This is a genomic window from Bordetella muralis (assembly GCF_054781015.1).
Map to the genome: position 1 here is coordinate 1 of NZ_BAAGVF010000003.1, position 57,222 is coordinate 57,222.

A 57,222-nucleotide genomic window follows, 5' to 3' on the forward strand; every position below is an offset into this window, starting at 1 on the left:
CGCCGGACCGGCCACGTGAAGCCCCCACGCAGCCACTGCCCCGCATCGACGTCCAATAGCACTAAACCCCCCCTCACAATCCCACCACCCCTATCCCCCCCGCAGCCTCCTCCCCCCCAATACTGCTTATACGGCAAAAATTTCCCACTCATCACTATCCGCACACGATCCCCAGCCGGATCATTTTCCCGCGCCAGATCCATCTTGAAATCGATAGCGCTCATGATGCCGTCGCCGAACTCTTCGTGAATCAGCGATTTAAACGTGGTGCCGTAGACGTTCACCAATTCGTAGAACCGGTAGATCAACGGATCCGTCGGTATGGCCGTCGGCAGCGATCCCTTGTAGGGCGTGACTTGCAATTGCAGGATGGCGTCTTCGGGCAAGTCGAGCAGTTTGCCCGCGGCTTGGGCCTGCTCGGCGGTCATGGTCATTTGTCCCAGGAGCGCGGCGGCGGTCCACTCCTTGCTCTGGCCGATGACTTCGGCGATGGCTGGCCATTTCAGGCCTTTCTTCAGCTTTTGGGTAACGACAAGTTCGGTGACTTCGGCACGGGTCATCATGGTCGTGGTTCTCCTGAGAATATGCGGTTTGGGGGCAACGCAAAAAACAAAGGACAAGCTGACTGCATTGAAAAAGCCAAGCAGTAAATGCCGAGGCCCCTCGACACACAGTGTCTCGGGGCCTCGATGATTTCTTATTTGCTGCTGCGTTTACTCGCTGCGGAGCGACGCCGTGGTGTCGCAGCGCGCGTGGATGCGCGTTTGGTTGTGGAGGCGCCGGCCGGTGCAGTGTCACCGCTTTCGGTGGCGGCCTGAGGCGCCGCAGCCTCAACGGATTTCGCGGTCCTTTTCGTGGGTGGCGTCGTGACCGATTTAGCCGCGGTTTTTGCCGCTCGCTTGGTGACAGTCTTACGGGCCGGTTTTTCCTCGACTGCCTTTTCCTCCTGCGCCAACGCCCGCTGTGCGGCTTCGCGGAAAATGGCTTCGACTTCCTCCAGGCAGGCGCGGGCACGCTCGTTCAACGGGCCCGTGGCCTCCAGCACGTTGCGCATGGTGCCAAACGCATTGCGGATTTCGTCGGCGGACGCGCCTTCCAGCAGCTTCGGCATGGCCTGCAGGGCGCCTTGGCGGTCCAGCCGCATCATCAACGCTTGATCCCGAGCGAGATCTTTGAATTCCTGCAACGCCAGATCGGAATCGGTGTCTGCACGCAGCTTGCGCAGCATGGCAAAACTGCGCTCGTCGATGCTGCCTTCGGCGCTGGAGACGTACAGCATCATGCGGATGGCGGCCTCTGATACGCCGCCCTGGTCCAACTGGCCGCGCAATTCATTTGCCCGTTGTTCCATGAACGCCCGGTGTTCGGGAGAGACGCCCGGGTGGTTGCGAGGGGCGACGCCTTTTTTGGCACCCAGACCCGCCCAATCCTGTACGACAGGCGACCCATAGATGTTCATGAACAGCTGTTCCCCCGCAGCGTCGCGCAGCTCTTGCCACATATTCAGCCCGGCCACGATATTCTTGGACACCATGCGTTCCATCATGATAAATGGATTCATTGCATCGGCAGGGCGGCGATGTTCGCGTGCGTGCTCCGCCACCTGCGCCACTGGGGCGACCCAGGGATTGGTGTCGGAAATCAGCTCATAGGGCAGGCGCAGCGGATGCATGCGTTGCATCCATTCGGCGGACTGCGGCGTCACGGCGGCCCGGATCCAGGGTTGGACAAAGCTGCGGTACAGGCCCAGATTGATGTCCGAAATCCGCGCTACGGCCGCAAAGCGGCGGTCGTCTTCTTCGTTGCGCTGTACGATGGCGCGCACGTCATCGAGCTTGCGGCGTGCGAACGACACGACATAATCGCCCTCGGCGAGATCCGCATTGAGGGTCTCAGGCGTCTTGTCCGCGATTTCGGCTTGATAAATGCCGGCCGGCAGGACATCGATCAGGTCGATGTTGGCGGTGAACTCTTGGTGTTCTTTGCGGGCGACGGCGCCCGACACAAAAATGCCCAAGTGCCCGATGCTTTCGTGCACGGCGTACACAATGGTTTGGCCATGCGCCAGCACTTCGGCGTCATCCTGGTACAAGTCGGGAATCCAGCCCAGCGCCTGCGGCGGAGGCGTGATGTTGTCGCCCTTGGAGCAGAACACGATGATGGGCGAGCGAATATTGCGCAGGTCGATGCGGATGCCATCCGAGGTCACCAGCCCTGCCGTCGCCAGGCGATTGCCGATGAACAGGTTATCGACGATGTATTGGATTTCCGGTCCGTTCAAAAAAACGTGACCGCCCCACCAGCGTTCAAAATCCAGATAGCGGTCGGCCTCGGTATCGACTTTGGCATACAGGTTGTACTGCTTGCTCCACAGCGTATTGGCAGGATTGAGGTTTTCGAAATTCTGCACCAGCCAGGCGCCGTCAAAACGTCCGTGACCCAGGTCGCTGGCCATCTCCGTCAGCCAACTGCCACCCAGCAGTCCGCCGCTGTAGCGCATGGGATTCATGCCGCGCCAGCCCGCCCAGTACGATAATGGAGCACCGGCGACGATGATGGGGCCGAACAGTTCGGGCCGCATGGCGGCCGTCATCATGATTTGCCACCCGGCCTGGCAATTGCCGATCACCACTGGTTTGCCTTCGGACTCGGGATGGCGCGCGATGATTTCCTCTAGAAACCGAGCCTCGGCACGCATGACGTCTTCGACGGTTTGCGTGTTGGTGGGCTGCGGCAGAAACGAGGCAAAGTAGCAGGGGTGGCCAGCGCGCAAGGCTACGCCGATCTCGCTTTCCGGTTTGAACCCCCCGATGCCGGGCCCATGGCCTGCACGCGGATCCACGACTAAAAAGGGCCGCTTTTGCGGGTCCATCGGCACATCTGCGGGGGGCAGAATGCGCAGCAACCCGTAGTTGACCGGCCGGTCGAGCTCGCGGCCATCCAGTACCAGCTCGGACTTCATGCTGAGCACGTTCGGATGGCGCTTGGCCATGTGGCGGTGATACTGGTTGCCCCGCTGACGCATGACGTCGGCGTACAGCACGCTGCGTTGCAGGGTATCGATGGCGTAGTCGTAGGCAGCCGTCCAAGGGGTGGCTGGCACAGAGGCGGGGGCGTTGCGATCGTAGGCAGGTTTGGCCAAAGCGATCTCCGGTTGGGCAGCCAGCCGGATACGGCTGCGCTGACGGGATTGGTTTGTCGATGATCCCAATTACAGCGCATTAAATGTTGCAACGCAACATCGGTTTGCATTCGTTTGCAGCTAGGGCACGGGCGGAGCGGTGAACGGTTTCACGTTAATAGGGACAGGCCTATGGGTCCCCATATCGTGAAATTCCCTCGTCTATGGGGCCAGCCGCCGAGCGTACGCTATCGCCTCTTATCAACGGGTGTGCTTCAGCCGCCGTTTTGCAGGGACCGCGAGGAAGGCGTATCGGCGACCCGCAACATCCCCCCGAGATTCAAGGCGTCATTTAATCCCGCGCGTCTCGATTGAATTGCAGCCAAGTCTGGACCGCCGGTCGTTGCCATTGTGCGTCCGCATAGGCTTGCAAAGCGGTGGGCAGCTCATCGGTGCCTGCCAGCCGGCGCAGCATCAGCGCGAGTTCGGTGTCGGCTATGGTCCACGAGCCAAAGAGCTGTGCCTGGCCTTCTGGCAACAAGGTCTGTGCGACACGCAGCAGCTTTGCAGCTGCCGCCTGGCCGGCATCGCCGAGAGGGGCAGGGGGGGCGCCATGGAACACGACATCCGTCGGCCGTTCCTCACGCAGGGCCGCCAGGTCGCTGCGCAACCAGGCCTGAATCTGCCGCGCGCGCGCCCGCTCTTGGGGCGTGCCGGGATAGAGCGCAGGATAGTCGGGGGCGGGAAAAACGTCTTCCAGGTATTCGATGATCGCGCTGGATTCGGTCAAGTGAAACCCGTCATGTGTCAGCGCGGGGACGCGACAGGTAGGAGCTCGACTCGTATAAGGCGCCATGCGCTGTTCGCCCGCCTGCAGGTCCACCAACCGCAGTTCGACAGGCAGGCCTTTTTCCGTCAGCGCCACATAGGCGGACATGGCATAGGGGCTCAGGAACTGGGCGTCGACGTAGAGGGTCAAGGGAGAGGCAAGCGTATCCGACAAGATAAAGTTTCCGTGGCGGCAAACCAGTCAACCTGCAGTGCTGTAGCGGGCCGCTTCCACTATCGAGCACAGCTCACAGCGTAACGCAATCACGCCGTTACGGCATCCGGGCGCCGCTGAGGGCGAGGCGAACGTTGTGTTCCGCCCACGCCGTGCGGCTGGCGCTCGTCAATCGACGATAAACAGCCGGGCCCCGACGGGTGTGGACGAGCGATGTGCCTCGGCCTGATCGGCGACCTGATAGCTCATGCCCGGGGTCAGGACAAAGCGCCGTCCGTCTTCCAGCTCCGTGTGCAGCTCGCCCTCCAGGCAGAGCAGGATATGCCCCTTGCTACACCAATGGTCGGCCAGATAACCCGCCGAATAGTCGACCATGCGCACTCGGATATCGCCAAATTGGCGAGTGCGCCAATAAGCCATGCCAGTATCGCCGGGATGTTCGGTAGGTTCGATCGTTTGCCAATCGGTGGTGCCGAAGGGGATATCGTGCATTTTCATGGTGCAATCGCTCTCGTTATCCTTGCTATGCCGCTATTTTCTTTTGCCAGAACATGGCTTGGCCGGTGTCGCTGGCCAATTCGTAACCTTGATAACCGGTTTTGCGATAAAGCGCTTTGGCAGCCTCATTGCCTTGCAATACCTCAAGTGTGATCTTGCAGCAGCCGCGCGCAAGCGCAGTCTGATCCAGGGCCGCCAACAGCTGTTGCGCAATTCCCTGTCCGCGAAATCGCTCGGACACCATGAAATCATGCAGGTTCAATAACGGTTTACACGCAAAGGTGGAAAAACCTTCCAGGTAGATGGCCAAGCCCGCGGGCTGGCCATCCTGCAGAGCAATTAACGCGCCTGCCGTGGGACGTTTTGCCAATTCGGAAATCAGGTTGGCGCGCGTGTAGTCGGATAGTGGCTCATTGCCCCCCATGGGGCCCTGGGCGTATTCGTTCAGCAGCGAGACGACCATGTCGCCATGAGCAGGGTTGTTGAAATCAGCATTAATGATGGTCAGCACGATGACGTCCAATATCGGTGGCTGCGGATGAATGACGCAGCTCAAAACAGGTACAGAAGCACATTATGCCGTGTGCTGCCGTGTGGGTCTTTTTGTCTGAAAATGTTGGACAAGGCTGTCCCTCGCCTCGCGAGGGGGGCGAGCCGGATGCGGACATCGTGCCTGAGCGTTGAGTAGGTAAACTGCTGCATACGTCGATTCTCTGCCACTGGAGTTATTCCCATGTCCCACTCATCCGTCCCAGAGCCTCATCTGGCTTTGCCGGGGGGTAATGGCTGGGCGGGTTTAAAGGCCTGTCTGCCCATCATGATCGGTTATTTTCCTGTGGCCGTGACATTCGGTGTTGCGGGATTGTCTACCGGCCTGTCGCCTGTACAAGTCGTGTTGATTTCGGTCTTGGTCTATGCCGGGGCCAGCCAGTTTCTGCTGCTGGCCTCGATCAAGGCCGGTACCCCGTGGCTATGGGTCGTCGCCCTTTGCTCGCTGCTGAATGCGCGTCATCTGCTGTATGGTCCATTGCTCTCGCGCTTTCTGCCAGAGCGGCTCGGGATGCGCTTGAAGCTCGCGTTTTTGCTGACTGACGAAGTATTTGCCACGGCGCTGAACCGGATTGAACCGGTCTCCCCAGAACAGCGAAACCGTTGGATGACCTTACTCGGGCTGGGAGCCTGGTTGACCTGGATTGCAGGCACTGCCGTTGGTGTCTATGCCGGTGATGGTCTGGAGCATCACTTTCCCATGCTGTCCCAGGTCATGCATTTTGCCTTGCCCGCGCTGTTCCTGGCCCTGGTCTGTCAAAGCGTTACGCGTCCTTTGAGAGGTGCCATCATTGCTGCGCTGATCGTCGGTGTTGCATGTTCCGCCCTGGGCCATACGACTCTCGCCATCCTGGCCGCCGCTGTGGTGGGATGTGTGACCCACCGGTTGCAGAGCGCATGATGATAGGTAGCCAACTTGACTTCTGGGCGGCCGTTATTGCGATGGCTGTCATTACCTACCTGACGCGCGCGTTGCCCTTTTTACTATCGAGCCGTAGCCGGTGGCTGCGGCGGCTGACAGAAGGGTCGTCTCTGGCCGCTTTAGGTCCTGCTTTGCTGGCAGGAATCGCTACTGCTGTCATCGTGCCGGATGTGATGGCGTTGTCGGGGGTGTCCCAGATCCTGCCATACGCGGGAGGATTACTGGCGACGGCCCTGTCTGCCCGTCGGTTGGGGAATGCTGGGGTGGCGGTGATTGTGGGGGTGGGGGTGTATGGGGGGCTGCTGGTGGTGGTGGGGCGGTAGGCGTTGATGGTTGAGAGGGCGGGGTTCTTAAGGCGCCGGGCATCGCTGGACAAAGGCCATGCCGGCCCTATCGCCCGGTCTGGCCGGAGGCCAGACTTCCCTTCACCTGCCTCGCCAGGCGGGGCGGCTGGGCAAACTCGCTTCGCTCAAACATGCCCAGCCGACTGCCCCCCGCCTGACAAGGCAGGTTCGGCGGGCTCTACGGGCCGGCATGGCCTTTGTCCAGCGATGCCCGGCTCGCGTAATGTTCCACGCTCAAGACAGCAGCATCCAAGGATAGGCGCTCCTGCTACTGTGAGTCGTGAACGAAACCCTGAATAATTTATCCTGCGTGTTTCTCGGTTACCCCGAAATCTGCACGCCGATCCAGAATAACGCCGCCGCCAACAGCATCGAAGCCGGCAAGGTCAGCACCCAGGCCAGCAGGATATTGCGCACGGTACTGCCCTGCAGGCCGCTTCTGTTGGCAATCATCGTCCCCGCTACCCCGGACGACAGCACATGTGTTGTGGAAACGGGCAAACTGAATACGTTAGCCATACCGATGGCCGCCACGGCCGTGAGCTGTGCCGACATGCCTTGTGCGTAGGTCATGCCTTGTTTGCCGATCTTTTCGCCGACGGTCAGCACGACGCGACGCCAGCCCACCATTGTGCCGATCCCCAGGGCCAGGGCGACTGCCACGATGACCCAGAGCGGTGCGTATTCCGTAGTGGCCGTGAGGTCCGCGCGCAGTCGATGCAGGTCTGCGCGATCGCGGCTTTCCAGACCATCGAGGGCCGCGACTTTCTTGGCCGTGTCGTCCAGGCACAGCAGATAGCGGCGCACCGTGATGCGTTTTTCGGGTGAGAGTTCGTCGTAGTGTGTGACACCCTGCAGATCGTTTTGCAAAGCGTCAATCGTGGCCAGCGTCAACTGCGGATGGCAGTGAAACTGTTCGGGCAGATCCGTGCTTTCGTTCTTGTTCTTGGAGATGGCCAGGAAGTCATCCAGGGTGGGTTGATGCCGTAGATAAAACGCGCTGAGGTGGGTTGCGGCATCGCGCGTACGGTCGATCTGATAGGACGTGCTGTTTTCGTTCAGCACAAACTGCGCGGGCACGATGCCGATCAGCACCAGCATGATCAGGCCTATCCCTTTTTGGCCGTCATTCGATCCGTGGACAAAACTCACCCCCATGGCCGACAGCACCAAAATCAGACGATTCCAGAAGGGAGGGTGCTTTTTTGAGTCGAGTTCGCGGCGCTGCTCCGGCGTTTTGTGCATTTTGGAGGCAGGCCACCAGCGCTTGAATAGCAGCAGCAGGCAACCCGCGACCAGAAAACCCGCGATGGGCGAGGCGACGAGCGACAGGCCGATGTCGATGGCCTTGCCCCAATTGACGCCTGCGGCGATCGGCAGATCGGTCATCAGGGCATTGGCCAGGCCTACCCCCAGGATCGAGCCGATCAAGGTATGCGAGCTGGACGCCGGGATGCCGAAATACCACGTGCCCAGATTCCAGGCGATGGCAGCTGCCAGCATGGCAAACACCATGGCGAGCCCGCGGCCGGTGTCGACATTGATCAGCAGTTCGACCGGCAGCAAGTGGACGATGGCATAGGCAACGCCGACGCCACCCAGTAATACGCCTAGAAAATTGAAAATCCCCGACAGCATCACAGCCAGATGCGGCGGCATGGCCTTGGTGTAGATGACGGTGGCGACGGCATTGGCGGTGTCGTGAAAGCCATTGATGAATTCGAAGGCCAGTACGAACGTCAGGGCCAGCACCAGGCTGACGCCAATCCAGAAATCCAGACCAGAGAAGAGATGAAACATGGGAGGGGGGTAGTTGGGGCGGTGAGCGTAGGCGCAATTATTGCAGATTTGTGACCAGCAACTGACTGCACCTCTGAATGGGCGAAGGGGACCAGATTTGTTGTAACAGGGGGGCGGTCTCCATAATGCGATAGCATCGCTCTTTCTTCCTTTTTTCCCTGCCTGCTGCCATGTCCACCTCTGCCCAGCCTCTCGCCCGCCGCCATTCCGACGACCTCCTGGTGGGCTTGGTCTCGATTTCCGATCGCGCCTCGTCCGGTGTTTATCAGGACGAGGGCCTGCCTGCCTTGCGGGATTGGCTCGGGACGGCGCTGTCTTCGTCCTGGCAGGCGTCCGAACGCCTGGTTCCTGACGATGCCGCAGCCATTTCCGCCGCGTTGATTGAGTTGGTGGATGTGGTGGGCTGCGATCTGGTCTTGACGACGGGCGGCACCGGTCCGGCCCGCCGCGATGTCACGCCAGAGGCCACGCTGGCGGTGGCCACCAAGGAAATGCCGGGTTTTGGTGAGCAAATGCGCCAGGTCAGCCTGAAATTCGTTCCCACTGCGATTTTGTCGCGGCAGGTCGCTGTGATCCGGGAAACGGCGGACCATGCCGCACTCATCATCAACCTGCCCGGCCAGCCCAAAGCCATTCGCGAAACCCTCGAAGGCCTTCGCGATGCGTCGGGTGGCGTGGTGGTGCAGGGCGTTTTTGCCGCCGTACCCTATTGCATCGATCTGATTGGCGGGCCGTATTCGGAAGCGCATGAATCCGTGGTGAAAGTCTTTCGACCCAAGTCGGCATTGCGCAAGCCCGTTGCCTGAGTCCGCTCGCAAAGCGAGGCGGTTCGCGATCGGTGGCGCTGTGAGCCCCGGCCGGGCCGCCTGCCTTGCGGCTCGACGATTGCCGGTCGGTGCGATACGCCATGACCTTGCGGGCATACCCGACGCGTCATGTGTCGACTGCGTGCAGACCGTGCGGCATGTGTTGCGCTATAGTTGCCCGGGTCCTGTTTTTTCTTGGAATACTGTGTCATGAATGTGAAAGTCCCTGTGCTCCTGGCTTGTGTCGGTGCCCTCGCGGGTTGTGCTTCGGTCAAAGACATCACTGCACGCGACCCCGTGTTTTATGGATCGACAGCGCGTCCGGCAGAGGAGTATGTGCAATGCGTGGAGTCCGCCTGGAAGGGGCAGGGCACGAACGCCGAGCGGCAGCCGGTGCGTAATGGCTACGAGCTGGTCGTGCAGGGCTCCATGGGCGTTGAGGCTGTGCTGACGGCGACGACATGGAAAGGCAAGACCGACGCGAGTCTCTCGACGCGCATTCAACGCGCGAGCACCGCGTTGGCCGAGGCTGCGAACCTGTGCCTGTAAACATGGTGAATTACCGCACGATGATGCAAGGGGTGGTTCGGCATAGGAAGAGCCGCACAACGCAGGCAGGGGCGACTCGTCAGTTGCCTGGCCGCCGCACTATCCTGCAACGGTTTGCTCGTCTGGCTAGCCAGGTGGCGTTGTTGGCTGCGGTTTGCAGCGCGTCGGTGGCTCAGGCGCAGGGCTACATCAGCCGCACGCTCAATGTGCCTGTGCCAGGCGGCGTGGCTGTGGTGCCCTTGGGGACTGCAGATCAAGCCCCTCAGGCCAGCTTCAATGGCCATCGTGTCATGGTCATTCGCGACAGCGATCAACAATGGATCGCCGTGGTCGGGATTCCTCTGGGCACCAAAACCGGGACACAAACGTTGCAAGTGCAGGGCCGCCCTGCGGCTCAGTTCAATGTCGGGACCAAGGAATACGCCGCGCAGCATATCACGCTGAAAAACAAACGGCAGGTATCTCCCAATCCCGATGATCTGAAACGCATTGAACGCGAGCTTGAGGAGCAAGTTTCCGCCTATCGCATCTATCGCGATGGCGTGACGCCCAGCAATGTGATTCTGGATCGTCCGGTGGCCGGGGGCCGTTTGTCCAGCCCCTTTGGATTGCGGCGGTTTTTCAATGGCGAAGAGCGCAATCCCCACTCCGGCCTGGATTTCGCCGTGCCTACCGGAACGCCGGTGAAAGCACCGGCAGCCGGGCGTGTCGTTCTGGTCGGGAATTTTTTCTTTAACGGCAACACGGTTTTTGTCGATCACGGGCAGGGCTTTATCAGCATGTTCTGCCACTTGTCGGCGATCGACGTCAAAGTCGGCGACGAGGTCGCACGCGGCGCCGTGGTTGGTAAAGTCGGCTCTACGGGGCGCGCCACAGGGCCCCATTTGCACTGGAACGTCAGTCTGAACGATGCACGGGTAGATCCGGCAATCTTCATCGGCGCGTCGTCGTCCGCCCGATAGTTTTGAATTGATGGCGGCGCAGGAGCACCTGTGGGAATACTACACGCGCGTGGCATTGCAGCGTGGTGCGCAGGCCTCGCGGAACTCGGACCGGAAGATCCGCTATGCCGAGGCCTATCAGCGCGTGTTCCCTCAGGTGACTGGGGAACTGGCCTGAGCGGTGGGCACAGGGACGCGCCGCCGCATGAGTGAGGCGCCATCACAGGGGTGATGGCAAGTGTGATGCGCGCTAGGGACGAGCATCACTGAGTCCACCAGCGATCAAGATCACGTCGAGGGAACGAACAAGTCGTCAACCTGGACGCAATGGTGATCGGTGATGCTTAACGGTGATAATTGCGTTGCGGAGGACGGGGCGTGCTGGGCGCGCGCTCGTCTTTATGACGGAAATTGATGCGGCCCTTGGTCAGGTCGTAGGGCGACATTTCCAGGGTGACTCGGTCGCCTGCCAGGATACGGATACGGTGTTTGCGAATACGGCCGGAGGCGTAAGCGCCGACTTCGATGCCGTTGTCCAGGGTGACGCGATAGCGGCTGTCAGGCAGCACTTCGTCAACAATGCCGTCTAGTTCGATCAGTTCTTCTTTTGCCATGTATGACTCTCCTAGGTCGATGCGCACGCAGGTCGGGTCACGACATACGCGCCGCCCGCAGGCGGCAAACGCGGGGGCCCAAGCAGGCTTGGGCCGCGATGGAACATAAACATGTCCCGGCGGGTTCGGGTACAGGCCGGATTTCCTGGCGGAACCCGGGATGGGTACTCATGCCACTGGGGCAACATGCGCGCGAGGCGCGGCTTGGTCGCGATGCCGTGCAACATGCGCGTCACCGGAAGAAGCGGGGTAGTGCGGGCTGTGCTTGATAATACCGATGCCTCGTCGGGGATTATGCCTTGGCAGGGACTTTATACACAGAACAACTAGACATAATACGCCAATCCTGGCTATTTGACCAGGGTTTTCCCGTATTTCGTTTCCGGCTAGGCAGGGCCGGCTTCCGGGTATTGGGGCAAATCGTCCTTGATGTCGTGCCACGGCGCCTTGCTGGCGACGTACACATGGCTCGTGGCCTTGATGCCGGGATCGTCATCCAGCGCGCCCAGCGGCAAGCCATAGATTTCCGGAGTCTGGTCAAAGCGCGACAGCAGCGGCGTGCCGCAAGCGCTGCAAAATCCTCGATAGCTGCCGGGCGATGAGCTATACCAGGTGACATGGTTCTCCCCGCGCGTCCAGGCAAAGTCTTTGGCTTGCACGGTGGCGCGGGTGCGAAAGGCCGAGCCATGAGCCTTGCGGCACATGACGCAGTGGCAATTCACGGCTTGAGTCAGCGGGCCGGTGATTTCGTAGGCGACACGGCTGCACAAGCAGGAACCTTTCAACATGGAACGCTCCGGGATGAGTAGGAACCCTAATATATACCTGGGCTTGGGTCAGGACGCCAGAGGCGCGGTCATTGCTACATGACGGTTTGGTTGCAAAAGCCCTCTACGTCACTGTTTTCGGGGCGTCGGCAGTCTTTCTTCAGTCATCACCCTGTCACCGCCGCTGCACAGAATGCCGCCAATGGTTCGATAAGGGGATTTCCTATGACCTATGCGATCGAGGTGCGCGGCCTCAGCAAGTCTTTCCGCGAGGGCGTCAAGGCGTTGGACGACGTCAATCTGACCGTCGCGCCTGGCGAAATGGTGGCATTACTGGGGGCCTCCGGCTCGGGCAAATCGACATTGCTGCGCCATATGGCGGGTTTTGTGGCGGCTGATCGTGGCCACAACCATGTCATCGTCAATGGGCAGGCCGTACAGCGCGATGGCCGGATCAATACGCGGGTGCGCAGCGTGCGTGCTGGGATCGGGTTTGTTTTCCAGCAGTTCAATCTGGTGGGCCGCTTGCCGGTGATTACCAATGTGTTGACCGGTATGTTGCCGCGCGTGCCGACGTGGCGCAGTCTGTTGCGTTATTTTCGCCGCGATGAAGTGCAGGCCGGGCTCGATGCATTGGCCCAAGTTGGTATAGACGACTATGCCTTTCAGCGTGCATCGACCCTGTCTGGCGGACAGCAGCAGCGCGCCGCGATCGCCCGCACTTTGGTGCAAAACGCCCGCATCATCCTGGCCGATGAGCCGATTGCTTCGCTCGATCCGGAGTCTTCGCGCCGTGTGATGGACACGCTCGCGCATATCAATCGCACCCGCAAAGTGGCGGTGGTGGTGTCGTTGCATCAGGTCGATGTGGCGTTGCGTTATTGCCCGCGGGTGGTGGCGCTGCGCCACGGCCGCGTTGTGTACGACGGCCCCGCTGCGGCACTGACGGAAACCATGTTGCATCAGTTGTATGGCGCCGACGCTGCGGAATTGCTGCCCCAAGAAAACGAGCGTCCAGTTGCGCAGCCCGCTTTGATTACGCCACGGCCCTTGGCGGCCGCGGCCTGAGTTGCATCCTATTCCCTCACGGAGTTTTTACTCATGCTACGCAGAACTTTTCTTGCTCTCGCCGCGACGGCGGCATTGTCGTCCGGCGCGTGGGCACAAGACGTCAAGCCGCTGAACTTCGGTTTTATTTCCACCGAATCGTCCACCAATCTGAAAGCCGCCTGGCAGCCGTTGATCGATGATCTGAGCAAGGCGATCGGCGTGCCCGTCAAACCGTTTTTCGCTTCGGATTACGCAGGCATCATCGAAGGCATGCGCTTTAACAAAGTGCAGCTGGGCTGGTTCGGCAACAAGTCGGCCATGGAGGCGGTAGACCGCGCGCAGGGCGAGGTATTCGCCTCCGTCGTCGACAAAGACGGCAACCCGGGTTACTGGTCTTTGCTGCTGGTCAACAAAGACAGCAACCTGCAGACGCTGGACGACGTGCTGAAAAACGGCAAACAGCTGAGCTACGGCGCAGGTGATCCCAACTCGACCTCGGGTACGCTGGTGCCGGGTTATTTCTTGTGGGGCGCCAATCACATCGAGCCCAAGACGTTCTTCAAATCGGTGCGCGCTGCCAACCACGAAGCCAACCTGCTGTCTGTGATCAACAAGCAAGTCGATGTGGCCATCAACAACACCGAGATGCTGGAGCGTTATCGCCGCAATACCGGCAAAGACGCGACCGAGTCGGTGCGTATCCTGTGGAAGTCGCCGTTGATTCCCGCCGATCCCATGGTCGTGCGCAGCGACGTCCCCGCGGACATCAAACAGCGGATTCAGGCGTTCTTTGTGAACTACGGCACGGGCCCCGACGCCGAGCGCCAGCAGAAGATTCTGGCCAACCTGACCTACAAGGGTTTCCGCTCATCCAGCAATGCGCAACTGGTGCCGATCCGTCAGATGGAGTTGGCTAAAACCAAGCTCGGCATCGAGCGCGACACCACGCTGAGCGAGGCCGACAAGAAAGCCAAGGTAGCCGAGTTGGATCGTCAATTGGCTGAACTGGACAAGCTGGTTGCTAAACAACAGTAATGGGTATCACGTGCACCGGCCTGCACGTGCAGGCACGGTGCGCGCGAAGAAGTATGGCGATGCGGTCTGATGGCATTGCGCAGGTGGACGATGTGCCTGCTTCGCGGACTTCGCGAATAGATGTTGAGGCGAACCTGCCTATAAGAGTCGATTGACTCGATTTTCTCGTGTACGGATTTTTTACCGGATATTCTTCTTATGAGCGCTGTCTTGTCCTCTGCCCGTCATCGCGCTGCCGCGCGGTCTTCTTTGCCCAGTTTGTTGGTGTGGGCGGTGGTGTTGGCGCTATTGATGCTGTCATGGCGCGGCGCGGACATGCGTCCGATGGACCTGGTGACGCAATCCAGCAATATGGCGGCCTATGCCGCGGATTTCTTTCCGCCGAATTTCCGCGATTGGCGCATGTATTTGAGCGAGATGCTGGTCACGGTGCAAATCGCCTTGTGGGGGACTTTTCTCGCCATCGTGGTCGCGGTGCCGCTCGGTCTGCTGTGTTCGGCGAATATTGTGCCGGCCTGGGTTTATCAGCCTATGCGACGCTTGATGGATGCTTGCCGCGCGATCAACGAAATGGTGTTCGCCATGCTGTTCATCGTGGCGGTGGGACTGGGGCCTTTCGCCGGGGTGCTGGCGTTGTGGGTGCATACGACGGGCGTGTTGGCAAAGCTGTTTGCAGAAGCCGTGGAGGCTATTGATCCGCGTCCTGTGGAAGGCGTGCGCGCGACGGGCGCCAATGCGGTCGAAGAAGTTGTCTACGGCGTCATCCCCCAGGTCTTGCCGCTGTGGATTTCATTTGCGTTATACCGCTTTGAGTCGAATGTGCGTTCGGCTTCGGTGGTCGGTATCGTTGGTGCAGGCGGCATCGGCACGGTATTGTGGGAAATCATCCGCAGTTTTCAATATGCCGAAACCTGCGCGGTGATGATCATCATCGTGGCCTTTGTCGTGGTGATCGATCTGCTGTCGGCGCGTATCCGCAAGGCGTTGATTTAGTTCGAGTGGGGGGCACGCCCCCTACGCGTTAAAGCCGATCCTTGTCAATAAAGGAATTGGTCAAAATACCCGTATCCCGCTGGCGTCCGCCCTGTGCGCATCCCAGCGGGATATGTTTTTGTAAATAGGACGGAACTACAGCTCACCCCATTGTTACCTATGCTCACGGAACGGAGAACGGATCTCCCGTGCCGTACTGTGCAACTGGAGACGACATAATGGGTGCTAAGTTCCCCGCTGGCCTGCGTATGCGGCCGCTTGCTGTATTGATCGGTGTGGCTTTGGCCAGTGGCATGTTCAGCCGGCAGGCGAATGCCAACTGTGACGTGAATGGAAATGATGTAAATTGCACCGGCACCACGACGACGACGGTCCAGGTCGGGGCCGGCGGCAACTTGAGCATCGCGACCGGGGCGAGTGTTTCGGTGACGGGGCAGCAGACAAAAGCGGTCAACGTGATCGGCGGTGGTAATACCATCACCAATAGCGGCACGCTCTCCAGCGATCAGATGCCGGCGATCTGGTTTGATACTGGGTCAGGCTCGACAAAGAACGTAATCAACAATAACGGCACCATAACGACGGGCGTTATCAACAGCGATGGCTCTCTCGGAAGCGTTATCGGCAGCGCGCACGATATCGACGTGGAGTTCAATAACAATTTCACTGGGGTCATCAATGGCAGCGTGATCTTCGCAGGGGGCAACGACAATCTCGATCTCGATCCGGGCTCGAAAATCACCGGCGATATAGACGGAGGCCAGGGCAACAATCAGTTGTTTCTAGGCTCGGATATCAACTCCCAAGACACCTTGACGAGCAACGTCAAGAATTTTCAAACGCTCTTCGCCAAGGGACCAGGCACGTGGACGATGTCCGGAAACATCGCCGAGAATGATGATGGCTCTCTGATATCGATCCAGGTGGGTCCTGGCACGCTGGTGCTGACGGGGGACAGCAAAGCCATCGGCTCGGTGCAAATCATCGCAGACGCCACCTTCGAAACAAGCGCACAAGGCCTGTTGGGTGACATTGCTATGGTCGCCGACGATGGCGCTACTGGCGGCAAAATGGTCTTTGCGCAGCCAGACGACGCCACCTATTCAGGCACGGTGAGCGGCGCCGGATCGGTGACCAAAACCGGGGCCGGCACGCTCACGCTGACGGGGGACAACACCCATACCGGCGGCACGACGGTCTCAGGCGGCACGCTTGCCGTCAATAAAGATAGCGCGCTGGGCGCTAACAACGGCGCTCTCACGCTAGACGGTGGCACCCTGCAATTAACCAGCAGTGTCGACTTGTCGCCAAGCCGTGCGATCAACGTTACCGCGAACACCGGCACGATTGAAACAGTGGCCGGCGTAACCAGCACGATCGGTCAAGGCATCGGCGGTGGTGGCGCGTTGACTAAAAGCGGCGCAGGCACGCTGACGCTTACCGGCAATAGCACCTATATGGGGGGCACAACGATCGCTGGCGGCACGCTGCAACTCGGCGACGGCGGAAATACGGGTGACATCCAGGGCGGCGTCCACGTCCAAGCAGGCGGGGAGCTCGCTTTCAACCGATCCGATACGGTTACTTATTATCGTGTGATCAGCGGTGAAGGCTCTGTGACTCAACAGGGTACCGGCACGACAATTCTGACGAATACGAATTCCTATACTGGCGGAACGCTCATCTCCGACGGCACGCTTCAGCTGGGCGACGGCACCGAGGCGGCGGGTGGCATTGCCGGCGACGTGACCAATAACAGCAAGCTGGTCTTCAACCGATCCAGTGCCGTCACGTTTGACGGCGCCATCAGCGGCAGCGGCTCGGTGACGCAACTGGGCGGTGGTACCACGACGCTGACCGGCAACAATAGCTATCGCGGCGGTACGATCATCTCGAACGGTGCGATTGCCATCAGCGCAGACAGCGCGCTGGGCGACGCCGGGGGAGCGCTCACGTTGGACGGCGGCGCGCTCGCGCTAAACAGCAGTATCGATCTGTCGCCGACTCGCGCGATCAGCATCACCACGCGCAACGGTACGATTTCGACAGCGGCGGGCACGACCAGCACTGTGGGGCAGGCGATCACGGGCGCGGGCACGCTCACGAAAAGCGGTGCGGGTGCGCTTATCCTTGCCGGCGATAACCAATATAAGGGCACCACAATTACCGGCGGCGTACTGCAGGTGGGCAACGGCAACGCGACGGGGCATATCAAAGGCTACGTGGACATCAGCGCCGGCAGTGTGCTTGCTCTCAATCGATCCGATGATGCATTCCAGTTTGATGGCGTGATCAGCGGCGACGGTATGTTGGTCCAGCAGGGCAGCGGTACCGCTACCCTGACCGGCGCCAATACCTATACCGGCGGAACGGCGATCAATGTCGGCACACTGAGCGTCACGGCCGATTACAATCTCGGCGCGGCGTCGGGCGGGCTGACATTCGACCGCGGGACGTTATTGAATACAGCCGGCTTTACGACAGCGCGCGACGTCACCCTGTCGGCCGGAGGCGGTACGTTCAACACCGCTGCGGCGCTCGTCCATACCGGCTCGCTTTCCGGCAGCGGTCCATTGACCAAAGCCGGCGCTGGCGTTCTCACCTTGGCCGGCAATAACGACTACAGCGGCGACACACAAGTACAGGCGGGAACGCTGATGGTCAACAGCACGCTGGGTGGAACGGCCACCGTCGCCTCTGGCGGCTCGCTGGGCGGTGTGGGGACGGTGCTGGGTGCGGTCACCATTAACTCGAATGGCACGCTGCTCGGACACCAGGGACAAGTGTTGACGTTCGGCAGCGATCTTACGCTTGATGATGGCGCCTTTATTAATGTCGCCCTGGGTGCGCCCGAGGCTGCCGGTCTGTTCGAGGTAAAGGGGGACCTCGTGCTCGACGGCCAGTTGAACGTTTCTGATCTCGGTGGTTTCGGCGCGGGCGTTTATCGGCTGATGAACTACGACGGTGCGTTGACCGACAACGTATTGACCGTCAGCACAGTTCCTACCGGCGCGGATGCCGCAAAGATTCAAGTGCAGACAGCCGTGGCTAACCAAGTCAATTTGATCAACGACACCGGGGTGACGCTCAACTTCTGGGATGGCGCAGCGGACTCTAACAAGAACAACGGCGCGGTCGATGGCGGTGACGGGACGTGGAATAGTTCGAATCTGAACTGGACCGCGGCGGATGGCGTCGTTAACGGATCTTGGGTAAACGGCCAATTCGCGATATTCCAAGGCGAACCCGGCACCGTCACGGTCGACAGCAATAGCGGTATCGGGGTGTCGGGTATGCAGTTTGCAACTGACGGCTATCGTATCCAGGGCGGGGCGATCAACATTGACGGTGCGCCGGCCACTATCCGCGTCGGGGATGGCAGCGCTCAAGGGGCCACCTTCACAGCTATCATAGATTCCGCGTTGTCAGGATCCGGCACCTTGACCAAAACTGACTTAGGCACCTTGGTGCTGACGGGCAACAATACCTATGTCGGTGGAACGACCATCTCGAGCGGCACGCTGCAACTGGGCAATGGCGGTGCAACGGACGCCATTGCAGGCGACGTGACCAATAACGGCGTGTTGGCTTTCAACCGTTCCGATAATGTCACGTTCGACGGTGTCATCAGCGGCAGCGGCTCGGTGGCGCAGCTGGGAAGCGGCACTACAACCCTGACGGGCGGCAATAGCTATCTCGGCGGTACGACCATTTCCAATGGCGCGATCGCGATCAGCATAGACGCAGAAAACACCGACAGCGCGCTGGGCGACGACCGAGGAGCGCTTACCCTGGACGGCGGCACGCTCCAGTTCAACAGCGGGATCACGCTATCGCCGAATCGCGCTGTCAGCATTACCGCACGCAACGGTACGATTGCGACCGAGGAGGGCACCATCAGCACGGTGACGCAGGCGATTAAAGGCGCCGGCGCACTGACCAAAAGCGGGGCAGGCACGCTTACACTTGGAGGCGCAAACACCTATAGCGGCGGCACGACGATTTCGAGCGGCACGCTGCAACTCGGCACAGGTGGGGCGACGGGCAGCATCGCGGGCAATGTCGTCAATAATGGCGTACTGATGTTCAACCGTTCCGATAACGTCGCTTTTGATGGTGAAATCAGCGGCGCGGGCTCGGTGGTCTTGCAGGGCACCGGTATCACGACTCTGTCGGGCGCAAACACCTATAGCGGCGGTACGACCGTCAATGCGGGCACGCTGGCCGTTGGCGCAGACGATAATCTGGGTGCGCCTGCCGGCACGCTGACATTGAACAACGGGACCTTCGTCAATACAGCCAGTTTTACGATGGCGCGCGACGTGATGCTCGCACCGGGTGGCGGTACGTTCAATACCGCTCATGCTCTGACGCTTAACGGCACGCTGTCCGGCAGCGGTCTGCTGACCAAGGCCGGCGCTGGCGTCCTCACGCTGAACGGGAATAGCGGCTACGGCCAGCCCATAGGCGTTCTAGCGGGCACGCTGATGGCCAATGGCACACACGGCGTGATCACGGTCGACGCGGGCGCCACGCTAGGCGGCACGGGGGTCATACGCGCGGCGGTCTTCTCCGGAGACGGCATTCTGTTGGGGCGGCAAGGCCAGGTACTGACATTCGAGGACAGCCTGTTGTTTGGCGGTCGTGCGATGATTAACGTCGAGCTCGGCGCGCCCGAGAGCGCGGGGCTATTCGATGTAAAAGGCCATCTGGAACTGAACGGCCAACTGAATATTTCCGATCTGGGCGGCTTCGGCCCCGGTATCTATCGATTGTTCAATTACGGAACCATGGTCTACCACGGCCTGGACATCGGCACCGTTCCGGCTGGGATAGATCCCGCCGGCCTCACTGTGCAAACGGCTCAGGCCAATGAAGTGAATCTGATCAACACGACAGGGGTTACGCTGCATTTTTGGGATGGCGCAGATCCGGCGAATCAAGACAACAACGTCGTAGATGGTGGCAATGGTACGTGGAGCACCGGCAACTCGGCGTGGACCAACGGGGACGGCAGCGAGAACGGTCAGTGGATCAACGGCAATTTCGCAGTGTTCCAAGGCCAAGCCGGCACGGTGACGGTGAACAACGACGGCGTTTCGGTTTCCGGCATGCAGTTCGCCAACGACGGGTATCAAATCCAGGGCGGTCCGATCGGGCTGGCGCACCAGGAGACGATCATACGTACCGGGGCAGGCGGTATTCAGGGCGCAGACGTGACGGCCACGATCGCGTCGGCGCTGACCGGAACGGGCGGCTTGACGAAAACCGATCGCGGCACATTGGTGCTGACTGGCACCAATACTTATGCCGGCAACACCACGATACGAGGAGGCACGCTGCAGCTGGGCGATGGCGGCGCGGCCGGCAGCATTACGGGCAACGTAGCGACCGCCCACGATGCCAGACTGGTTTTCAATCGTTCCGATGACGCGTTTGTGCTGGGCGGCACGATCAGCGGTGCGGGATCGGTGACACAGCAGGGCAGCGGCACGACGACGCTCACAGGCGAGAACACCTATAGCGGCGGCACCTACATTTCCAAGGGCGTCTTGCAACTCGGCGACGGTGGTGAGCGCGGCAGCCTCACCGGCAAAGTGACGACTGCCGAGGATGGGGCGCTTGCCTTTAACCGGTCCAATAACGCGACGTTCAATGGCGCGATTACTGGCGCCGGGTCGGTCATCCAGCGCGGAAGCGGCACGACCATTCTGACGGGCGGGAATACCTACAGTGGAGGGACGAGCATCACGCATGGCACGTTGCAGCTGGGCGATGGCGGCACCACTGGCAGCATTCTGGGGAATGTCGACATTGCCGATCGCGCGGCGCTGGCTTTCAATCGTTCAGATACGCAGCGGTTTGACGGCTTGATCGCTGGTTCGGGGCAAATCCGGCACATCGGTTCAGGCCAGACCACACTGACGGCAAACAGCTCTGGATTCACGGGCACGACCATCATCGAGCGCGGCACGCTGGCGGTCAACGGCAGCCTTTGTGGCGGCATGAACGTCGGCGCGGACGGACGGCTGCAAGGGACCGGCACGGTGTGCGACACGACCAACAACGGCACGGTGGCCCCAGGCAATTCGATCGGCACCTTGACGATTGCAGGGAACTACGTGGGCGCTGGCGGCACGCTGGAGATGGAAGCGGCGTTGGGTGGTGACAACTCGCCAACGGATAGATTGGTGATCACCGGCGACACCTCGGGCACCACCAACGTGCGTGTAATCAATGACGGCGGCGTCGGTGCGCAGACGGTCGAGGGTATCAAGCTGATCGATGTAGGCGGAAACTCCGCTGGCGATTTCTCGCTGACGGGAGACTACGTCATACAGGGGCAGCAAGCCGTCGTTGCCGGCGCGTATGCCTACACCTTGCAGAAAGACGGGATAAGCACGCCTGATGATGGCGACTGGTACCTGCGCTCGTCACTGCTGCCCTCCGGGGGCGGCAACAATCCGCAACCCCCCTCATCGGGCCCGCTGTATCAGCCCGGTGTGCCCGTCTACGAGGCATATCCGTCCGTGCTACTCGGCCTGAATGGCTTGCCGACTCTGCAGGAGCGCGTGGGCAATCAGTATGGGCATTCGGGTGACAGTACGACGCCGTCCGAGGCTGCAGGCCAGTACACGCGGTCTGGTCCCGTAGACGGTGCGTGGGCACGCGTGGAGGGCGTGAACAGCCGCTTCGAGCCCAAACACTCCGCTACCGGTATCACTACCCACACCGACCAGTACAAAATTCAGGTGGGCGTGGATCACTCCTTGGCCGAGAGCCAGGGTGGACGTCTGGTCGGTGGCGTCAATGCGCAGTATGGCAATGCGTCGTCCAGTGTCGATTCGTTCTACGGCAAGGGCCGGATCAACGCCGATGCCTACAGTTTAGGCACGTCGCTCACGTGGTACGATGACAACGGCGTTTACGTGGACGGTCAGGCGAAACTGAGCTGGTTCAGCAGCACCTTGTCATCCCGCACCTTGGGCCGCGGCCTGGCCAAGGATAACGACGGCTTTGGCTACGCGTTGGGCGTGGAGACCGGCAAACGTATTGGGTTCGGCAACGGATGGGGCGTGACGCCGCAAGCGCAATTGCAGTATTCGTCGGTAGACTTCGACAGCTTTACCGATCCCTACGGTGCGCGGGTTTCGCTGGAGAGCGGCGACAGCTTGCTGGGACGTGTAGGCGTGGCGGCAGATCATCAGGATGTGGTGCGAGACGCGATGGGCAAGGTCGTCCATCGACGCAGCGTCTACGGCATTGCCAACCTGTACTACGAAATGCTCGACGGTACGGCCGTCCGGGTGGCAGGTGGCCGGATCGCCAGTTCCGATGATCGAGCCGCTGCGGGGCTCGGGGCAGGCGCCACGTATAGTTGGGCCGACGACAAGTATGCTGTGTATGGAGAAGTGATGGCCAAGACCAGCTTGGAAAATTTCGGCGAAAGCTACAGCTATAGCGGTACCGTCGGTCTGCGGATGCGATATTGATCCGATAGGGTTGGCTGTCGTGGCCCGCATGTCATTCGACATGCGGGTTTTTTTCGCCAGTGCGTCTCGCATCGGCGTACTGATGCAGTCTCAGGCCGGCAGCAGACTGCGCGCGATTTTCAGTAATTGCCTGGCGGCGTCTTCCGGCGCGGTATTGTTGGGCAGCGAGCTGACGGAGCAGGTGGCCGGGATGGGGTAGGGCTGCACCGCTTTTTCCAGGCGCGCCTGGATCTGCGCCAGCGTTTCGCGGCCACGTTGGCGCAGACGCGCGGCCAAGACGTCGGGATGGGTCGTGACCTCGATGGCTGTCAGATGGGGATAGCGCGCGTGAGCCAAGGCCAGATGCGCGCGCGAACCGTTGATGATGACGACGGCGTTACCCGCCAACCACGTATCGATCTCGATGCCGATCCCGTAATGCAAACCATGGCTATGCCAGTGCAGTGCGAAACAACCCAGATCGATGCGGCGTTGGAACTCGGCGTTGCTCAATGCGACCGAGGATTCGTCCGCACTGCTGGGCCGAGTGATATAACGGTGCGCGACCAGTACAGGCTCGTCAGGTTGCAGTGTGGTGCGCAGATGGCGCAGCAACGTGTCTTTTCCGCTGCCGGAAGCGCCCATGAGGTAAAGCAGCCGTTGTCCGCGCTGTGCCTCCTTGGTGACTGAGGGTGCGGCCGCTGGTGCGATGAAGATAGGGTCCATGCTTGTTCGTGTTGGCTAGGGGCGGAGTACGCATTTCGTGCCTGTGGGTGAGCAGGTGCGGATGCGCTGTGGCAGAGTCGTCGCACTCACGCGTACTGAGCATCAACCTGCGTCTCGAGGAGCGGTGCGCCAGCCCCGTCACGCGTTGTGCCATCAAAACCGTAGTGGCGCGCCACCACAAAGTCTGCGCCCCGTTCGGGCTCTACGTAGAGGCTGACAGCATTGACGGGCATAGGGCATCGCAAGGCAGCATTTTCCAGAACATCGAGCTGGGCTTGCGCTTCACGCATTGCCGTGTCGTCCAATTGCCCCGTCAACGTGATGTGAAAGGTAAACGTATCGAATGCATAGGGATAGCCCCAGCGATCGAGCATCTCGCGTTGTGCGGGGCTGAGGCGTTGCGGTTGGCGGCGTGCCAGATCGGCAGGCTCGGGCGGTGCACGAAACGCATCGAGGTCGGCAACGGCGGCACTGGCCAGCGCGTTCATTCGGGATAGGGCATGTTTATCGTCGATGCACCAGGCCAGAAAACCGCGCAGGGATTCGCGTCGCAACGGGATGCCGAAAGGCGTTTGTTTTGCAGCGAATGCGCGCACCGCCTGGTCCAACGCGGCAGCGTTTTGCCCATCGCGCAATCGAAACGGAGCCTTTAGCGTAGCGTGCAGCCCATAGCGGCGTGGCGCGCGGGTCCATTCATCCACGCGCGGATCGGCGCTCTGCACGCGAGGCAGGAGTGCGCCGGTGTCTTCGCAACGACCGAGCCAACGACGACCTAAATCGCGCCACGCGCCCACTGGGGCCAGATATAAGGCATAACGATAAGCAGGGCTCATGACTATGTTCGTGTTCGAATGGTGAAGCGCCGGTTGTCTACGTGCATCGAATGAACCTGATTTACAAGTATTGCCTTTGCATGGCTGATCTTATTTACGCCGCGAGGCGCTCAGCCTCGGTCGAGTCAAAGCGACGTGCCGCATAACGCAACACGCCGCCGACAATCGCCGCGCAGACGCGGGGCAGGCCCGGTACGCTGTCATCCACGATGATGGCGTCGGCCGCTTGTCCCGCCGCCAGCGATCCTCGATCAGTCAGTCCCGCCGCGCGGGCTGGGTTGGCGGAGACGAGGTCCCAGGCTTTTTCCAGCGGAAGAATGTTCTGTTCAACCAGACGCAGCGCTGCGGTCAAGGGCGCGGGGTAGTAGTAGTCAGACGTGAGAATGTCGCACAGGCCAGCGCGGATCATCTCGGTGGCATTGGGCGCGTTGGTATGGCTGCGGCCACGCACGACGTTGGGCGCGCCGAATACCGTGGCATCACCCAGGTCACGCGCCAGGCGTGCGACATCGGTTGTGAGCGGGAACTCAGCGACGCGGCAACCCAGTTGATGGTAATAGCGACGAGTGGTCGGGTCGGGGTCATCATGAGAGGCCACACTCAAGCCCGCCGAGCGCGCGCACTGCGTCAGATCGCGCATCGCGTCGGCCACCTCATTGGCGCACGACAGTGCCTGGCGAATACGCGCCTGAAACGTATCCAGGTCGCACTCCGCGCGGTCGGCATATTGCAGAAGCTTGCGATCATCTCCCAGACGGCGCGCCATGCCGGGCAGGTGATCATTGAGCGCCAGAAACTGGACGAGGCCGGCACGTATCCATTGCTGCGCGATCTCGACGCCACCAATATGATGCGTCTCAAAACGCAAGTGCACGTGGTGCCGAGCCCCCATCGCGGCCTGCATGCGTTCCAACGATTCAAACATCCGCTCGGCATAAGTTTCGCCGCGCAAACCGCCTTCCCACGACAGGGTGACACCATGAAACTCGGTCGTGATACCGTTGGCCAGCAATTGCCGGTCTACGTCGTGGAGCGCAGCATCATAAGGAAAAGTCACGCCGGGCCGGGGCATGATGGCGCGCTCAAAAGCATCGCCGTGCAGATCGATGATGCCGGGCAAAACCAATAAATTGCCGGCATCCAGCCACGACGCGCCCGTGGCGGGCGAGCCGCTCGTGTCAGCGATACGGCCGTCGTGAAAAGTGAGTCGGCCACGGGCCAAGCCGGCGGGTGTCAGTAAACGCTGTCCGGAAATGCCCGTCAGCGCTGCGCAAGAGGTGGGTATCGAGTTCATGCTCATACCTTATCGAGCGACTATGACAACTGGATGTCTAGATGAATTTTTGTGGGCGATGATCGTGGTATTTGGCGGACGAGGTTCAAGCCGTGTCGTTGGCGATGACCAGTTGCACCGAGTCGCCGCCAAAACGTGTGAGGCTGTACTGCAATGGCGTGCCGTCGCTGTCCACATTCAACGATTCGACTTGCAGGATCGGGCGGGTTTTGGGCTGGCTCAGCAGCCGCGCGACCTCGGCAGACGGCAGTATCGCGGTAATGCGCGACCATTTGCGTGTGTAATCGGTCACCCCGTAATGGGCGTACGCGCGCGAGATGGATCGCAGCGTGCGCAGCCGATCGGCAAAATCGGGGAAACGGTTTTCGTCGATGTAGTGGTCCGAGACGTCAATACAACGATTTTCGGCTTTACCCAGCGATTGCACGCGCAGCAGCGGGGCGGTGCGCGCCAGTTCCAGGTGCCGGGCGATGTCCGCGGCGCGCAGGCTCTGGCAGCCTATGACCTCGATATGGCCGAGCACGCCTTGATTCAACAGGTTCTCGGAAAAACGCGTACGGCGGCCGATGGCATAGTCGATCGCATGCTCTTGCACAAAGGTCCCGCGGCCTTGTTCAATGCGCACTAATCCGCCTTGCTCCAATTCGCTCATGGCGCGTCGGATGGTATGGCGGTTGACCGAAAATTTGGCGGCCAGCTCTGGCTCGGTCGGCAGGCGCTCACCCGGAGCATAGAGTTTTTTGCGGATGTCTTCCGCCAGCAGTTCGCCGATTTGTCGCCAGACAGCGACGCCAGAGCCTCGTTCGACCATATTAAAAATCCGTTCCCGTAATGGCAGCTTCATGTTGCACGGCCATGATTGTGCATCAGCCGCGAGCCGATGTAATGCCAGCGTCGCATCGGGGCCGCGTGTCATAAAAAATTCACGCGCCGGTGTTTTACTGAGCGCTGTTCCAGATTATATTTCATCCAGTCGTCTAGACGTATAGATAACAAGCGCACGCCATTTCGCCTTTTCTATTCGTTATCTCGACCCGTCTGCTCTCACTGGAAACCCTACCTATGTCTGCATTGACTCAATCTTCTACGACTTCTTCGCCGCCCGACGCGGCTGGCAGCCGCGCTGCCTGGATGCGGGTCCTGGCGCTGGCTGAGCCCGCCGCGTTGGACCAGGCCGTCAAAACACTGGGGCCGTTGCCTGCGCACCGAGCACTACGGGCACCGGAGCGCGGCATGGCGATGGTCCGTGCGCGCAGTGGCGGCACTGGCGCGCAATTCAATCTGGGTGAAATGAGCATCACGCGCTGTGCCGTCACGCTCGAGGGCGGCATCATGGGCGTGGCGTATGTCCAGGGACGCGAACGCCAGCATGCCGAGCAGGCAGCGATTCTGGATGCCTTGCTGCAGCGAGACGATTGGCATGATCGCATCCAGTCGCAGGTGATTGCGCCGTTGGCCCAGGCGCATCATGAGCGCGCGCAGCATCGCGCGCGTGTCGCCGCGCAAACGCAAGTGGAGTTCTTCACGATGGTGCGGGGGGAAGACTGACATGTTGACGATACCGACTCCTGTACCGAGCGCGCCGCCTGCGGCCGGCTTCGCCGATACGGTGATGCAGTCGCAGCAGACATTCCGTGCGGCCCTGCAGGCTCTGGCTCATCCCGGCAGCATTCACGATATTGCCGTCGAATGCGGCGTGCCGCCTGGGCTATCGCTGGGGATGACGGCCATGTTGCTGGCGCTGGCCGATGTGGACACTCCTGTATGGCTGCCGGCCGAGACAGATGAAGCTGTACGCCACTATTTGCGGTTTCATTGTGGATGTCCGCTGGTGAACGAGCCGATGCAGGCGCGTTTCGCCGTGGTGCCTGCGGGTCACATGGCCCCCAGCCTGGCGCAATGCGATCCCGGTGACCCTGCTTATCCCGATGCGTCTACGACGTTGCTGTTCGAGGTCGAGTCGCTGAGCCATGATCCGGGCGCGGCCTCGGTCGTGTTGAGCGGTCCCGGTATTGCGGGTCAGCGGACATTGGCGGTGACCGGTTTGCCGACAGATTTCTGGATGCAATGGCGGGCCAATCACCAGTTGTTCCCGTTGGGCGTGGATGCATTTTTGATTCGGGGCAGCCAGTTGTGTGGCCTGCCTCGTACTGTAATAGCGGAGGGCTGACATGTACGTCGCTGTCAAAGGAGGCGAACGCGCCATCCTGAATTCCTATCGCATGCTCGATGCCTATCGGCGAGGCGATACGAGTATTCCCGAACTGAGTCTGGCGCAGATCCGCGAGCAGATGCCTCTGGCCGTGTCGCGGGTGATGGCCGAAGGTGCGCTTTACGATCCACACTTGGCCGCGTTGGCGATCAAGCAGGCCGCCGGCGATGTGCTCGAGGCCGTATTTCTGCTCAGAGCCTATCGCACTACGTTGCCGCGCTTTGGTTATACGCAGCCGGCAGATACCGCACGCATGCGTTTATCGCGGCGGATATCCTCCACGTTCAAGGATGTGCCAGGCGGGCAGATTCTCGGGCCCACTTATGACTACACCCAACGGTTGCTGGATTTTTCCTTGGAAGCAGACGGTGACGATGCGCGTGATGAGCCCTTGCTTCCCGCGGCACAGCCTGTCGCGGCCTCCATGCCGCGTGTGACGGATCTGCTGCAGCACGACGATCTGATTGATCAAGAGCCTGTTCCGTCCGGTGATCCGGCGCCGTTCGATTTGACGCGGCAGCCCTTGAGTTTCCCCGCTGGCCGCGATGCGCGTTTGCAGAATCTGGCTCGCGCGGATGAGGGGTTCCTGTTGTCGATGGGGTATTCCACGCAACGCGGTTACGGCAATACGCATCCCTTTGCCGCCGAGATCCGCTACGGGTCGCTGGAAGTCGACATGTTCATCGAAGAACTGGGATTCGCCGTCACGATAGGCGAAATCGAATTGACCGAATGCCAGATGGTCAGCCAGTTCAGCGGCAATGCCCAGGAGGCGCCCAAATTCACCCGTGGGTATGGGTTGACCTTTGGCTATGGCGAACGCAAAGCGATGTCGATGGCCTTGGTCGATCGCGCACTCAAGGCCGAAGAACTCGGCGAGGCCGCTACTGCGCCTGCCAACGATCACGAATTTGTGCTGTATCACAGCGATAACGTCGAGGCGTCGGGTTTCGTTCAACACTTGAAACTGCCGCATTACGTAGATTTTCAAGCCAATCTCGAGTTGCTGCGTCACATGCGCGACGAGCAGGCCACGGCGCAGGCTGCCGAGATGTCCCATGTTCTGGCCGATGAGGCGGTTTCATCATGAACGCAGTCAACACCACGGTCGCCCGCGACGACCATTACAACTTCGCGTATCTGGACGAATCCACCAAGCGCATGCTGCGCCGGGCTTTGCTCAAAGCAGTTGCCATTCCGGGTTACCAAGTGCCATTTGGCAGCCGCGAGATGCCGTTGCCGTATGGCTGGGGCACGGGCGGTATTCAGGTGACTGCGGCCATCATCGGCACGGACGATGTGTTGAAAGTCATTGACCAGGGCTCTGACGACACGACCAACGCGATCAACATCCGCCGATTCTTCGGCCGCGTGACAGGCGTGCGTACAACCGAGTCCACGCGCGAGGCCACTATCGTGCAGACGCGCCACCGTATTCCCGAGACGCCGTTGAGCGAAGGTCAGATCATGGTGTATCAAGTGCCGATCCCCGAGCCTCTGCGCTGGCTGGAGCCCAGCGAAACCGAAACACGCACCATGCATGCGTTGGCGGAGTATGGCGGTATGCATGTGAAGCTGTACGAAGACATTGCGCAGCATGGGCATATCGCGACGACATACGATTATCCCGTAATCGTCAACGGCCGCTACATGATGCGTCCTTCGCCGATTCCGAAATTCGATAATCCCAAACTCGATAACAATCCGGCGTTGATGTTGTTTGGCGCGGGCCGTGAAAAACGCGTTTATGCGGTGCCGCCTTATACCCGCGTGAAAAGCCTGGATTTTGAGGATCATCCCTTTCGTGTCGAGCAATGGGATCAGTGTTGTGATCTCTGCGGTTCCACGCATAGCTACCTGGATGAAATCATTCTGGATGATCAGGGCACGCGGCGCTTCGTTTGCTCAGACACTGAGTATTGTGCCGATCGTCAGGCCAACGGCCACAAGGGACCGGCCTTGACTGTAGACGCGGAGGCCTCGGTATGAATCCCCAACCTTTGCTTTCCGTACGTGACATGACATGCACCTGGGACGGCGTGCATGGTTGCCGCGATATCAGTTTTGACCTGCACCCCGGTGAGGTGCTGTGCGTAGTGGGCGAGTCGGGCTCGGGCAAGAGCACCTTGCTGCAAGCCGTGTCGTGGCAGATGCAACCCGAATCCGGCAGTGTCTGGTACGACATGCGCAATCGTGGCTTCGTCGATCTGGCGTCTCTGTCTGCCGCGCATTTGCGACTGCTCGCGCGCACGGACTGGGGGTTTGTTCGTCAAAACGCCCGTGATGGCCTGCGCATGCAGGTCAGTGCAGGCGCCAATATTGCCGAGCGCCTGATGGCAGTGGGCGAACGCCACTACGGCGACTTGCGCAGCACGGCAGGTGCCTGGCTGGAAAAGATGGAAATCGATGCCGGCCGATTGGATGATGCGCCCGCCGCATTTTCGGGCGGGATGCAGCAACGCCTGCAGATTGCCCGCAACCTGGTTACGTATCCGCGCATGGTCTTTATGGACGAGCCGACGGCGTCGCTGGACGTTTCGGTGCAGGCGCGATTGCTGGATTTGCTACGTCAACTCGTCGCTGACCTGAAGCTTGCCGCGATTGTCGTGACGCACGATCTGGCAGTGGCGCGTTTGCTCGCGCATCGCACGCTGGTCATGCGGGGCGGCCGTGTCGTCGAAAGCGGGCTGACCGACCAGATTCTGGATGACCCGCAGCATCCGTATACGCAGTTGCTGGTGTCCTCGATTTTGCAGAGCTGATTCACTATGAACACATCACATGTACTGTCGTCCGCATCAGCGGTAGCGCAATCGGAGTCGAATGCCTCAGCCGCAACGTTGGCAGGCAATTCGGAGACCGCTGAACAGGAGGGCTGGCGGACACAATCGGATTCGCCGGATACGGCTCTCGTCCAGGTTCGCGGGCTGGGCAAAATGTTCACCCTGCATAACCAGGGAGGCGTGCGTCTGCCGGTCCTGCAAAACGTCGATTTCGATGCCGGTCCTGGAGACTGCCTGGTGTTATCCGGCCCATCTGGCACGGGAAAAAGCACGTTGCTGCGTTGTCTCTACGGCAATTACCTGGCCACCGAGGGCAGCATCCGTATGCGCGACGGCGAACGCTGGGTCGAACTGACTCGTGCACCCGAGCAGCAGATCCTGAAACTGCGGCGCGACATCATTGGTTATGTCAGCCAGTTTTTGCGGGTGATTCCACGGGTGCCCACATTGGACGTCGTGGCTGAGCCTCTGCGCGAGCGTGGTGAGGATGTCGAGACGGCTCGCGAGCAGGCGGCAGCATTGTTGCACCGTTTGAACGTGCCGCAGCGTTTGTGGGGCTTGCCTCCCGCGACCTTTTCCGGCGGAGAGCAGCAGCGCGTGAACATCGCACGTGGTTTTATCGGCGGCCACCCGGTATTGCTGCTCGATGAGCCGACCGCTTCACTGGATGCGGACAATCGTGCCGTCGTTGTGGCGCTGATCCGCGAAGCCGTTGCCGCAGGCCGGTGTCTCATTGGCATCTTTCACGACGAAGCGGTACGCGACGAAGTCGCGACGCGCATTTTGCCCATTCAGCCGGCCGTGCCTGTCGGCGCCTCGGAGTAATCCATGTCAGCCCAGTATCTCACCCATGCCCGCATCGTATTGCCGGACGCTGTACTGACGGACAGCGCCATTTTGATCAAAGACGGCATCATCGCCGCCATCGAGCCTCAGGGCGTGCGCGATGCCGAGGTGGTCGATTTGCAGGGCCAGACCCTGCTGCCCGGGTTGATCGATGTACATTGCGATGCCATCGAGAAAGAGGCCGAGCCTCGCTCGCGCGTGCTGTTCCCTCTGGATTTTGCGGTGGCGCAGGTGGACCGCCGCAATGCGGCGGCAGGCATCACGACCCCATACCACGCCTTGTCATTCTCCAATAGCGAATGGGGCGTGCGCAATAACGAGACGGCGTCCAGGCTGGCGCGCACGGTGCAGGCATTCCGTACGCACAGCCTGGTCGACAACCGGGTGCACTGCCGTTACGAAATCACCGATGCCGCCGCCATGCCCGTGTTGCAGGCGCTGCTGGAGGAGGGCGCGGTCGACCTGCTTTCCGTGATGGACCATTCGCCAGGGCAGGGGCAGTTCAAAACCCTGGAGGCCTATCTGCAATACATGATGGGCAACCACGCGATGAGCCGCGACGAAGCCGAAGAAGTGGCGCGCGCCAAGCTCCAGGCGCGAGACGGCGCTGCGCATCGTGTCGAGACCCTGCTGGCGCAGGCGCATCGTCTCGGTATCCCCACGGCCAGCCATGATGACGATTCGGTGCAACGTATTGCGACCATGCGCAATCTGGGCGTGTCGATGAGCGAGTTCCCGATCAACCTGGACACGGCCACGGCGGCGGTGTCTTGCGGCCTGCCCACGATTCTGGGGGCGCCCAATATCTTGCGTGGCCAAAGCCAGAGCGGGTCCATGCGGGCCATAGATGCGGTGCGCGCGGGCGTAGCAGGGTGTTTGTGCTCCGATTACCAGCCGTCGACCTTGATCGCCGCCGCCTTTGCGGTCGCGGCACAGACTGACCTGACCTTGCCGCAGGCGATTGCCCTGGTGACTGCCAATCCGGCAGATGCCTGCAAACTGAGCGACCGCGGCCGCTTGGTCGAGGGCCTGCGCGCGGATATGGTGGCGGTGACGCTGCTGGGCGATTTACCGATGGTGACACATGCCTGGTCTGCGGGGCGGCTGGTATTCTCGTCGCATTATCGTGTCACCTCGCCCCGGTACGAGCGTGAAGCGGTCGCAGCCTGAGGAAACGATGCCTAATCGGCAACAAATTGAAAGGTTTGGGGCGGTCTGACACCTCCCGTGACACGCGTCACACAGTGCTTGCCATAATCCCAGCTAAAATCCCGGTATTCAGCAAGGCTCCAACCTATCATTCATCACTCAGGAGGACCACCTCATGGCCCTAGTCTCCATGCGCCAGCTGCTCGACCACGCTGCTGAGCACGGTTACGGCATTCCCGCTTTTAACGTCAATAACCTGGAACAAGTCCAGGCCATCATGGAAGCCGCTGCCGAAACCGACAGCCCGGTGATCATGCAGGCCTCGGCTGGCGCGCGGAAATACGCGGGCGAGGGCTTCCTGAAATACCTGATCCAGGCTGCGGTCGAGTCGTACCCCCAAATCCCTGTGGTCATGCACCAGGATCACGGCCAATCCCCCAAGATCTGCCAAGGCGCGATCGACCTGGGATTCTCCAGCGTCATGATGGACGGCTCCTTGAAAGAAGACGGCAAGACCATCGCTGACTACGACTACAACGTCAACGTCACCAAAACCGTCGTCGACGCCGCGCACAAGCTGGGCGTGACCGTCGAAGGCGAGCTGGGCTGCCTGGGCTCGCTCGAAACCATGATGGGCGACAAGGAAGACGGTCACGGCGCCGAGGGCACCATGACCCGCGATCAGTTGCTGACCGATCCCGAGCAAGCCGCCGATTTCGTGCGCAAGACCCAGCTCGACGCCCTGGCCATCGCCATCGGCACCAGCCACGGCGCATACAAGTTCACCCGCAAGCCCACCGGCGACATCCTGTCGATCTCCCGCATCAAGGAAATCCACGCTCGCCTGCCGAACACCCACCTGGTGATGCACGGCAGCTCCAGCGTGCCGCAAGACCTGTTGGCCGAAATCCGCGAATTCGGTGGCGACATGAAGGAAACCTACGGCGTGCCCGTCGAGGAAATCCAGGAAGCCATCAAGTACGGCGTGCGCAAGATCAACATCGACACCGACATCCGTCTGGCCATGACCGGTGCGATCCGTCGTTTCTTTGCTGAAAACCCCAGCAAATTCGACCCGCGCGAATACCTGAAGCCGGCCCGTGCCGCTGCCAAGGCGATCTGCGTCCAGCGCTACACCGAATTCGGTACCGCCGGTAACGCCAGCAAGATCAAGGCCATCCCCTTGACCGACATCGCCCAGCAGTACGCCTCGGGCAAGCTGACGCAAGTCGTACAATAAGGCCTGCTTCTTATTGTCCGTTGTAGACGCCGCCCACCGGGGCGGCGTCTGCATTTGCAGTAATCTATGCTTCTTTTGCGATAGGCCGATCCGTGACTTCCGCTCTGCACCAATCCAGCATCAAATCTCTGCCGCTACTGGGTCGCGGCAAGGTCCGCGACATGTACGCCGTGGGTGACGACAAATTGTTGATCGTCGCGTCTGACCGCATTTCCGCGTTCGATGTCATTCTCGACGACCCCATCCCCGGCAAAGGCCAGGTCCTGACCGAGCTGACGGAATTTTGGCTGAGCAAGCTCGCGCACATTCTGCCGAACCATTCCACGGGCGTGAAACCCGAGGACGTGGTCGCGCCCGACGAGCTGGACCAGGTGCGTGGCCGCGCCGTCGTGGTCAAGCGTCTGAAACCCATCCTGGTCGAGGCGGTAGCGCGTGGCTATTTGATCGGATCGGGCTGGAAAGACTACCAGGCCACTGGCGCCGTATGCGGCATCAAGCTGCCGGCCGGCCTGAATCAGGCCAGCAAGCTGCCCGAGCCGATTTTCACGCCGGCGGCCAAGGCCGAGTTCGGTACGCACGACGAAAACGTCGATTTTGCCCACGTGGTGAACGAAGTCGGCCAGGAAATGGCCGAGCGTATTCGTGACGTGACGCTGCGTCTGTACGCCGAGGCATCTGCTTTTGCGGCGACCAAGGGCATCATCATTGCCGACACCAAATTCGAATTCGGCCTGGACGATGACGGCCAGCTGTACCTGATGGACGAGGTCCTGACGCCTGATTCGTCGCGTTTCTGGCCCGCCGACGGCTATCGCGAAGGCATCAGCCCCCCGTCGTTCGACAAGCAATTTGTGCGCGACTGGCTGGAAACCCAAACCTGGGACAAAACCCCGCCGGCCCCGCGCCTGCCCCAAGAAGTCCTGGAAAAAACCGCCGCGAAATACCGCGAGGCGCTGGATCGCTTGATGGCGTAATCCCGGTTTCATGCGGCGTCACGGCGCCGCATGGCCAGCGGTATCGCAAAAGCAGGGCCCGTTCTCAACGGCCTGGCGTAGGTCTTTGGGTGAGGCAAGCTCCTGCGCGCGTTGCTCAATCTTGGCGCGGCGCTGGGTAGGCAGGGACGCTATGACGTCATCAAGTTTTTTGGCCATGTTTGCGCTCCTTTTCCTTTTGCCTGCATATCGATTTCTCGGCGTTTGGGAGGCTGAATCCTACTTCGACTGATTATCGGAGTTGAGCTTGTGTCAGTATTCGGACAAATGTCAGACCAAGCGCTGTTCGATCTTGCGAAGCAAGTGAGAAGCGGAAACTGGCGACTCCAGCGTTGTCAGTTCAAACCGATGCTGACGGCATGCGTGTTGGCGTCGATTTGACGTTGCCACCTAGGGCTCCAGGCTGTCCTGGGCAGTCTGCGGGCAAGGCCGGGTAAAATACCAGGTTTTCCGCCCGTCGCGCCCCGGCGCGGCGCCTTCTTGCCTTGCGATTTAGCTATGACGACGACTTCTTCCGCCTCTGCGCCGGCTACCCCTGTGGTGGGCGTGATCATGGGTTCTTCCAGTGACTGGGACATCATGAAAAACGCCGTAGACATGCTGGAGGCCTTTGGCGTGCCCTACGAGGCGCGCGTCATCTCCGCGCATCGCATGCCGCAGGACATGGCGGAATACGGCGCTGCGGCGCGGTCCCGCGGCCTACGCGGCATTATTGCCGGGGCAGGGGGCGCGGCCCATCTGCCGGGCATGATGGCCGCGCTGACCGAGGTTCCCGTATTCGGTGTCCCTGTCCCATCGCGCTACTTGCGCGGTGAGGACTCCCTCTTGTCCATCGTGCAAATGCCCAAGGGCGTACCGGTCGCGACCTTCGCCATTGGCGAGGCCGGTGCCGCGAACGCCGCCTTGCACGTGATCGCCACCTTGGCCACGACCGACGACGCCTTGCACCGCCAACTGACGGCATTCCGTGCCCGCCAGACCGAAGCGGCACGCAACATGATCGTTCCCCCGCAGCCCTGACCTTGCCACGAGCCCGCGTGGCGGGCCGCTCATGCGTATGACTTCCTCTACTGATTCTTTCACGATTGCCCCCGGCGGTTGGCTGGGTATGCTGGGCGGCGGCCAATTGGGCCGGATGTTCTGCCACGCCGCGCAAAGCCTGGGTTATCGCGTCGTCGTGCTGGACCCGGACGCTGATGGTCCTGCTGCCGTCGTGGCGGATCGTCATATCCAGGCGGCCTATGACGATGCGGCGGGTTTGGCTGAGCTCGCCCGTAGCTGCCGTGCGGTGACGACCGAGTTCGAAAACGTGCCGGCAGACAGCCTGCGTGCACTGGCTGCAGCGCAATGCCGCGTCAGCCCCGCCGGTGATGCCGTGGCCGTTGTCCAGGATCGCATCGCGGAAAAAACCTTCATCGCGTCGCAGGGCATTCCTGTCGCGCCGCACGCTGCGATTCACGCACAACAGGATTTGATCGATGCTCCCGATACACTGTTTCCGGGCATCCTGAAAGTCGCCCGCTTGGGTTATGACGGTAAAGGCCAGGCACGGGTAACCACGCGTGCCGAGGCGCAAGCCGCCTTTGCCGAGTTCGACGGTGTGCCGTGCGTACTTGAAGCATTGATGCCGCTGGACTACGAAATTTCCGTCGTCCTGGCGCGCGGTTTTGATGGCTCGGACGTCGTGTTCCCGGTCGCACGTAATCTACATCGCGATGGGATTTTGGCTGTATCGACGGTGGCGGCTACGGATAGCGATCCTGCACACGCTCAACGGCAAGCCAAGGCCACCGAGGCTGCACGCGCCATTGCGCAGGGGTTGGGTTACCACGGCGTATTGTGCGTCGAGTTTTTCGTATTGACCGACGGCAGTCTGGTCGTCAACGAAATCGCGCCGCGCCCGCATAACAGCGGCCACTACACCATCGACGCCTGTGTCAGCAGCCAATTCGAGCAGCAAGCGCGTGTCATGGCGGGTTTGCCCCTGGGCAGCACTGCATTGCTGGCGCCCGCTGTCATGTTGAACATCCTGGGCGATATCTGGTTCGAGCCTGGCGCGACGACGCCTCGTGAGCCCGATTGGTCGGCTGCGCTGGCAGTGCCGTCCGCCAAGCTGCACCTGTACGGCAAACACGAAGCCCGCCGGGGCCGCAAAATGGGTCACGTGACGGTAGTCGCCGCCACCTTGGATCAAGCGCGTGCCGATGCGGCGCGCGTTGCCGCGGCGCTGGGCATGGCTGCGCCCGAATAACATCATGTCAACGCCATCGTCTGTTTCGTCCGAAACGTCTGCCGGTGCAAGTGGCAGGCGCGATGCGGGCACCGGCAGTCCTGTCGACGCCATATCGATTTCCCGTGCCGCGGATCGGCTGTTGGCAGGCGAACTGGTCGCGTTTCCCACAGAAACGGTTTACGGCCTGGGCGCCGATGCTGAAAACGCGCAGGCCGTCGCGCGCATTTATGCCGCGAAAGGACGTCCCTCCAATCATCCCGTTATCGTGCATGTCGCGCCTGGCGCGGATCTGCATTATTGGGCTCGCGAGATTCCGCCGCAGGCCCAGCGATTGATCGAGGCATTCTGGCCCGGCCCATTGACGCTGATCCTGCCGCGAGTCCGGGATCGCGGCGAGGTCGTCAGCGGCGGGCAAGACAGCATCGGGCTGCGTTGTCCCTCGCATCCGGTCGCACAGGCCTTGCTGAGCGCCTTTGCCGCAGGCAAGCCCAATGGACAAGGCGGTGTGGCGGCGCCATCGGCCAATAAATTCGGCCAGGTGTCGCCCACGCATGCGGATCATGTCCGTAGCGAATTTCCATCCGAAATGGCGCAGGGCATGATGGTGCTGGACGGCGGACCATCCGAGGTGGGGATCGAGTCCACGATTCTGGATCTTTCCCGATTGGAACAGGGCGTAGGTCCGGTTTTGCTGCGTCCCGGGCATATTACGCCCGCGCAGATCGAGGCTGTTCTCGGTGAACCAGTCGGCATGCCCGATGCCGCTGCGCCACGCGCGTCCGGCACGTTAAAGGCACATTACGCCCCGCATACTCCGCTGGAACTGGTCACGCCGCAACGTCTGGCCGAGGCGGCGAGTGGCCAGAGCCTGCCTGCCGGCCAGGTGGCCGTCGTCGCGTTTGACGCGGCCCCTGAGGCGTTGGACGACCGCATCGTCTGGCGTACCGTGGCTAATGATCCGGCCAGTTACGCGCAATCTCTGTACTCCATGTTGCGCGAGCTCGATAGCGGCCGTTATGTTCGCATTTTGGTCCAGACACCGCCACAGGATGACTCATGGCGCGCCGTCAATGATCGCATTGGCCGTGCAGCAGCGGCATTTTCGCTTGATACGACAGATCTATCTGAAATGTGATGTTGCAGGCAGGGCGTGGGGGTGATCGTTCGCTGATGCTTGCAGCCCCTCGCCACCCTGATATCCGACCGTCGCCGTCATCCTTTCGCCGATAGCAACGGCAACTGCAGCAACTGCTGCTGCTGCGCTTGCCGGCAACGCTGCACAGCAGTCGTCACCTTGCTCAATACCCAACTCAGTTGACGGTGATGTGGGCTTCTTTAATGATTTTCGCGTAGCGCTCCGAGTCGGTTCGCATCAGTTCCGCAAAAGCCTTTGGCGTGCTGCCAGTCGGTAAAAAGCCGGCATCCAGGAATTTCTGTGTGACATCAGGCTCGTGGACAATCTCGCTGATCTCCTTGGCCATGCGGGCAATAATGGGCTGGGGCGTGCCGGTCGGAGCCAATAATCCCGCCCATGACCCTGTCACGAAGCCAGGGATGCCTGCCTCTTCCATGGTGGGCACATCGGGCTCGGTGGGCCAGCGTTTTTTTCCAGTGAATGCCAGCACCTTGAGCTTGTCCTGCTTCACGTACTGCATGGGGACCAGGATCGGATCGAACACCATGGATACCCGGCCGGCCAGCAGATCGGTCAAGATCGGCGCACTGCCCTTGTAGGCGACATGCGTCATTTTGATCTTGGATTGCAGGGCAAAATCCGCTCCTGTCAGATGGGCGCTGGACCCTGTTCCACTGGACGCATAGGTCAACGCATCGGGATGGGCGCGTCCGTATTCGATCAATTCGGCCAGTGTGTTGACCGGCAAATCCTTGCTGACAAACAGGAATAGCGGCAGGTCGGCCATGTGGACGACGGGTTCGAGCTGCTTGGGGGAAAACGTGAGCTGGTACAGATGGGTGTTGATGACGTAAGCCGGCAGAATGCTCAAAAAGGTATAGCCATCTGGCTCGGCTTTGGCGGCGAGGGCAGATCCCAACGTACTGTTGGCGCCCGGCCGGTTCTCGATGATGATGGCTTGGCCCAGTCGCGACGAGAGCTTTTCCATCACAATGCGCGTGACGGTATCGGTAGCGCCGCCCGGGGTATACGGCACGATGATTTTGATCTGCTTGTCGGGCCAGGCATCTGCCGCCTGGACAGGGTGGCTATGCCAGGCAGTGCCGGCGACGATCACCGACAGCAGCGTCGTCAGGAGGGCGCGGCGCACCGGCCGTTTACCGCCGCTGCGGGAAAAATGAAATGCCATAAGCTTGTCTCCGCCAGTGAGGTTGGTCTAAGTGTTATGGGTCGTGGACCCCGCACAGAGTGCCTGGAAAGCGGCGCGCGCACGACCGGGGTTTCCCCTGAGTGGCTCACACGCCCAGGTAGCGCGCCAACTGTTCGGGCTCTGATGCCAGGGCTGGGCTGGCGCCCTGGTACACGATACGGCCTTTTTCCATGACCAGGCATCGATCGGTGTGCGCCAGTACGGCCCGGTAGTTACGATCGACGATCAAGGTCGACATGCCAGTGGCGCGAATCGCGGCAACGATCCTCCAGATTTCGGCCACGATCAACGGCGCGAGTCCCTCTGTCGCTTCGTCCAGGATCAACAGATCGGGGTTGGTCGTCAAGGCGCGGCCGATGGCCAGCATCTGTTGTTCGCCGCCGGACAATTGCTGTCCGCCATGATGCAGGCGCTCGGCCAGGCGCGGGAATGTGGCAAGTACGCGGTCATAGGTCCAGTCCGTTTGCCCCCGCGTGCCGGGTCGCGCCGCGACGAGCAGATTTTCGCGCACGCTGAGATTCGCGAACACACCGCGGCCCTCCGGCACATAAGCCAGACCTAGTCGCGCAATCGCGTGCGGTTGTGCGCGGGTGCAGTCGCGGCCGGCCACCGCGAATTGTCCCTGCCGGCTGCGTACGTGTCCCATCAGGGTGCGAATGAGGGTAGTCTTGCCCATGCCATTACGGCCCACCAGACCGACCGATTCGCCCGCACTGATGTGCAGATCAATACCACGCAGTACGTGGCTTGCGCCGTAGTAACTATGCAGGCCGCTGGCGTCGATCAGTGCGTGCATGAGCCGTCTCCCAGATAGGCGTCCTGCACTAGCGGATTGGCCCGAATCTCTGTGGGGCTGCCGCAGGCGATGACGCAGCCATTGACCATCACCGTAATGCGGTCGGCGTTACCGAATACCGCATCCATGTCGTGTTCCACCAGCAAAATCGCGTGCTCGGTCTTCAGGCTTTGCAGCAAGGCGAGGATGCGTTCGGTTTCTTCGGGGCCCATGCCTGCCAGTGGCTCGTCCAGCAACAGCACTTGCGGTTCGCCAGCCAGACACATGGCGATTTCCAATTGACGCTTGTGGCCGTGCGGCAGCAGGCCAGCAGGGGTGCTGCTGCGGCCGGCCAGACCTGTGCGCTCCAGTGCATGGCGGGCGAGCTCCCGGCTGCGGGTGCAGCCATCGGCTCGCCGCCACCAGTGCCAGAACCGCGGATTGCCGGCCTGCGCCGCGAGCCTGCAGTTCTCGAACACACTGAGCGTGGGGAAAATCGTTGAGCGTTGATAGCTGCGTCCCAGCCCTTGGCGTGCCCGCTGAGGCTGTGCCCAGGCGGTGATGTCCTCGCCGTTCATCAAGACCTGGCCCGCGCTGGCAGGCAACTCGCCGGACAGAATATTGATGAGCGTGGATTTGCCTGCGCCATTGGTTCCGATCACAGCGTGTACGGTGCCGCGATGCAAATCCAACGACACCTCATTGACGGCGACCAATCCACCAAAACGCCGCGTGATGCCGCGCGCGGCCAACATGGTCTCAGGCATGAGGGCCTCCAGAAATGGATAGGGACTGCGCTGCAGCCGCGTTGTTCGACGTGCTTGTTGGTGAGCCGGCAGCAAACGAGGAGTTCGCCGAGCGAGAGGTTGAGGCTTCAGCGCGGGAGCCTGCGTTGGTATTGGCCAGGGAGGGCCCCGTAGACCCAATGGAATGGGGGCCGCCTGACGCGCCGGCGAGACGCGCCGCACGGTGTTCGCGCCATTGCGCAGGCAGCCCGGCCAAGCCATTGGGCAACAGCGCCACCAGCGCGATGATGGCCAGTCCCAGGGGCAGATGCCAGTGCTTTGCATAATCGCCAAACAGGGCTTGCGATTGAAAGAGCTCCTGCAAGAGGATCAGCGTCACGGTGCCCAGCACCGCGCCGCCGAGTCGATGCATCCCTCCCAGAATGACCATCAGCAACACCAATCCGGATTGCTCCCAGGTCAGGAGCTCAGGCGTAACGAACCCGTCCTTCAATGCGTAGAGAAACCCCGCCAGTCCCGCCAACGTGGCGCCGATGACATAAGCCGTCAACTTGTACGGAAAGGTGGAATAACCGGCGGCGCGCATGCGTTGTTCATTCAAGCGAATACCGGTGAGCGCAGCGCCGAAAGGCGAACGTCCGAGCATGGCCAGAAAGCCCCACGTCAATGCCAGGCAGATCAGGACAAACAGGTAATAGACACCAGGGTTTTCGAGATCAAAAGGCATCCAGTCTGCCCATGACATCTGCGGACGGAAATACAGATAAATCCCGTCGCTGCCACCTCCGATGTCCGTGTCATGAAACACGTAATAGGCCATTTGCGAAAAGGCCAAGGTCACCATGATGAAATAGACCCCACGCGTGCGCAACGCGAGAGTCCCCGTGATCAATGCATAGATCGCCGCGCTGCCCAGCGCTGCCGCCAGCAGCCACAACAGTCCGCCGGCCTCTGATTCCGGCGACAGCAATGCGGCGGCATAAGCGCCAATGCCAAAGAATGCCGCGTGTCCCAGACTGATCAGTCCCGCACCGCCCACCAGCACCTGCAGGCTGAGTGCAAAGATCGCGTAGATCATGATCTTGATCGCCAGTCCGATGTAGTACTCATTGCCCGACAGCGGAAAGACCGCGAGTACGAGCAATACGGCAACAGGGATCAGTTTGCGTGCAGTGTTCATCAGTTGCCCCATGCTCAACCCTGCTTGAACAGCCCTTCGGGCTTGCACAGGAGAATGACGGCCATCAGCACGTACACCAGGATTCCGGCGGCGGACGGAAATAACACTTGGCCGAAAGTCTCTACCGTTCCCACCAGCATGGCCGCCAGAAACGCCCCGCGTATCGAGCCTATGCCACCGATCACCACCACGACAAAGCACATGATCAACACGCTATTACCCATGCCGGGATAGACCGACGACACCGGTGCGGCAATCGTGCCCGCCAGGGCGGCCAGTGCGACGCCTGCTGCAAATACGATGCGGTACAGACGGTTGATGTCGATGCCCAACGAGCCGATCATTTCCCGGTTGCTCGCGCCTGCCCGCACCATCATGCCCAGGCGAGTGCGCGTCAGAACCCAGTAAAGCAATATCGCCACGCCGATGCCGATCGCCGAGATGAACAAGCGATAGACGGGATACGTGAGAATGTCGTCCAACGGCACGCTGCCGGCGAGCCAGGGGGGTACGGACACGCCATGTACATCATTGCCTACCAGCAGGCTGCGGATTTCCTCGAACACCAGGATCAGCCCATAGGTCATCAAGACTTGCTGCAGGTGGTCGCGCCGATATAAATAGCTGAAAAAAGCCGCCTCCAACACGTAACCGAGCACGGTGGCCAATACGATGCACAGCACGAGCGTGGTGACAAAGCCACCGCCCAGCCAGCGCTCGACCAGCGGATTCAACGCGAACGCCATGTAGGCGCCGATCATGTAAAAACTGCCATGCGCCAGATTGATGATACCCATGATGCCGAAGATCAAGGTCAGGCCGCTGGCGACCAGAAACAGCAGCAGACCGTGCTGCAGGGCATTGAGGCACTGGATGAGAAAGGTGCTGGTATCCATGATGGCATTCGCGTCCGGTCGTCAAAGCTTGCAGCCCTGAGCGGGATCGGCCAATTGCTTGACTGCGACATCAATGACTTTGTTTTCTTTGCCGGAGACTTCGCGCAGATAGAAATCCTGCACCGGATTGCCGGCTGCAGATAGCGTGAATTTGCCGCGCGGGCTGTCTATCGTGGCGCTGCGTATGGCATCGCGGAACTTGGCCTTGTCCGTGATGTTGCCCTGTACGGCGGTCAGGCCGCTTTGCATCAGTTGCGCGGCATCGTAGCCTTGCACTGCATAGACATCGGGTTGCAGGTTGTTATAGGCCTTGGCATAGGCCGCACGGAAAGCGTTGTCGCGCGGCGTGTTCAGGCCATCGGCATAATGCAGCGTGGTGAGCAGGCCTTGTGCGGCATCACCCTGGGCGGGCAGCGTGCCATCGGTGAGAAAGCCCGTCCCATAGAGCGGGATGGACTTCTGCAGGCCGGACGCGTGGTAGTCCTGCACGAACTTTACCGCGCCGCCGCCGGCAAAAAAGGCAAACACCATGTCGGGCTTGATCGATGCGATTTCCGTCAAGAGCGATTGGAATTCCACATTGGGAAAAGGCAGCGTCAGGTTCTTGACGATCGTGCCGCCGGCTTTTTCAAAGCTCTCGCGAAATCCCGCCATTTGTTCTTCGCCGGAGGCGTATTTCCATGTAATCGTCACCGCCTTCTTGTAGCCCTTGGCAGCCGCCACCGGGCCCATGGCATACCCTGGCTGCCAGTTCGAAAACGAGGTGCGGAAAATGCCAGGGCCGCACATCGCGCCGGTGATCGCGTCAGCGCCGGCGTTCGTCACGATCAGGGTGGTATCGCTGCTCTTGGCCGCTTTGGCCAGCGCCATGGCGACACCTGAATGCACTGTGCCGATCACCACATCGACCTGGTCTCGCTTGATCAGGCGATTGGCATTTTCAGAGGCCTTGGCTGGATTGGACTCGTCATCGACCTTGAAATATTCCAACTCTCGCCCACCGAGTTTGCCGCCCTGTTCGGCGACATAGAGCTTGAATCCATTTTCAATGGCGGTGCCCAGCGCGGCATAGGTGCCGCTATAGGGCAGCATGAATCCCACTTTGATTTTGTCCGCGGCCAGCACCTGGCTGGCGGTCAACGCGAGTGCACTGGCAATCAGGGCACGATTCAGGGCGCGATGCATCATGGTTTGTCTCCTGGTTATTGTTGGCAGGCTCGCGAGCTCAGCCGTGCTTGTTCAGGCCGCCGATGAAATCAGCGACAGCCCTGATGACTACATCGGGTTGGTCTATGTGCGGGGAATGACGGCAGTCAGGAATTTTCAACAACCGGGTCTGTGCGGCTGCCTCACGAATGCTGTGAATCTGCGCCATCGTGCCGTACTCATCGTCCGCGCCCTGTATCGCTAATACGGGGCATTCGATCCGCGGCAAATACTCCTGGATATTCCAGGCGCGAAATGCGGGATTCAGCCAGATATCGTTCCATCCCCAGAATGCCGAGTCTGCATCGGCGTGATAGCGCGCCAGTTTGGCGGGCAGGTCTGTGTGTAAATAGGCCTGTCGCGCTTGTTCGATATGGGTGATAGTGACGTCTTCGACGAACACATGAGGGGCGGCGACAACGAGGCCGGCAATCGACCGGGGATGCATGGCGGCGTAGAGCAATGCAATCGAACCGCCATCGCTGTGACCAAACAGGATGGGACGATCGCGTTCGGCATCGATATGCAATGCCTTCAAGAACGCGGGCAAGATTTCGCCCGCCTGTTCGTGCATGAAAGTCACAGGCCATTTTTCTGTTGCGGGACGCGGTGTGGACTGCCCGTAGCCATAACGTGAAAACACCAGGCCACGGCAGGCCGCTGCATCGCACACGCGTTGCGGCCAGTCCTTCCACATGGTGACCGAGCCCAGCCCTTCGTGCAGGAATATCAATAGCGGGGCATCCTGCCTATCGGATGACAGCCAGCGATATTCCAGGCGCATCGTGCGTCCCTGCACATTCAGATTCGCCCAGGCAGTCTCCGTATCTTGTGTGTCGAGGGCCTTGATGGTGGCGGCCGTATTCATGAAATGCCCCGGGAAATCTCGCTGCTTTCCAATTGCCGCAACCGGAAGCGCTGTATTTTTCCTGTCGCCGTTTTCGGCAAGTCCTCGGTGAAGTTGATTTGCCTCGGATATTTGAACGGCGCCAGATGCTGCTTCACATACTGCTGCAGCGCCTCGCCGGTATCGGCATTGGGTTGAAAGCCCGGGCGCAGCACCACATAGGCTTTGGTTTTGATCAGGCCGTCATGATCGGGAACGCCGATCACTGCGGCCTCCAGCACGGCTTCGTGTTGAATCAACACGTTCTCGACTTCTACCGGCGAAACATACTGGCCGCTGACCTTTATCATGTCGTCGCTGCGGCCCGCATAGGTGTAATAGCCGTCCGCATCGCACAGGTACTTGTCGCCGCTTTTCAGCCATTCTCCCTGAAAGCACTGGCGCGTTTTATCGCGGTTGTTCCAGTACATCAATGCCGTGCTGGGCCCTTTGATATACAGATCACCGATCGTATTGGCTGCAACGATCCGGCCGTCCTCGTCGCGTAATTGCACCTCGTATCCCGGTACCGGTTTGCCTGTGGTGCCATAGCGCAAACTGCCCGGCTGATTGGACAAGAAAATATGCAGCATTTCGGTCGAGCCGATCCCGTCCAGGATCTCGCAACCAAAATGACGAGTGAAACGTTCGCCGATATCGCGCGGCAGGGCCTCGCCGGCAGAGGTACAGACGCGTATGGCGACTTGTTCGCGCGCCGGCAGGTCGGGGCAGGCGAGCATACTGGCGTAGAGCGTGGGCACACCGTAAAACACCGTGGGACGATGTTCGGTCAGCCGCTTGAATACTGCCTGGGGCGTGGGGCGTTCACTCATGACGACCACTGTGGCGCCGACTGCCAACGGAAAGCTCAGCCCGTTGCCCAACCCATAGGCGAAAAACAATTTAGCCGCTGAAAATACGATATCGTCTTCACGTATGCCCAACACCGGTTTGGCATAGAGCTCTACCGTGTGCCAGAGATTGCCATGGGTATGAACCACGCCTTTTGGCTTGCCGGTCGATCCCGACGAGTACAGCCAGAAGGCAATCTCATCCGACAGGGTGCGTACGGCAGGCGCCAGCGGCGCATCAGCCAGCCATTGCTCGAACTCGATGCTGCGCGCCGGCAACGCGCCCGCGGGGCGGGATACGATGATGTGTTCGATCTCGTGCGGACCTTTGCCTAACGCGGTTTGCAAGGTACCCAGCAGCTCGCCGGACACCAATGCCGCCCGCGCACGGCAGTGCCCCGCAATGTAGGCGTAATCCTCGGGCGTCAGCAGCGTGTTGACCGCGACTGGCACGACGCCTGCATGCAATGCCCCCAGAAATGCGACAGGCCAGTCCACGCTGTCATGCATCAACAGCAGCACGCGCTCTTCGCGGCGCAATCCCAGTTCTTGCAATGCGCCCGCACATCGAGCGACACGCTCGGCCAATTCGCCATAGGTGATACGCCGCGTGTCGTCGATATAGGCCAATTTGGCAGCGCGCGGGGCGTTCAATGCGGCCAGGTGGCTGGCAAAGTTCAACTCGGTGGGGCAGGGGTTCATGGGGCGTCTCCGTATTTTTATGGGCAGTTCTGACGTTGTCGCGTAGCTGGCCTTGCCTGCACGGCATGCATCAGCGCAGCGCGCCGCAGGGCGATCAAGCCGCCGTGAATTCAATCTCGCCATTGGGCAACAGGTACAGCACGAGCGCCTGCCCATCGCTGACCGTGGGTCGATGGGCGCTGCCCGGGCCATAGACCAGCCAGCCGGCACCATGTCCGTCGAATTTCGCGCTGTTATCGAGCGGCATGATCAGATCGATCTCGCCTTGCGGATGGGTGTGGTGCGGGCCCGCCAGGCGGTTCATGTCCACCACATCCACCGAGAACCCGTCCAGTCCGGCATCGGGCTTGATCACGCGGCCATAGCGGATGCCGCCACCCTCGCGGCTGCACATCCAGCCGTCGGCCACGCCCTGCCTACAGGCGGCAAAGACGGCTTGATACAGCTCGCTGTCCGGGCCCATCTCCTGATTCAAGCGGGCCTGCAGGGCGCCGTCCAGCGGCAGGCCTGCAATGGGGGAGGTAATGCGGCGCATCAAATCGTGGAAGGATGCTGGCGTACTCATGCTTTGTCTCGTCCTTTACACTGTGGCGCTTCGGCCGCAGCGTATGCAATGAATTGCTTTTTTTGGCGGGCATGCGTGCCGGTTGCGAGCCGGGTTAATGGAAAAATAGTGCTTCACACTAGTCAAGTCAAGCACTATAGTGCATAAAATTGCAGATATCAGGGTTTCCTCGGAGCTCAATCAATATGGTTCACCCGCTAGACAAGGAATCCTCGGAGTTGCGCCGAGAACCGTTTTTGATCGCGTTGGGCGAGAGAGTGCGGCGCCTGCGCGCCATCCGTGGCATGACGCGCAAAAGCCTGTCGCAAGTCACAGGCGTATCCGAGCGCCATCTGGCGAACCTGGAGCACGGCGTCGGCAACGCGTCGATCCTGGTGCTGCTGCAAATCGCCAAGGCGTTTAATTGCGCCTTGGCCGAATTGGTGGGCGACGTCACCACCGAGTCGCCGGATTGGTTGTTGATCCGCGAATTGCTCAGTGGCCGTACCGAGTCCGATTTGCAGCGGGCTCGCGAGGCGCTCGCGCAACTGTTCGGTGTGGGCGAGGGCGCGCAACGCCCCAATCGTTTTCAGCGTGTGGCTTTGATCGGCTTGCGCGGCGCGGGCAAGTCCACGCTGGGGCCGATGCTGGCCGACGACCTGGGTTATCCGTTTGTGGAGCTCAATCGCGAAATCGAGCGTGTTGCCGGTTGCGGCATTCTCGAGATTCACAACCTCTATGGCCCGAATGCGTATCGCCGCTATGAGCGCCGGGCGCTGGAGGAAGCCGTGCAGCTTTATCCGGAAATGGTGCTCGCCACGCCCGGGGGGCTGGTGTCCGAGCCGGCGACCCTGAATCTATTGCTGACGCATTGCTACACCGTCTGGCTGCGTGCGACGCCGGACGAGCACATGTCACGCGTCATGGCGCAGGGCGATTTCCGCCCTATGTCGGGCAACAGCGAGGCCATGGCGGATTTGAAACGCATCCTGGCGGGGCGCGAGGCCTTTTATGCCAAGGCAGACATGACCTGGATGACGAGTGGCCTGAGTCTGCAAGAAAGCTTTGGGGGCCTGCGCGCGCAGGTGCGCAAGGCTTGCGGGTTACCGCTTTAAGGCGCGATGCTCACTTTGGTGAGCACGCCTCACCATGCCGCTTTTACTGGCTGTTAACCCCGAGGCGAGAAGGCAGATGTTTCGGGGGAGAGGGTGGTTTGCGCACACAAGTTGGTCTATGGATGGGCCCTCCAGTGGGCATGAAAACTGCATTTTTGTGCATCTTTCGCTTGACGCGATTTTTTTTGTGCACTAATCTGCATTTTAATGCATCTGATGCAGTATTATTCCTATCAGGCCCCTCAGGAGACAGAACCATGAGCAGCCCCGAATCCCGCGTGGATTTTCAGACAGATCCCACCCAATACCGTCACTGGAAACTCAGCTTCGAGGGGGCGGTGGCCACCCTGGCCATGGATGTGGCCGAGGACGGCGGGCTGCGGCCAGGCTACAAACTCAAGCTCAATTCCTATGACCTCGGGGTCGATATCGAATTACACGACGCCTTGCAGCGCATTCGCTTCGAGCACCCCGAGGTGCGCACCGTCGTGGTCACCAGCATGAAAGACCGGATTTTCTGTTCCGGTGCCAACATCTTCATGCTGGGCTTGTCGTCTCATGCCTGGAAAGTGAATTTCTGCAAATTCACCAACGAGACACGCAACGGTATCGAAGACTCCAGCCGCCATAGCGGCTTGAAATTCATCGCGGCGCTCAATGGCGCATGCGCCGGGGGCGGGTATGAATTGGCCTTGGCGTGCGACGAGATTTTCCTGGTGGATGACCGTTCCTCGGCCGTGGCATTGCCCGAGGTGCCTTTGCTCGGTGTGCTGCCCGGCACAGGCGGGCTGACCCGCGTGACGGATAAGCGCAAGGTGCGGCACGATCATGCCGACATTTTTTGCACCTTGGTCGAAGGCGTACGCGGTCAACGTGCAAAAGACTGGCGCCTGGTCGATCAGGTCATCAAACCTGCGCAATTCCAGGATGCGGTACAAGCACGTGCCGCTGAGTTGGCCGCGGCGAGCGACCGTCCTGCGCAAGCGCAAGGCATCGCCTTGACACCGCTGTCGCGTACCGAAACGGCAAACCGGATGTCCTATCAATACGTGGACGTCGCCTACGACCGTGAAAAACGCCTGGCCACCTGGACCATCCGCGGCCCGCAGGCATCTGTCGAGCAGGAAATCGATGCCATCCTGGCCGCGGGCGCCTCCTGGTGGCCGCTGCAGATGGCTCGCGAACTGGATGATGCGATTCTCAATCTGCGCACCAACGAACCCGACCTGGGTACATGGGTGCTGAAAACCGAGGGCGATATTGCCTCGGTGCTCGCTGCCGACGCCGCCTTGCAACAGCATGCGGATCACTGGTTCGTGCGCGAAACCTCGGGCATGCTGCGACGTACTCTGGCACGCCTGGATGTGACGTCGCGGTCGCTTTTTGCGTTGGTTGAACCGGGCTCGTGCTTTGCCGGCACCTTGTTTGAATTGGCCTTGGCTGCCGACCGCATCTATATGCTGGATGACGAAGATGCCGATGTGCCTGCCCAGATCGTTGTGGGCGAACGAAATTTCGGCGCGTATCCGCTGGTCAACGGCCAAAGCCGCTTGCAGCGACGCTTTTACGAGGAAACCCTGCCGCTCGAGGCTGTGCGTGCAGTAGGAGGGCAGTTGCTGCCCGCCACACGTGCCTTGGAACTAGGGCTGGTGACGTTTGCGCCCGATAGCATTGATTGGGATGACGAGGTCCGGCTGGCGCTCGAGGAACGCCGCGCCTTGTCTCCCGATGCATTGACGGGGCTGGAGGCGAACCTGCGCTTTGGCGGCCATGAAACGATGGAGACCCGCATATTCGGTCGCCTCACTGCCTGGCAGAACTGGATTTTCAATCGCCCCAATGCCGCGGGCGAAAAGGGCGCGCTGAAACTCTACGGCAAAGGCGAGCAGGCGTCGTTCGATTGGAATCGCGTATAGCAGCAAGGAATGCAGGCTCGGACCATCCTGATTCAACCGCAACATACATAGAACTATTCGGCAGCAGTGATGCCGCCGATCTGGAGAGCAGACATGTCAGGCATCAATTACGGTGAAAAAATCCCCAACAACGTCAACCTGTCCGGCGACCGTGCGCTGCAACGCGCACTCGAACACTGGCAGCCCAACTACCTGCAATGGTGGCAGGACATGGGCCCGGACGGTTCGCATGGTTTTGACGTGTACCTGCGCACAGCAGTCAGCGTCGAGCCCGATGGCTGGGCGCACTTCGATCATGTAAAGATGCCTGACTATCGCTGGGGGATTTTCCTCGCGCCGCAAGACGGTCAGCGCAAGATTCATTTCGGTGAAAACCTCGGTCGCGATGTCTGGCAAGACGTGCCGGGTGAACATCGCGCCAACCTGCGCCGCATCATCGTGACCCAGGGCGATACCGAGCCGGCATCGATCGAACAGCAACGCCATCTGGGTATGACCGCACCGTCGCAATACGACCTGCGTAATCTATTTCAGATCAACGTCGAAGAGGGCCGCCACCTGTGGGCAATGGTGTATCTGCTGCATCGCTATTTCGGCCGCGATGGCCGCGAAGAAGCCGATGCCTTGTTGCAACGCAGTTCCGGCGATGCGGACAATCCGCGCATTCTCGGTGCGTTCAACGAAAAGACGCCTGATTGGCTGGCCTTTTATATGTTCACCTATTTCACCGACCGCGATGGGAAATTCCAGTTGTGCGCGTTGGCGGAATCCGGCTTTGATCCCTTGGCCCGCACGACCAAATTCATGCTGACCGAAGAAGCCCATCACATGTTTGTCGGCGAGTCGGGCGTCTCGCGCATCATTCAGCGCACCTGCGAAGTCATGCGCGAGTTGAAAACCGATGATCCCGCCACGATACGCGCCGCCGGTGTGATCGATCTGCCTACCATTCAGCGCTATCTCAATTTCCACTACAGCGTCACCATCGATTTGTTCGGCGCGGATCAGTCCTCGAACGCAGCCATCTTTTACAGCGCAGGTCTGAAAGGGCGCTACGAAGAAGGCAAGCGCACCGACGATCATCAACTGAAGAACGATACCTATCGTGTGTTGACGGTCGACGGAGGAAAACTGCGCGAAATCGAAGTGCCGATGTTGAACGCTCTGAATGAGGTCTTGCGTGATGATTTCATCAAGGACTCGATGGCGGGTGTAGGGCGCTGGAATAAGGTCATCGAAAAAAGCGGACTGCCGTTCCGTCTGTCCGTGCCGCACAAGGCATTCAACCGCCAGATCGGTACGCTGGCTGGCATCCGCGTCGCGCCCGATGGCGAGGTCCTGTCCGAGGCCCAATGGCAGGCCAATCAACACAAATGGCTGCCCACGCCAGAGGACCGTGCGTTCGTGGCCTCGTTGATGGGGCGCGTCGTCGAGACCGGCAAGTTCGCCAACTGGATTGCGCCGCCTGTGATGGGCGTGAATCGACAGGCCGTGAACTTCGAGTACGTCCGTTTTAACTGAACCCCGGCGCCCGGCATTCACGCCGGGATATCTCGGAGCAAAAGATGAATGCACCTTTGCCGCCCGAGGTGTTGAAGCAGCACTTGATCGATCCCGAGATCTGCATACGCTGCAACACCTGCGAAGAAACTTGCCCTATTGACGCCATCACTCACGACGGCACCAACTATGTGGTGGATCCCGCCATCTGTAATGGCTGCATGGCTTGTGTGCCACCTTGCCCAACGGGATCGATCGATAACTGGCGGCTGGTGCTGAAAACCGAGGCCTATAGTGTCGAGGAGCAATTCGGCTGGGATGAGTTGCCTGGCGAAAAAGCGTTGCCCGACACGGTGTCCACGGATGCTGCATCCCAAGGCGAGGAGGCAGCGTTCCAGGCATCCAGCGATGGCGAGGATACCGATGCCGCCAGCGCGCCCGCCGCCTTTTCACCCTCGGGCGCCACGATTCCTCCGTGGTCTGCGGCGCATCCCTATGTCAATCTCTATGGCCACAAGACGCCTGCTGTCGCGACGGTCGTCGGCAATTATCGTGTGACCGACGATGATACCGACAGCGATATTCATCACATCGTGCTGGACTTCGGCAATGTGCCGTTTCCTGTATTGGAAGGTCAGTCCATTGGGATATTGCCGCCCGGCACTGATGCGCAGGGCCGTCCGCATCACGCGCGTCAATATTCGTTGGCGAGTCCACGCGACGGCGAGCGCGCGGGCTACAACAATTTATCGTTGACCGTAAAGCGCGTTACCGAGGACCATCAAGGGCAGCCGGCGCGCGGCATCTGTTCGAATTATCTGTGCGACCTGGCCAAGAACGATACGGTGCAAGTCATCGGGCCGTTTGGGAATACCTTTTTGATGCCCAATCACGCGCAGGCCAATCTGATGATGATCTGCACGGGCACGGGATCGGCACCTATGCGCGCCATGACCGAGCGTTACCGTCGCCGGATTGCACGCGGCACGAATGGCCGCCTGATGTTGTTCTTCGGCGCACGTACGCAACGCGAACTGCCATATTTTGGTCCATTAATGAAACTCCCGCGCGATTTCATTGACATCAACCTGGCCCTGTCGCGCGATGCGGAACAACCGCGGCGCTACGTCCAAGACTTGATCCGCGAGCGGGCCGCCGATGTGTTGACGTTGTTGCAGGATACGAATACCTGTATTTACGTTTGTGGACTAAAAGGAATGGAAACCGGCGTTTTGGACGCTTTGCGTGATGTGGTCGTGCAATCCGGCCAGGATTGGACTATCCTGCATGATGTGTTGCGCCGCGAGGGGCGGCTGCATTTCGAGACGTACTAGCTGGCAGGGGCTTGGGGCACATCATAGGGTGCTCTGCATCGCGTCATTTGGCGTAGGCACTTTGCCTGTCTTGTACCCAAACTACCGGCGTACTCAGGTGCGCCGGTTTTTGCTGAAGACGCCAAAAAAATGAAATTCGCAGAATTCAAGGAAGGCATGGTGATCCATGGTGGTCCGGTGACAGTCACCGAGGCCGAGATCCTGACATTTGCCCGCCAGTACGATCCTCAATGGTTTCACACCGATGTGGAAAGAGCCGCTCAAGGGCGCTGGGGTGGTTTGATCGCCAGCGGCTGGCATACGTGTGCGCTCGCGATGCGTATGGCGGTTGAGGCGGCATTGCATGATTCCGAATCGTTTGGTTCGCCCGGGCTGGGAGAGGTCCGTTGGCGAGTGCCGGTGCGGCCGGGAGATACGTTGAGGTTGGATGCGCGTGTACAAGCTGTGAGGCGGTCTACTTCTCGGGATGATCTGGGGATTATTACGTGGAACTGGACGATTCTGAATCAGCACGATGAGGCGGTGCTGGAGTTGGATGCGACTAGCTTGTTTGATTTGGGGCAGGTTGGTTAGCGGTTGCCGCAGAGTGGTTTTCTCGCTGGTGCTGGATGGTGTTGGCTTGGGTGAGGTTTGATGACGTCCGGCGGGTTCTGTTTCTGCTGGCCTTGAGCGTCTCTATTTAGGCGTCCCGGCCGCGCGCCCGAGGGGTGTGCCGGGCCTATCGCACGGACTCGGCCCATGACCAGGGGCCTCGGTCCGCTGCGCGGACTGAATCCGCGCTCTACGGCCCGGCACACCCCTCGGGCGCGCGGCCGGGACTCGCACTTGTTATAGGCGTCGGGCTCTAGTGCGATGGGTGTTGGGTCACATGTTGGTGCTTGTGCGCCGTCGTGCGAGGCACTGTTGTTGTGAGCCGCGTGGAAGGGGGCCGCTCGCCTCCATCTTGATGCATGACGGGGCCGTGGTCACTCATTACGGCGTGAGGCACCACGCCGCCTTGTGGGCGCGGCAAGGTCGTCGTCGAGATGGTTGCCCAGGCCGACGAAGAAGCCAGCAGCGGCGGCGTACGTCAGATGAGCCTGTGCGGGTTTGTCTGGACGGAAGGTAGTCGTGGCGGCTGCTGAGGCGAGGGGCATGGCCCACCCGTATGTGTCTATGGATTTCGCCAAGGACATCGGTGTACCTGTCATCAATTCGCCAGTGATACGGCCCAGGGTATTCGCCGCAGCGCCCACGGCGATGGCTGCCAAATGGACACCGGAAGCACCGCTGACACTCGCGATCTCGTGTAAAAAAAGTTCACGCATCGTTTCTCCAAATCTTGAATATGAGAAGAATCGAATCCCAAAGCATCGAGGGATGCTGAGACGCTGCACTGCTTAAACAACCTGCAGCTAATTCGGAGCCAGGAGCGTAGCGGTAATGATCGGTCGAGCATCCTAATGCTGACGTCGCCGAAAAAAATAAGACGTTGTTCCCCGATGGCCACATGCGCCAAAAGAACCAACAATGTCACTTCCAAAGAAAACGCCTCAACATCCAAAGATGCTGAGGCGAATTCTAGAAGGAACTAAACAGCGCAGAGAAAAAGGTCAACTGAACGCCTGAATCCCGGTCTGAGCACGACCCAGAATCAACGCATGCACGTCGTGCGTACCTTCGTAGGTATTAACCACCTCGAGGTTGACCAAATGACGCGCCACACCGAACTCGTCAGAGATCCCGTTGCCGCCCAACATATCGCGAGCCAGACGCGCGATATCCAGCGCCTTGCCGCACGAGTTGCGCTTCATGATCGAGGTGATTTCGACAGCGGCGGTGCCTTCGTCTTTCATGCGGCCCAGGCGCAGGCAGCCTTGCAGACCCAGCGTGATCTCCGTTTGCATGTCGGCCAGTTTTTTCTGGATCAACTGATTGGCAGCCAGGGGGCGGCCAAACTGTTTGCGGTCCAGCGTGTATTGGCGGGCAGTGTGCCAGCAGGCTTCGGCTGCACCCAGCGCACCCCAGGCAATGCCAAAGCGAGCCGAGTTCAGGCAGGTAAAGGGACCACGCAGGCCGGACACGCCAGGCATCATCTGGTCGGCCGGGACGTCGACTTCGTCCATCACGATTTCACCGGTGATCGACGCACGCAGGCCGACCTTGCCGTGAATAGCGGGAGCGGACAGGCCTTTCATGCCTTTTTCCAGGATAAAGCCGCGGATCTTGCCATCGAACTCGCCGCCCACGCATTTGGCCCACACCACGAACACATCAGCGATAGGCGAGTTGGTGATCCACATCTTGCCGCCGCTCAGCTTGTAGCGGTCGCCAGTCAGCACGGCGCGGGTTTCCATGCCATTGGGGTCGGAACCGTGGTTGGGTTCCGTCAGGCCAAAGCAGCCGATCCATTCACCGCTGGCCAGCTTGGGCAAATACTTTTTCTTTTGCGCTTCGCTGCCGAATTCATTGATCGGCACCATCACCAGCGACGATTGCACGCTCATCATCGAACGGTAGCCCGAATCCACACGCTCGACTTCGCGGGCGATCAGGCCATAGCTGACGTAGTTCAGGCCGGCGCCGCCGTATTCAACGGGGATCGTCGCGCCCAGCAGGCCCAGTTCGCCCATCTCGGCAAAGATCTTCGGATCAGTCTGTTCGTTGCGAAATGCGTCGAGTACGCGCGGCGCCAGCTTGTCTTGCGCATAAGCCGCGGCAGCGTCGCGCACCATGCGCTCTTCATCAGTCAGTTGCTGGTCGAGCAACAGCGGGTCTTGCCAGTGAAAGGAAGGATTCGAGGACATGCGGGTCTCCGGTATAGAGCGAAATACGGGGAATGCGTATATCGGGTTAATACGTTGATTCGGTTTGCGCAGCGATAGGGCGTTGCGAGAGTCCGGATCGATATTAATGCTTTAAGTCTAAATGATCTTGAAGTGCCGGCGCGTCAACCCGGTTGACGGGTTGACGCAGGGTTTATTGCTGCGCCTTCAGCGCGGCATCGCGGATCTTGTCCAGCGTGGTCGACGGCGTGATGGTCTGCGGGTCGATCAGGCAATGCAGGATGGCGGGCTTGCCGCTGGCCAGGGCGCGTTCAAACGCCGGCGCGAATTGTTCTGTCGTTTCGACACGCTCGCCATAGCCGCCAAAGGCCTGCGCGTACGCGGCAAAGTCGGGGTTCTGCAACTGGGTGGCGGAAATGCGGCCGGGATAGTGTTTTTCCTGGTGCATGCGGATCGTGCCGTACATCCCGTTATCGATCAGCAAGACGAGGATGGGCAGGCCGTATTGCACGGCCGTCGCGAATTCCTGGCCATGCATCATGAAGCACCCATCGCCTGCAAAACACACGACGGTCTTTTCGGGTTGGACGCGTTTGGCGCCGACGGCCGCCGGCAGGCCATAGCCCATGGATCCGGACGTCGGGGCCAACTGCGTACCGTAGCGCGTAAAGCGGTGGAAACGATGCAGCCACGTGGCATAGTTGCCGGCGCCGTTGGTCATGATGGCGTCGGCAGGCAGCGTTTTTTCCAGATAGGCCATGACTTCGCCCAACTGCAGCTGACCCGGTGTGTGCACCGAGGTGGGGTCGCTCCAGGCCAGATACGACTGGCGGGCGGTCTCTGTGTCGGCGGACCAGGCGGGTTGCGCAGGGCCTTTGACGCTAGCCAGGGCCTGGGCAAAGGCGGCGGGCGAGGTGTTGATGGACAGGGTCGGACGGTACACGCGGCCGAGTTCGGCGCTGTCCGGATGCACATGTACCAGTTTCTGGGCCGGCACCGGGATGTTGAGCAGGGTATAGGCCTGGCTGGGGTTTTCCGACATCCGGCCGCCGACCAGCAAAATCAGATCGGCATCGGCCACGCGTTTGAGCAGCGCCGGGTTGATTCCCAGGCCCACGTCACCGATAAAGCAGGGGTGATCCGCCGGGAACAGCATCTGGCGGCGGAACGATACCGCCGTGGGCAGCGCCAGGCGCTCGGCAAAGGCGGTGAACTGCTCGACAGCCTCGGCGCTCCAGCGGGTGCCGCCCAGGATGGCCACGGGAGAGCGTGCCTGAGACAGCAGTTGTTCCAGATCGCTCAGTTGGCCTGCCGTCGGGGCGCTCTCGATCACCTCGTAATGCGGCGCATCGTCCACCGTGGCGGTTTCGGTCAGCATGTCCTCGGGCAGCGCAATCACGACCGGGCCCGGGCGGCCCGAGGTGGCGATATGAAAGGCGCGGGAGATCAGTTCAGGAATACGTTCGACCTGATCGATCTCGGTGACCCATTTTGCCTGCGTGCCAAACACGGCACGGTAATCCATTTCCTGAAAAGCCTCGCGCTCGCGCATGCCGCGCTCGATCTGGCCGACAAACAGGATCATCGGCGTGGAGTCTTGCTTGGCGATGTGCACGCCTGCCATGGCGTTGGTGGCGCCGGGGCCGCGGGTGACCATGCAGATGCCGGGCTCGCCGGTGAGTTTGCCGT

At 60.5% G+C, this 57,222-nt stretch carries 50 protein-coding genes and 2 pseudogenes (1 of these 52 only partly in view); 27 read left to right on the top strand and 25 right to left on the bottom strand.

Annotated elements, in window-relative coordinates; genetic code table 11:
• Window positions 1–119: 119 nt before the first annotated feature.
• The 5 genes and pseudogenes from cynS to ACYVIT_RS05175 all read right to left on the bottom strand — a co-directional run.
• Window positions 120–560, bottom strand: a pseudogene (gene cynS / locus ACYVIT_RS05155) (cyanase); the annotation flags it as partial.
• A 137-nt stretch (window positions 561–697) separates the two neighbouring features.
• A complete protein-coding gene (locus ACYVIT_RS05160) occupies window positions 698–3,142 on the bottom strand; it encodes a DUF3141 domain-containing protein (RefSeq protein WP_415809045.1) in 2,445 nt (814 codons plus the stop codon).
• 331 nt (window positions 3,143–3,473) lie between these two features.
• Entirely contained in the window at window positions 3,474–4,124 is a 651-nt protein-coding gene (gene yfcF / locus ACYVIT_RS05165) for a glutathione transferase (RefSeq protein WP_415809046.1), read from the bottom strand.
• Between the two features lie 168 nt (window positions 4,125–4,292).
• Entirely contained in the window at window positions 4,293–4,622 is a 330-nt protein-coding gene (locus tag ACYVIT_RS05170) for a DHCW motif cupin fold protein (protein ID WP_415809047.1), read from the bottom strand.
• A 25-nt stretch (window positions 4,623–4,647) separates the two neighbouring features.
• Window positions 4,648–5,133, bottom strand: coding sequence for a GNAT family N-acetyltransferase (locus tag ACYVIT_RS05175; RefSeq protein ID WP_415809048.1), 486 nt, complete (start codon window positions 5,131–5,133; stop codon window positions 4,648–4,650).
• Window positions 5,134–5,355: 222 nt separating this feature from the next.
• Here ACYVIT_RS05175 and ACYVIT_RS05180 point away from each other — a divergent pair, with 222 nt between their 5' ends.
• Both ACYVIT_RS05180 and ACYVIT_RS05185 read left to right on the top strand, forming a co-directional pair.
• Complete coding sequence (locus tag ACYVIT_RS05180) at window positions 5,356–6,072, top strand: AzlC family ABC transporter permease (RefSeq protein ID WP_415809049.1); 717 nt, start codon at window positions 5,356–5,358, stop codon at window positions 6,070–6,072.
• The gene (locus tag ACYVIT_RS05185) at window positions 6,072–6,416 is read left to right on the top strand and encodes an AzlD domain-containing protein (protein ID WP_460478180.1); all 345 of its coding nucleotides are present in this window, start codon (window positions 6,072–6,074) and stop codon (window positions 6,414–6,416) included. Before ACYVIT_RS05180 ends, ACYVIT_RS05185 begins: the two co-directional genes overlap by 1 nt.
• Before the next feature lie 342 nt (window positions 6,417–6,758).
• Here ACYVIT_RS05185 and ACYVIT_RS05190 read toward each other — a convergent pair whose 3' ends face one another.
• A complete protein-coding gene (locus ACYVIT_RS05190; protein ID WP_415808511.1) occupies window positions 6,759–8,237 on the bottom strand; it encodes an inorganic phosphate transporter in 1,479 nt (492 codons plus the stop codon).
• A gap of 170 nt (window positions 8,238–8,407) precedes the next feature.
• On the opposite strand from ACYVIT_RS05190, the gene mog reads away from it, so the two are divergent.
• The 4 genes and pseudogenes from mog to ACYVIT_RS05210 form a co-directional block, all read left to right on the top strand.
• Window positions 8,408–9,043 carry a molybdopterin adenylyltransferase gene (mog, locus tag ACYVIT_RS05195; RefSeq protein WP_415808512.1) on the top strand — a complete coding sequence of 212 codons (636 nt, stop codon included), beginning with the start codon at window positions 8,408–8,410 and terminating at the stop codon, window positions 9,041–9,043.
• 210 nt (window positions 9,044–9,253) lie between these two features.
• A complete protein-coding gene (locus ACYVIT_RS05200) occupies window positions 9,254–9,592 on the top strand; it encodes a hypothetical protein (protein ID WP_415808513.1) in 339 nt (112 codons plus the stop codon).
• 2 nt (window positions 9,593–9,594) lie between these two features.
• A complete protein-coding gene (locus ACYVIT_RS05205; RefSeq protein WP_460478163.1) occupies window positions 9,595–10,554 on the top strand; it encodes a peptidoglycan DD-metalloendopeptidase family protein in 960 nt (319 codons plus the stop codon).
• A pseudogene (locus ACYVIT_RS05210) lies at window positions 10,553–10,711 on the top strand (PIG-L domain-containing protein); the annotation flags it as partial. The gene ACYVIT_RS05205 and the pseudogene ACYVIT_RS05210, both read left to right, overlap by 2 nt.
• A gap of 166 nt (window positions 10,712–10,877) precedes the next feature.
• On the opposite strand, the gene infA reads toward ACYVIT_RS05210, so the two are convergent.
• Both infA and ACYVIT_RS05220 read right to left on the bottom strand, forming a co-directional pair.
• Window positions 10,878–11,147, bottom strand: coding sequence for a translation initiation factor IF-1 (gene infA, locus ACYVIT_RS05215; RefSeq protein ID WP_415808515.1), 270 nt, complete (start codon window positions 11,145–11,147; stop codon window positions 10,878–10,880).
• 386 nt (window positions 11,148–11,533) lie between these two features.
• Complete coding sequence (locus ACYVIT_RS05220; protein WP_415808516.1) at window positions 11,534–11,935, bottom strand: GFA family protein; 402 nt, start codon at window positions 11,933–11,935, stop codon at window positions 11,534–11,536.
• A gap of 204 nt (window positions 11,936–12,139) precedes the next feature.
• Between ACYVIT_RS05220 and phnC the strand changes: the two genes are divergently transcribed.
• The 4 genes from phnC to ACYVIT_RS05240 all read left to right on the top strand — a co-directional run bounded on the left by phnC (window position 12,140) and on the right by ACYVIT_RS05240 (window position 22,485).
• Window positions 12,140–12,982, top strand: a complete 843-nt coding sequence (phnC, locus tag ACYVIT_RS05225; RefSeq protein WP_415808517.1) for a phosphonate ABC transporter ATP-binding protein — start codon at window positions 12,140–12,142, stop codon at window positions 12,980–12,982.
• 33 nt (window positions 12,983–13,015) lie between these two features.
• The gene (gene phnD / locus ACYVIT_RS05230; protein ID WP_415808518.1) at window positions 13,016–13,999 is read left to right on the top strand and encodes a phosphonate ABC transporter substrate-binding protein; all 984 of its coding nucleotides are present in this window, start codon (window positions 13,016–13,018) and stop codon (window positions 13,997–13,999) included.
• Window positions 14,000–14,197: 198 nt separating this feature from the next.
• On the top strand, window positions 14,198–14,992 hold the full coding sequence (gene phnE / locus ACYVIT_RS05235; RefSeq protein ID WP_415808519.1) for a phosphonate ABC transporter, permease protein PhnE: 795 nt from the start codon (window positions 14,198–14,200) through the stop codon (window positions 14,990–14,992).
• A 218-nt stretch (window positions 14,993–15,210) separates the two neighbouring features.
• Window positions 15,211–22,485: an autotransporter-associated beta strand repeat-containing protein gene (locus ACYVIT_RS05240; RefSeq protein ID WP_415808520.1), complete on the top strand. Its 7,275-nt coding sequence runs from the start codon at window positions 15,211–15,213 to the stop codon at window positions 22,483–22,485.
• 90 nt (window positions 22,486–22,575) lie between these two features.
• On the opposite strand, the gene phnN is transcribed toward ACYVIT_RS05240, so the two are convergent.
• The 4 genes from phnN to phnF form a co-directional block, all read right to left on the bottom strand.
• Complete coding sequence (gene phnN, locus ACYVIT_RS05245) at window positions 22,576–23,190, bottom strand: phosphonate metabolism protein/1,5-bisphosphokinase (PRPP-forming) PhnN (RefSeq protein WP_415808521.1); 615 nt, start codon at window positions 23,188–23,190, stop codon at window positions 22,576–22,578.
• Between the two features lie 86 nt (window positions 23,191–23,276).
• Window positions 23,277–24,023 (bottom strand): DUF1045 domain-containing protein, encoded by a 747-nt coding sequence (locus tag ACYVIT_RS05250; protein ID WP_415808522.1) that lies wholly within the window; start codon window positions 24,021–24,023, stop codon window positions 23,277–23,279.
• A 94-nt stretch (window positions 24,024–24,117) separates the two neighbouring features.
• A complete protein-coding gene (locus ACYVIT_RS05255) occupies window positions 24,118–25,317 on the bottom strand; it encodes an alpha-D-ribose 1-methylphosphonate 5-triphosphate diphosphatase (RefSeq protein WP_415808523.1) in 1,200 nt (399 codons plus the stop codon).
• Window positions 25,318–25,402: 85 nt separating this feature from the next.
• A complete protein-coding gene (gene phnF, locus ACYVIT_RS05260; RefSeq protein ID WP_415808551.1) occupies window positions 25,403–26,128 on the bottom strand; it encodes a phosphonate metabolism transcriptional regulator PhnF in 726 nt (241 codons plus the stop codon).
• Window positions 26,129–26,379: 251 nt separating this feature from the next.
• On the opposite strand from phnF, the gene phnG reads away from it, so the two are divergent.
• From phnG to ACYVIT_RS05305, 9 genes are all read left to right on the top strand, one after another.
• Window positions 26,380–26,865, top strand: a complete 486-nt coding sequence (phnG, locus tag ACYVIT_RS05265) for a phosphonate C-P lyase system protein PhnG (protein ID WP_415808524.1) — start codon at window positions 26,380–26,382, stop codon at window positions 26,863–26,865.
• 1 nt (window position 26,866) lies between these two features.
• Entirely contained in the window at window positions 26,867–27,487 is a 621-nt protein-coding gene (gene phnH, locus ACYVIT_RS05270; protein ID WP_415808525.1) for a phosphonate C-P lyase system protein PhnH, read from the top strand.
• Between the two features lies 1 nt (window position 27,488).
• Window positions 27,489–28,619, top strand: coding sequence for a carbon-phosphorus lyase complex subunit (locus ACYVIT_RS05275; RefSeq protein WP_415808526.1), 1,131 nt, complete (start codon window positions 27,489–27,491; stop codon window positions 28,617–28,619).
• Complete coding sequence (locus ACYVIT_RS05280; RefSeq protein WP_415808527.1) at window positions 28,616–29,518, top strand: alpha-D-ribose 1-methylphosphonate 5-phosphate C-P-lyase PhnJ; 903 nt, start codon at window positions 28,616–28,618, stop codon at window positions 29,516–29,518. Before ACYVIT_RS05275 ends, ACYVIT_RS05280 begins: the two co-directional genes overlap by 4 nt.
• On the top strand, window positions 29,515–30,291 hold the full coding sequence (phnK, locus tag ACYVIT_RS05285) for a phosphonate C-P lyase system protein PhnK (protein ID WP_415808528.1): 777 nt from the start codon (window positions 29,515–29,517) through the stop codon (window positions 30,289–30,291). Before ACYVIT_RS05280 ends, phnK begins: the two co-directional genes overlap by 4 nt.
• 6 nt (window positions 30,292–30,297) lie before the next feature.
• The gene (gene phnL, locus ACYVIT_RS05290; protein WP_415808529.1) at window positions 30,298–31,137 is read left to right on the top strand and encodes a phosphonate C-P lyase system protein PhnL; all 840 of its coding nucleotides are present in this window, start codon (window positions 30,298–30,300) and stop codon (window positions 31,135–31,137) included.
• A gap of 3 nt (window positions 31,138–31,140) precedes the next feature.
• Complete coding sequence (locus ACYVIT_RS05295; RefSeq protein WP_460478164.1) at window positions 31,141–32,328, top strand: alpha-D-ribose 1-methylphosphonate 5-triphosphate diphosphatase; 1,188 nt, start codon at window positions 31,141–31,143, stop codon at window positions 32,326–32,328.
• A 154-nt stretch (window positions 32,329–32,482) separates the two neighbouring features.
• Complete coding sequence (fba, locus tag ACYVIT_RS05300) at window positions 32,483–33,547, top strand: class II fructose-bisphosphate aldolase (RefSeq protein WP_415808530.1); 1,065 nt, start codon at window positions 32,483–32,485, stop codon at window positions 33,545–33,547.
• Between the two features lie 92 nt (window positions 33,548–33,639).
• Entirely contained in the window at window positions 33,640–34,521 is an 882-nt protein-coding gene (locus ACYVIT_RS05305; RefSeq protein ID WP_415808552.1) for a phosphoribosylaminoimidazolesuccinocarboxamide synthase, read from the top strand.
• An 18-nt stretch (window positions 34,522–34,539) separates the two neighbouring features.
• Here ACYVIT_RS05305 and ACYVIT_RS05310 read toward each other — a convergent pair whose 3' ends face one another.
• Complete coding sequence (locus tag ACYVIT_RS05310; RefSeq protein ID WP_415808531.1) at window positions 34,540–34,698, bottom strand: hypothetical protein; 159 nt, start codon at window positions 34,696–34,698, stop codon at window positions 34,540–34,542.
• A 339-nt stretch (window positions 34,699–35,037) separates the two neighbouring features.
• Between ACYVIT_RS05310 and purE the strand changes: the two genes are divergently transcribed.
• From purE to ACYVIT_RS05325, 3 genes are read left to right on the top strand one after another with little or no spacing between them, the layout of a single operon-like run.
• A complete protein-coding gene (gene purE, locus ACYVIT_RS05315) occupies window positions 35,038–35,559 on the top strand; it encodes a 5-(carboxyamino)imidazole ribonucleotide mutase (RefSeq protein ID WP_415808532.1) in 522 nt (173 codons plus the stop codon).
• A 37-nt stretch (window positions 35,560–35,596) separates the two neighbouring features.
• Entirely contained in the window at window positions 35,597–36,790 is a 1,194-nt protein-coding gene (locus ACYVIT_RS05320) for a 5-(carboxyamino)imidazole ribonucleotide synthase (RefSeq protein ID WP_415808553.1), read from the top strand.
• Between the two features lie 4 nt (window positions 36,791–36,794).
• Window positions 36,795–37,907 (top strand): L-threonylcarbamoyladenylate synthase, encoded by a 1,113-nt coding sequence (locus ACYVIT_RS05325; RefSeq protein ID WP_415808533.1) that lies wholly within the window; start codon window positions 36,795–36,797, stop codon window positions 37,905–37,907.
• A gap of 175 nt (window positions 37,908–38,082) precedes the next feature.
• Here ACYVIT_RS05325 and ACYVIT_RS05330 read toward each other — a convergent pair whose 3' ends face one another.
• From ACYVIT_RS05330 to ACYVIT_RS05370, 9 genes are all read right to left on the bottom strand, one after another.
• On the bottom strand, window positions 38,083–39,096 hold the full coding sequence (locus tag ACYVIT_RS05330; RefSeq protein ID WP_415808534.1) for a Bug family tripartite tricarboxylate transporter substrate binding protein: 1,014 nt from the start codon (window positions 39,094–39,096) through the stop codon (window positions 38,083–38,085).
• Window positions 39,097–39,202: 106 nt separating this feature from the next.
• Complete coding sequence (locus tag ACYVIT_RS05335) at window positions 39,203–39,913, bottom strand: ABC transporter ATP-binding protein (RefSeq protein ID WP_415808535.1); 711 nt, start codon at window positions 39,911–39,913, stop codon at window positions 39,203–39,205.
• Window positions 39,901–40,659 (bottom strand): ABC transporter ATP-binding protein, encoded by a 759-nt coding sequence (locus tag ACYVIT_RS05340; protein ID WP_415808536.1) that lies wholly within the window; start codon window positions 40,657–40,659, stop codon window positions 39,901–39,903. The genes ACYVIT_RS05335 and ACYVIT_RS05340 overlap by 13 nt, the downstream gene beginning before the upstream one ends.
• A complete protein-coding gene (locus ACYVIT_RS05345) occupies window positions 40,652–41,818 on the bottom strand; it encodes a branched-chain amino acid ABC transporter permease (protein WP_415808537.1) in 1,167 nt (388 codons plus the stop codon). Before ACYVIT_RS05345 ends, ACYVIT_RS05340 begins: the two co-directional genes overlap by 8 nt.
• 14 nt (window positions 41,819–41,832) lie before the next feature.
• The gene (locus ACYVIT_RS05350) at window positions 41,833–42,714 is read right to left on the bottom strand and encodes a branched-chain amino acid ABC transporter permease (RefSeq protein ID WP_415808538.1); all 882 of its coding nucleotides are present in this window, start codon (window positions 42,712–42,714) and stop codon (window positions 41,833–41,835) included.
• 21 nt (window positions 42,715–42,735) lie between these two features.
• Window positions 42,736–43,899 carry an ABC transporter substrate-binding protein gene (locus ACYVIT_RS05355; protein ID WP_415808554.1) on the bottom strand — a complete coding sequence of 388 codons (1,164 nt, stop codon included), beginning with the start codon at window positions 43,897–43,899 and terminating at the stop codon, window positions 42,736–42,738.
• A 40-nt stretch (window positions 43,900–43,939) separates the two neighbouring features.
• Complete coding sequence (locus tag ACYVIT_RS05360) at window positions 43,940–44,788, bottom strand: alpha/beta fold hydrolase (RefSeq protein WP_415808539.1); 849 nt, start codon at window positions 44,786–44,788, stop codon at window positions 43,940–43,942.
• Window positions 44,785–46,359: a benzoate-CoA ligase family protein gene (locus ACYVIT_RS05365; protein WP_415808540.1), complete on the bottom strand. Its 1,575-nt coding sequence runs from the start codon at window positions 46,357–46,359 to the stop codon at window positions 44,785–44,787. Before ACYVIT_RS05365 ends, ACYVIT_RS05360 begins: the two co-directional genes overlap by 4 nt.
• A 94-nt stretch (window positions 46,360–46,453) precedes the next feature.
• Window positions 46,454–46,924, bottom strand: a complete 471-nt coding sequence (locus ACYVIT_RS05370) for a DUF4863 family protein (protein WP_415808541.1) — start codon at window positions 46,922–46,924, stop codon at window positions 46,454–46,456.
• A gap of 185 nt (window positions 46,925–47,109) precedes the next feature.
• Here ACYVIT_RS05370 and ACYVIT_RS05375 point away from each other — a divergent pair, with 185 nt between their 5' ends.
• The 5 genes from ACYVIT_RS05375 to ACYVIT_RS05395 all read left to right on the top strand — a co-directional run bounded on the left by ACYVIT_RS05375 (window position 47,110) and on the right by ACYVIT_RS05395 (window position 53,341).
• Window positions 47,110–48,018, top strand: a complete 909-nt coding sequence (locus ACYVIT_RS05375) for a helix-turn-helix transcriptional regulator (RefSeq protein WP_415808542.1) — start codon at window positions 47,110–47,112, stop codon at window positions 48,016–48,018.
• Window positions 48,019–48,275: 257 nt separating this feature from the next.
• Window positions 48,276–49,934 carry a 2,3-epoxybenzoyl-CoA dihydrolase gene (boxC, locus tag ACYVIT_RS05380; RefSeq protein WP_415808543.1) on the top strand — a complete coding sequence of 553 codons (1,659 nt, stop codon included), beginning with the start codon at window positions 48,276–48,278 and terminating at the stop codon, window positions 49,932–49,934.
• A gap of 93 nt (window positions 49,935–50,027) precedes the next feature.
• The gene (boxB, locus tag ACYVIT_RS05385; RefSeq protein ID WP_415808544.1) at window positions 50,028–51,455 is read left to right on the top strand and encodes a benzoyl-CoA 2,3-epoxidase subunit BoxB; all 1,428 of its coding nucleotides are present in this window, start codon (window positions 50,028–50,030) and stop codon (window positions 51,453–51,455) included.
• 44 nt (window positions 51,456–51,499) lie between these two features.
• Window positions 51,500–52,768: a benzoyl-CoA 2,3-epoxidase subunit BoxA gene (boxA, locus tag ACYVIT_RS05390; protein WP_415808545.1), complete on the top strand. Its 1,269-nt coding sequence runs from the start codon at window positions 51,500–51,502 to the stop codon at window positions 52,766–52,768.
• A gap of 129 nt (window positions 52,769–52,897) precedes the next feature.
• Complete coding sequence (locus ACYVIT_RS05395; RefSeq protein ID WP_415808546.1) at window positions 52,898–53,341, top strand: MaoC family dehydratase; 444 nt, start codon at window positions 52,898–52,900, stop codon at window positions 53,339–53,341.
• Window positions 53,342–53,733: 392 nt separating this feature from the next.
• On the opposite strand, the gene ACYVIT_RS05400 is transcribed toward ACYVIT_RS05395, so the two are convergent.
• The 3 genes from ACYVIT_RS05400 to ACYVIT_RS05410 form a co-directional block, all read right to left on the bottom strand.
• A complete protein-coding gene (locus ACYVIT_RS05400; RefSeq protein ID WP_415808547.1) occupies window positions 53,734–54,075 on the bottom strand; it encodes a hypothetical protein in 342 nt (113 codons plus the stop codon).
• 285 nt (window positions 54,076–54,360) lie between these two features.
• Window positions 54,361–55,554 (bottom strand): acyl-CoA dehydrogenase, encoded by a 1,194-nt coding sequence (locus ACYVIT_RS05405; protein WP_415808548.1) that lies wholly within the window; start codon window positions 55,552–55,554, stop codon window positions 54,361–54,363.
• A gap of 172 nt (window positions 55,555–55,726) precedes the next feature.
• A protein-coding gene (locus ACYVIT_RS05410) for a thiamine pyrophosphate-binding protein (RefSeq protein ID WP_415808549.1) crosses the window boundary here: on the bottom strand, window positions 55,727–57,222 show its 3' portion. It continues 199 nt past the right edge of the window; only the last 1,496 of its 1,695 coding nucleotides appear in the window; its start codon lies beyond the right edge, outside the window — the gene reads right to left on this strand; it ends in the stop codon at window positions 55,727–55,729.

Excerpts from the sequence above, each read along its gene's own strand:
- ACYVIT_RS05250 (WP_415808522.1), bottom strand. The coding sequence starts at position 24,023 with ATGAGCCCTGCTTATCGTTATGCCTTATATCTGGCCCCAGTGGGCGCG.
- phnD (WP_415808518.1), top strand. The coding sequence starts at position 13,016 with ATGCTACGCAGAACTTTTCTTGCTCTCGCCGCGACGGCGGCATTGTCG.
- ACYVIT_RS05220 (WP_415808516.1), bottom strand. The coding sequence starts at position 11,935 with ATGTTGAAAGGTTCCTGCTTGTGCAGCCGTGTCGCCTACGAAATCACC.
- ACYVIT_RS05295 (WP_460478164.1), top strand. The coding sequence starts at position 31,141 with ATGTCAGCCCAGTATCTCACCCATGCCCGCATCGTATTGCCGGACGCT.
- ACYVIT_RS05365 (WP_415808540.1), bottom strand. The coding sequence starts at position 46,359 with ATGAACCCCTGCCCCACCGAGTTGAACTTTGCCAGCCACCTGGCCGCA.
- phnG (WP_415808524.1), top strand. The coding sequence starts at position 26,380 with ATGTCTGCATTGACTCAATCTTCTACGACTTCTTCGCCGCCCGACGCG.
- ACYVIT_RS05280 (WP_415808527.1), top strand. The coding sequence starts at position 28,616 with ATGAACGCAGTCAACACCACGGTCGCCCGCGACGACCATTACAACTTC.
- ACYVIT_RS05340 (WP_415808536.1), bottom strand. The coding sequence starts at position 40,659 with ATGCCTGAGACCATGTTGGCCGCGCGCGGCATCACGCGGCGTTTTGGT.
- ACYVIT_RS05325 (WP_415808533.1), top strand. The coding sequence starts at position 36,795 with ATGTCAACGCCATCGTCTGTTTCGTCCGAAACGTCTGCCGGTGCAAGT.
- ACYVIT_RS05185 (WP_460478180.1), top strand. The coding sequence starts at position 6,072 with ATGATAGGTAGCCAACTTGACTTCTGGGCGGCCGTTATTGCGATGGCT.
- ACYVIT_RS05350 (WP_415808538.1), bottom strand. The coding sequence starts at position 42,714 with ATGGATACCAGCACCTTTCTCATCCAGTGCCTCAATGCCCTGCAGCAC.
- ACYVIT_RS05275 (WP_415808526.1), top strand. The coding sequence starts at position 27,489 with ATGTACGTCGCTGTCAAAGGAGGCGAACGCGCCATCCTGAATTCCTAT.
- ACYVIT_RS05405 (WP_415808548.1), bottom strand. The coding sequence starts at position 55,554 with ATGTCCTCGAATCCTTCCTTTCACTGGCAAGACCCGCTGTTGCTCGAC.
- ACYVIT_RS05355 (WP_415808554.1), bottom strand. The coding sequence starts at position 43,899 with ATGCATCGCGCCCTGAATCGTGCCCTGATTGCCAGTGCACTCGCGTTG.
- ACYVIT_RS05375 (WP_415808542.1), top strand. The coding sequence starts at position 47,110 with ATGGTTCACCCGCTAGACAAGGAATCCTCGGAGTTGCGCCGAGAACCG.
- ACYVIT_RS05310 (WP_415808531.1), bottom strand. The coding sequence starts at position 34,698 with ATGGCCAAAAAACTTGATGACGTCATAGCGTCCCTGCCTACCCAGCGC.
- ACYVIT_RS05240 (WP_415808520.1), top strand. The coding sequence starts at position 15,211 with ATGGGTGCTAAGTTCCCCGCTGGCCTGCGTATGCGGCCGCTTGCTGTA.
- phnL (WP_415808529.1), top strand. The coding sequence starts at position 30,298 with ATGAACACATCACATGTACTGTCGTCCGCATCAGCGGTAGCGCAATCG.
- phnN (WP_415808521.1), bottom strand. The coding sequence starts at position 23,190 with ATGGACCCTATCTTCATCGCACCAGCGGCCGCACCCTCAGTCACCAAG.
- phnC (WP_415808517.1), top strand. The coding sequence starts at position 12,140 with ATGACCTATGCGATCGAGGTGCGCGGCCTCAGCAAGTCTTTCCGCGAG.
- ACYVIT_RS05395 (WP_415808546.1), top strand. The coding sequence starts at position 52,898 with ATGAAATTCGCAGAATTCAAGGAAGGCATGGTGATCCATGGTGGTCCG.
- ACYVIT_RS05190 (WP_415808511.1), bottom strand. The coding sequence starts at position 8,237 with ATGTTTCATCTCTTCTCTGGTCTGGATTTCTGGATTGGCGTCAGCCTG.
- fba (WP_415808530.1), top strand. The coding sequence starts at position 32,483 with ATGGCCCTAGTCTCCATGCGCCAGCTGCTCGACCACGCTGCTGAGCAC.
- ACYVIT_RS05205 (WP_460478163.1), top strand. The coding sequence starts at position 9,595 with ATGGTGAATTACCGCACGATGATGCAAGGGGTGGTTCGGCATAGGAAG.
- boxC (WP_415808543.1), top strand. The coding sequence starts at position 48,276 with ATGAGCAGCCCCGAATCCCGCGTGGATTTTCAGACAGATCCCACCCAA.
- phnE (WP_415808519.1), top strand. The coding sequence starts at position 14,198 with ATGAGCGCTGTCTTGTCCTCTGCCCGTCATCGCGCTGCCGCGCGGTCT.
- purE (WP_415808532.1), top strand. The coding sequence starts at position 35,038 with ATGACGACGACTTCTTCCGCCTCTGCGCCGGCTACCCCTGTGGTGGGC.
- boxB (WP_415808544.1), top strand. The coding sequence starts at position 50,028 with ATGTCAGGCATCAATTACGGTGAAAAAATCCCCAACAACGTCAACCTG.
- ACYVIT_RS05200 (WP_415808513.1), top strand. The coding sequence starts at position 9,254 with ATGAATGTGAAAGTCCCTGTGCTCCTGGCTTGTGTCGGTGCCCTCGCG.
- ACYVIT_RS05360 (WP_415808539.1), bottom strand. The coding sequence starts at position 44,788 with ATGAATACGGCCGCCACCATCAAGGCCCTCGACACACAAGATACGGAG.
- boxA (WP_415808545.1), top strand. The coding sequence starts at position 51,500 with ATGAATGCACCTTTGCCGCCCGAGGTGTTGAAGCAGCACTTGATCGAT.
- ACYVIT_RS05320 (WP_415808553.1), top strand. The coding sequence starts at position 35,597 with ATGACTTCCTCTACTGATTCTTTCACGATTGCCCCCGGCGGTTGGCTG.
- mog (WP_415808512.1), top strand. The coding sequence starts at position 8,408 with ATGTCCACCTCTGCCCAGCCTCTCGCCCGCCGCCATTCCGACGACCTC.
- ACYVIT_RS05345 (WP_415808537.1), bottom strand. The coding sequence starts at position 41,818 with ATGAACACTGCACGCAAACTGATCCCTGTTGCCGTATTGCTCGTACTC.
- phnF (WP_415808551.1), bottom strand. The coding sequence starts at position 26,128 with ATGGTCGAACGAGGCTCTGGCGTCGCTGTCTGGCGACAAATCGGCGAA.
- ACYVIT_RS05170 (WP_415809047.1), bottom strand. The coding sequence starts at position 4,622 with ATGAAAATGCACGATATCCCCTTCGGCACCACCGATTGGCAAACGATC.
- phnK (WP_415808528.1), top strand. The coding sequence starts at position 29,515 with ATGAATCCCCAACCTTTGCTTTCCGTACGTGACATGACATGCACCTGG.
- ACYVIT_RS05180 (WP_415809049.1), top strand. The coding sequence starts at position 5,356 with ATGTCCCACTCATCCGTCCCAGAGCCTCATCTGGCTTTGCCGGGGGGT.
- ACYVIT_RS05330 (WP_415808534.1), bottom strand. The coding sequence starts at position 39,096 with ATGGCATTTCATTTTTCCCGCAGCGGCGGTAAACGGCCGGTGCGCCGC.
- ACYVIT_RS05335 (WP_415808535.1), bottom strand. The coding sequence starts at position 39,913 with ATGCACGCACTGATCGACGCCAGCGGCCTGCATAGTTACTACGGCGCA.
- infA (WP_415808515.1), bottom strand. The coding sequence starts at position 11,147 with ATGGCAAAAGAAGAACTGATCGAACTAGACGGCATTGTTGACGAAGTG.
- phnH (WP_415808525.1), top strand. The coding sequence starts at position 26,867 with ATGTTGACGATACCGACTCCTGTACCGAGCGCGCCGCCTGCGGCCGGC.
- ACYVIT_RS05400 (WP_415808547.1), bottom strand. The coding sequence starts at position 54,075 with ATGCGTGAACTTTTTTTACACGAGATCGCGAGTGTCAGCGGTGCTTCC.
- ACYVIT_RS05255 (WP_415808523.1), bottom strand. The coding sequence starts at position 25,317 with ATGAACTCGATACCCACCTCTTGCGCAGCGCTGACGGGCATTTCCGGA.
- ACYVIT_RS05370 (WP_415808541.1), bottom strand. The coding sequence starts at position 46,924 with ATGAGTACGCCAGCATCCTTCCACGATTTGATGCGCCGCATTACCTCC.